The sequence below is a fragment of the Novosphingobium sp. DS6-6 genome (genome assembly GCF_057784975.1).
This window is the reverse complement of record NZ_JBYNTS010000004.1, coordinates 172,693-229,143: the sequence shown is the minus strand read 5'-3', so window position 1 is coordinate 229,143 and position 56,451 is coordinate 172,693. Positions and strand designations below refer to the sequence as shown.

General features: G+C 65.1%; 53 protein-coding genes, 1 tRNA gene and 1 pseudogene (2 of these 55 cut by a window edge). 36 read left to right on the top strand and 19 right to left on the bottom strand.

The annotated features are described in order from the left end of the window. On the bottom strand, positions 1-184 hold the 5' end (the start) of the coding sequence (locus tag AC3EDY_RS06980; RefSeq protein ID WP_488571756.1) for a fatty acyl-AMP ligase. The gene continues 1,574 nt to the left of window position 1, outside the view; only the first 184 of its 1,758 coding nucleotides appear in the window; its start codon is at positions 182-184; the stop codon falls past the left edge of the window. Between the two features lie 171 nt (positions 185-355). On the opposite strand from AC3EDY_RS06980, the gene AC3EDY_RS06975 reads away from it, so the two are divergent. The 4 genes and pseudogenes from AC3EDY_RS06975 to AC3EDY_RS06960 all read left to right on the top strand — a co-directional run. After that, on the top strand, positions 356-934 hold the full coding sequence (locus AC3EDY_RS06975; RefSeq protein ID WP_488571755.1) for a RecX family transcriptional regulator: 579 nt from the start codon (positions 356-358) through the stop codon (positions 932-934). Continuing rightward, positions 918-1,439, top strand: coding sequence for a DUF192 domain-containing protein (locus AC3EDY_RS06970; RefSeq protein ID WP_488571754.1), 522 nt, complete (start codon positions 918-920; stop codon positions 1,437-1,439). The genes AC3EDY_RS06975 and AC3EDY_RS06970 overlap by 17 nt, the downstream gene beginning before the upstream one ends. A 99-nt stretch (positions 1,440-1,538) precedes the next feature. After that, complete coding sequence (locus AC3EDY_RS06965) at positions 1,539-1,952, top strand: NADH:ubiquinone oxidoreductase subunit NDUFA12 (RefSeq protein ID WP_488571753.1); 414 nt, start codon at positions 1,539-1,541, stop codon at positions 1,950-1,952. Next, positions 1,952-2,368 (top strand): annotated as a pseudogene (locus AC3EDY_RS06960) (DUF2155 domain-containing protein); the annotation flags it as partial. The gene AC3EDY_RS06965 and the pseudogene AC3EDY_RS06960, both read left to right, overlap by 1 nt. A 35-nt stretch (positions 2,369-2,403) precedes the next feature. On the opposite strand, the gene aat reads toward AC3EDY_RS06960, so the two are convergent. Beyond that, the gene (gene aat / locus AC3EDY_RS06955) at positions 2,404-3,204 is read right to left on the bottom strand and encodes a leucyl/phenylalanyl-tRNA--protein transferase (protein ID WP_488571752.1); all 801 of its coding nucleotides are present in this window, start codon (positions 3,202-3,204) and stop codon (positions 2,404-2,406) included. Positions 3,205-3,272: 68 nt separating this feature from the next. Between aat and AC3EDY_RS06950 the strand changes: the two genes are divergently transcribed. Beyond that, positions 3,273-3,348 (top strand) — tRNA-Trp (locus AC3EDY_RS06950). A gap of 108 nt (positions 3,349-3,456) precedes the next feature. Here AC3EDY_RS06950 and AC3EDY_RS06945 read toward each other — a convergent pair. Continuing rightward, positions 3,457-4,020 (bottom strand): hypothetical protein, encoded by a 564-nt coding sequence (locus AC3EDY_RS06945; RefSeq protein ID WP_488571751.1) that lies wholly within the window; start codon positions 4,018-4,020, stop codon positions 3,457-3,459. Positions 4,021-4,344: 324 nt separating this feature from the next. On the opposite strand from AC3EDY_RS06945, the gene secE reads away from it, so the two are divergent. From secE to AC3EDY_RS06905, 8 genes are all read left to right on the top strand, one after another. Next, positions 4,345-4,539 (top strand): preprotein translocase subunit SecE, encoded by a 195-nt coding sequence (gene secE, locus AC3EDY_RS06940; protein WP_488571750.1) that lies wholly within the window; start codon positions 4,345-4,347, stop codon positions 4,537-4,539. 73 nt (positions 4,540-4,612) lie between these two features. Further along, positions 4,613-5,149, top strand: a complete 537-nt coding sequence (gene nusG, locus AC3EDY_RS06935) for a transcription termination/antitermination protein NusG (protein ID WP_488571749.1) — start codon at positions 4,613-4,615, stop codon at positions 5,147-5,149. Between the two features lie 256 nt (positions 5,150-5,405). Beyond that, positions 5,406-5,837, top strand: coding sequence for a 50S ribosomal protein L11 (gene rplK / locus AC3EDY_RS06930; RefSeq protein WP_488571748.1), 432 nt, complete (start codon positions 5,406-5,408; stop codon positions 5,835-5,837). A gap of 4 nt (positions 5,838-5,841) precedes the next feature. After that, positions 5,842-6,543, top strand: a complete 702-nt coding sequence (gene rplA, locus AC3EDY_RS06925; RefSeq protein WP_488571747.1) for a 50S ribosomal protein L1 — start codon at positions 5,842-5,844, stop codon at positions 6,541-6,543. A 438-nt stretch (positions 6,544-6,981) separates the two neighbouring features. Next, a complete protein-coding gene (locus AC3EDY_RS06920) occupies positions 6,982-8,322 on the top strand; it encodes a three-Cys-motif partner protein TcmP (protein ID WP_488571746.1) in 1,341 nt (446 codons plus the stop codon). An 82-nt stretch (positions 8,323-8,404) separates the two neighbouring features. Then, a complete protein-coding gene (locus tag AC3EDY_RS06915) occupies positions 8,405-9,514 on the top strand; it encodes an HD domain-containing protein (RefSeq protein WP_488571745.1) in 1,110 nt (369 codons plus the stop codon). Next, positions 9,511-10,464 (top strand): nucleotidyltransferase domain-containing protein, encoded by a 954-nt coding sequence (locus AC3EDY_RS06910; protein WP_488571744.1) that lies wholly within the window; start codon positions 9,511-9,513, stop codon positions 10,462-10,464. The genes AC3EDY_RS06915 and AC3EDY_RS06910 overlap by 4 nt, the downstream gene beginning before the upstream one ends. A 60-nt stretch (positions 10,465-10,524) precedes the next feature. Beyond that, on the top strand, positions 10,525-11,346 hold the full coding sequence (locus AC3EDY_RS06905; RefSeq protein WP_488571743.1) for a DUF5131 family protein: 822 nt from the start codon (positions 10,525-10,527) through the stop codon (positions 11,344-11,346). 276 nt (positions 11,347-11,622) lie between these two features. On the opposite strand, the gene AC3EDY_RS06900 is transcribed toward AC3EDY_RS06905, so the two are convergent. The 4 genes from AC3EDY_RS06900 to AC3EDY_RS06885 all read right to left on the bottom strand — a co-directional run bounded on the left by AC3EDY_RS06900 (position 11,623) and on the right by AC3EDY_RS06885 (position 16,643). Then, entirely contained in the window at positions 11,623-12,195 is a 573-nt protein-coding gene (locus AC3EDY_RS06900) for a hypothetical protein (RefSeq protein WP_488571742.1), read from the bottom strand. Continuing rightward, positions 12,192-14,300 (bottom strand): DUF3857 domain-containing protein, encoded by a 2,109-nt coding sequence (locus tag AC3EDY_RS06895; RefSeq protein ID WP_488571741.1) that lies wholly within the window; start codon positions 14,298-14,300, stop codon positions 12,192-12,194. The genes AC3EDY_RS06900 and AC3EDY_RS06895 overlap by 4 nt, the downstream gene beginning before the upstream one ends. A 70-nt stretch (positions 14,301-14,370) precedes the next feature. Next, positions 14,371-15,132 (bottom strand): competence/damage-inducible protein A, encoded by a 762-nt coding sequence (locus AC3EDY_RS06890; protein ID WP_488571740.1) that lies wholly within the window; start codon positions 15,130-15,132, stop codon positions 14,371-14,373. Beyond that, positions 15,129-16,643, bottom strand: coding sequence for a flavin-containing monooxygenase (locus AC3EDY_RS06885; protein ID WP_488571739.1), 1,515 nt, complete (start codon positions 16,641-16,643; stop codon positions 15,129-15,131). Before AC3EDY_RS06885 ends, AC3EDY_RS06890 begins: the two co-directional genes overlap by 4 nt. An 80-nt stretch (positions 16,644-16,723) precedes the next feature. Here AC3EDY_RS06885 and AC3EDY_RS06880 point away from each other — a divergent pair, with 80 nt between their 5' ends. Next, positions 16,724-17,713: a magnesium and cobalt transport protein CorA gene (locus AC3EDY_RS06880; protein WP_488571738.1), complete on the top strand. Its 990-nt coding sequence runs from the start codon at positions 16,724-16,726 to the stop codon at positions 17,711-17,713. A 123-nt stretch (positions 17,714-17,836) separates the two neighbouring features. Further along, entirely contained in the window at positions 17,837-18,772 is a 936-nt protein-coding gene (locus tag AC3EDY_RS06875; protein WP_488571737.1) for a cation diffusion facilitator family transporter, read from the top strand. On the opposite strand, the gene rimO is transcribed toward AC3EDY_RS06875, so the two are convergent. Beyond that, positions 18,769-20,181, bottom strand: coding sequence for a 30S ribosomal protein S12 methylthiotransferase RimO (rimO, locus tag AC3EDY_RS06870; RefSeq protein WP_488571736.1), 1,413 nt, complete (start codon positions 20,179-20,181; stop codon positions 18,769-18,771). The genes AC3EDY_RS06875 and rimO overlap by 4 nt on opposite strands. Before the next feature lie 221 nt (positions 20,182-20,402). Between rimO and AC3EDY_RS06865 the strand changes: the two genes are divergently transcribed. Together AC3EDY_RS06865 and AC3EDY_RS06860 are read left to right on the top strand one after the other, a co-directional pair. Then, positions 20,403-20,825 carry a DUF1761 domain-containing protein gene (locus tag AC3EDY_RS06865; protein WP_488571735.1) on the top strand — a complete coding sequence of 141 codons (423 nt, stop codon included), beginning with the start codon at positions 20,403-20,405 and terminating at the stop codon, positions 20,823-20,825. Positions 20,826-20,885: 60 nt separating this feature from the next. Continuing rightward, positions 20,886-21,794, top strand: coding sequence for an arginase family protein (locus tag AC3EDY_RS06860; RefSeq protein ID WP_488571734.1), 909 nt, complete (start codon positions 20,886-20,888; stop codon positions 21,792-21,794). Positions 21,795-21,810: 16 nt separating this feature from the next. Here AC3EDY_RS06860 and AC3EDY_RS06855 read toward each other — a convergent pair whose 3' ends face one another. Then, the gene (locus AC3EDY_RS06855; protein WP_488571733.1) at positions 21,811-22,701 is read right to left on the bottom strand and encodes a LysR family transcriptional regulator; all 891 of its coding nucleotides are present in this window, start codon (positions 22,699-22,701) and stop codon (positions 21,811-21,813) included. A gap of 106 nt (positions 22,702-22,807) precedes the next feature. On the opposite strand from AC3EDY_RS06855, the gene AC3EDY_RS06850 reads away from it, so the two are divergent. Genes AC3EDY_RS06850 through AC3EDY_RS06835 form a run of 4 tightly spaced genes read left to right on the top strand, consistent with a single transcriptional unit; the run spans position 22,808 to position 28,646 of the window. Continuing rightward, on the top strand, positions 22,808-24,394 hold the full coding sequence (locus AC3EDY_RS06850; protein ID WP_488571732.1) for a proton-conducting transporter transmembrane domain-containing protein: 1,587 nt from the start codon (positions 22,808-22,810) through the stop codon (positions 24,392-24,394). A 24-nt stretch (positions 24,395-24,418) separates the two neighbouring features. Then, complete coding sequence (locus AC3EDY_RS06845) at positions 24,419-26,857, top strand: YbcC family protein (RefSeq protein WP_488571731.1); 2,439 nt, start codon at positions 24,419-24,421, stop codon at positions 26,855-26,857. Beyond that, the gene (gene cysD, locus AC3EDY_RS06840) at positions 26,854-27,750 is read left to right on the top strand and encodes a sulfate adenylyltransferase subunit CysD (RefSeq protein ID WP_488571730.1); all 897 of its coding nucleotides are present in this window, start codon (positions 26,854-26,856) and stop codon (positions 27,748-27,750) included. The genes AC3EDY_RS06845 and cysD overlap by 4 nt, the downstream gene beginning before the upstream one ends. Beyond that, the gene (locus AC3EDY_RS06835) at positions 27,747-28,646 is read left to right on the top strand and encodes a DUF6671 family protein (RefSeq protein WP_488571729.1); all 900 of its coding nucleotides are present in this window, start codon (positions 27,747-27,749) and stop codon (positions 28,644-28,646) included. The genes cysD and AC3EDY_RS06835 overlap by 4 nt, the downstream gene beginning before the upstream one ends. A 265-nt stretch (positions 28,647-28,911) precedes the next feature. On the opposite strand, the gene AC3EDY_RS06830 is transcribed toward AC3EDY_RS06835, so the two are convergent. The 3 genes from AC3EDY_RS06830 to AC3EDY_RS06820 form a co-directional block, all read right to left on the bottom strand. Further along, on the bottom strand, positions 28,912-29,217 hold the full coding sequence (locus AC3EDY_RS06830) for an NIPSNAP family protein (protein WP_488571728.1): 306 nt from the start codon (positions 29,215-29,217) through the stop codon (positions 28,912-28,914). A 548-nt stretch (positions 29,218-29,765) separates the two neighbouring features. Continuing rightward, positions 29,766-30,437 (bottom strand): GntR family transcriptional regulator, encoded by a 672-nt coding sequence (locus tag AC3EDY_RS06825; protein ID WP_488571727.1) that lies wholly within the window; start codon positions 30,435-30,437, stop codon positions 29,766-29,768. 81 nt (positions 30,438-30,518) lie between these two features. Then, on the bottom strand, positions 30,519-32,984 hold the full coding sequence (locus AC3EDY_RS06820) for a TonB-dependent receptor (RefSeq protein ID WP_488571726.1): 2,466 nt from the start codon (positions 32,982-32,984) through the stop codon (positions 30,519-30,521). A gap of 303 nt (positions 32,985-33,287) precedes the next feature. Here AC3EDY_RS06820 and AC3EDY_RS06815 point away from each other — a divergent pair, with 303 nt between their 5' ends. From AC3EDY_RS06815 to AC3EDY_RS06795, 5 genes are read left to right on the top strand one after another with little or no spacing between them, the layout of a single operon-like run. Then, positions 33,288-34,349, top strand: a complete 1,062-nt coding sequence (locus tag AC3EDY_RS06815; RefSeq protein WP_488571725.1) for an LLM class flavin-dependent oxidoreductase — start codon at positions 33,288-33,290, stop codon at positions 34,347-34,349. A gap of 40 nt (positions 34,350-34,389) precedes the next feature. Continuing rightward, a complete protein-coding gene (locus AC3EDY_RS06810) occupies positions 34,390-35,307 on the top strand; it encodes a hydroxymethylglutaryl-CoA lyase (RefSeq protein WP_488571724.1) in 918 nt (305 codons plus the stop codon). 4 nt (positions 35,308-35,311) lie between these two features. Further along, complete coding sequence (locus AC3EDY_RS06805) at positions 35,312-37,363, top strand: hydantoinase/oxoprolinase family protein (protein WP_488571723.1); 2,052 nt, start codon at positions 35,312-35,314, stop codon at positions 37,361-37,363. Positions 37,364-37,376: 13 nt separating this feature from the next. Then, positions 37,377-39,263 (top strand): hydantoinase B/oxoprolinase family protein, encoded by a 1,887-nt coding sequence (locus AC3EDY_RS06800; protein WP_488571722.1) that lies wholly within the window; start codon positions 37,377-37,379, stop codon positions 39,261-39,263. Next, positions 39,260-40,477 carry a CaiB/BaiF CoA transferase family protein gene (locus tag AC3EDY_RS06795; protein ID WP_488571721.1) on the top strand — a complete coding sequence of 406 codons (1,218 nt, stop codon included), beginning with the start codon at positions 39,260-39,262 and terminating at the stop codon, positions 40,475-40,477. Before AC3EDY_RS06800 ends, AC3EDY_RS06795 begins: the two co-directional genes overlap by 4 nt. 238 nt (positions 40,478-40,715) lie before the next feature. Here AC3EDY_RS06795 and AC3EDY_RS06790 read toward each other — a convergent pair whose 3' ends face one another. Then, positions 40,716-40,934, bottom strand: a complete 219-nt coding sequence (locus AC3EDY_RS06790; protein WP_488571720.1) for a hypothetical protein — start codon at positions 40,932-40,934, stop codon at positions 40,716-40,718. Positions 40,935-40,960: 26 nt separating this feature from the next. Between AC3EDY_RS06790 and AC3EDY_RS06785 the strand changes: the two genes are divergently transcribed. After that, positions 40,961-41,956, top strand: coding sequence for a TetR family transcriptional regulator (locus tag AC3EDY_RS06785; protein ID WP_488571719.1), 996 nt, complete (start codon positions 40,961-40,963; stop codon positions 41,954-41,956). Between the two features lie 68 nt (positions 41,957-42,024). Further along, positions 42,025-43,335 carry an acyl-CoA dehydrogenase family protein gene (locus AC3EDY_RS06780; RefSeq protein ID WP_488571718.1) on the top strand — a complete coding sequence of 437 codons (1,311 nt, stop codon included), beginning with the start codon at positions 42,025-42,027 and terminating at the stop codon, positions 43,333-43,335. 57 nt (positions 43,336-43,392) lie between these two features. Here the strand turns inward: AC3EDY_RS06780 and AC3EDY_RS06775 are convergent, their stop codons facing one another. The 3 genes from AC3EDY_RS06775 to AC3EDY_RS06765 form a co-directional block, all read right to left on the bottom strand. Further along, positions 43,393-44,130, bottom strand: coding sequence for a hypothetical protein (locus AC3EDY_RS06775; RefSeq protein ID WP_488571717.1), 738 nt, complete (start codon positions 44,128-44,130; stop codon positions 43,393-43,395). A gap of 87 nt (positions 44,131-44,217) precedes the next feature. Further along, complete coding sequence (locus tag AC3EDY_RS06770; RefSeq protein WP_488571716.1) at positions 44,218-45,624, bottom strand: aldehyde dehydrogenase; 1,407 nt, start codon at positions 45,622-45,624, stop codon at positions 44,218-44,220. Between the two features lie 399 nt (positions 45,625-46,023). Beyond that, positions 46,024-46,335, bottom strand: coding sequence for a nuclear transport factor 2 family protein (locus AC3EDY_RS06765; RefSeq protein ID WP_488571715.1), 312 nt, complete (start codon positions 46,333-46,335; stop codon positions 46,024-46,026). A gap of 114 nt (positions 46,336-46,449) precedes the next feature. Here AC3EDY_RS06765 and AC3EDY_RS06760 point away from each other — a divergent pair, with 114 nt between their 5' ends. Next, the gene (locus tag AC3EDY_RS06760) at positions 46,450-47,286 is read left to right on the top strand and encodes a hypothetical protein (protein WP_488571714.1); all 837 of its coding nucleotides are present in this window, start codon (positions 46,450-46,452) and stop codon (positions 47,284-47,286) included. A 120-nt stretch (positions 47,287-47,406) separates the two neighbouring features. Here AC3EDY_RS06760 and AC3EDY_RS06755 read toward each other — a convergent pair whose 3' ends face one another. Next, positions 47,407-47,826 (bottom strand): MerR family transcriptional regulator, encoded by a 420-nt coding sequence (locus AC3EDY_RS06755; RefSeq protein ID WP_488571713.1) that lies wholly within the window; start codon positions 47,824-47,826, stop codon positions 47,407-47,409. A gap of 69 nt (positions 47,827-47,895) precedes the next feature. Between AC3EDY_RS06755 and AC3EDY_RS06750 the strand changes: the two genes are divergently transcribed. Further along, positions 47,896-48,651 (top strand): MauE/DoxX family redox-associated membrane protein, encoded by a 756-nt coding sequence (locus AC3EDY_RS06750; RefSeq protein WP_488571712.1) that lies wholly within the window; start codon positions 47,896-47,898, stop codon positions 48,649-48,651. Between the two features lie 207 nt (positions 48,652-48,858). Next, the gene (locus tag AC3EDY_RS06745) at positions 48,859-50,220 is read left to right on the top strand and encodes a hypothetical protein (protein WP_488571711.1); all 1,362 of its coding nucleotides are present in this window, start codon (positions 48,859-48,861) and stop codon (positions 50,218-50,220) included. Positions 50,221-50,262: 42 nt separating this feature from the next. On the opposite strand, the gene guaA is transcribed toward AC3EDY_RS06745, so the two are convergent. After that, on the bottom strand, positions 50,263-51,834 hold the full coding sequence (guaA, locus tag AC3EDY_RS06740; protein WP_488571710.1) for a glutamine-hydrolyzing GMP synthase: 1,572 nt from the start codon (positions 51,832-51,834) through the stop codon (positions 50,263-50,265). 641 nt (positions 51,835-52,475) lie between these two features. On the opposite strand from guaA, the gene gluQRS reads away from it, so the two are divergent. From gluQRS to AC3EDY_RS06715, 5 genes are all read left to right on the top strand, one after another. After that, positions 52,476-53,381 carry a tRNA glutamyl-Q(34) synthetase GluQRS gene (gene gluQRS, locus AC3EDY_RS06735; protein ID WP_488571709.1) on the top strand — a complete coding sequence of 302 codons (906 nt, stop codon included), beginning with the start codon at positions 52,476-52,478 and terminating at the stop codon, positions 53,379-53,381. Further along, positions 53,378-53,611, top strand: a complete 234-nt coding sequence (locus tag AC3EDY_RS06730; protein WP_488571708.1) for a hypothetical protein — start codon at positions 53,378-53,380, stop codon at positions 53,609-53,611. Before gluQRS ends, AC3EDY_RS06730 begins: the two co-directional genes overlap by 4 nt. Positions 53,612-53,661: 50 nt before the next feature. Further along, entirely contained in the window at positions 53,662-54,222 is a 561-nt protein-coding gene (locus tag AC3EDY_RS06725; RefSeq protein ID WP_488571707.1) for a cob(I)yrinic acid a,c-diamide adenosyltransferase, read from the top strand. Positions 54,223-54,251: 29 nt separating this feature from the next. Continuing rightward, the gene (locus AC3EDY_RS06720) at positions 54,252-55,121 is read left to right on the top strand and encodes a 3-hydroxyacyl-CoA dehydrogenase NAD-binding domain-containing protein (RefSeq protein WP_488571706.1); all 870 of its coding nucleotides are present in this window, start codon (positions 54,252-54,254) and stop codon (positions 55,119-55,121) included. Positions 55,122-55,191: 70 nt separating this feature from the next. Beyond that, complete coding sequence (locus AC3EDY_RS06715; RefSeq protein WP_488571705.1) at positions 55,192-55,512, top strand: hypothetical protein; 321 nt, start codon at positions 55,192-55,194, stop codon at positions 55,510-55,512. A gap of 53 nt (positions 55,513-55,565) precedes the next feature. Here AC3EDY_RS06715 and dapE read toward each other — a convergent pair whose 3' ends face one another. Next, positions 55,566-56,451: the 3' portion of a succinyl-diaminopimelate desuccinylase gene (dapE, locus tag AC3EDY_RS06710; protein ID WP_488571704.1), read on the bottom strand. The gene runs 257 nt beyond the window's last position; only the last 886 of its 1,143 coding nucleotides appear in the window; its start codon lies beyond the right edge, outside the window; the stop codon is at positions 55,566-55,568.

The following is a 56,451-nucleotide window of genomic DNA, read 5'->3' as shown; positions in this document are numbered from 1 at the left end:
AAAACGGATAGACCTGCTTCAGCACGCCGCGCGGATCGTGGAAATTGAACCCTCGTTCGCCCTGCGCGGCATAGTCCAGCGCGTCGCAGAACGTGGCGAAATCCGCGTAACGGCGCGGCTGCGCGTCGTCGTTGGGCGTTGGAACTAGCGCCATGGTGTCTGCAACGGCGGCCGAAACGGTCATACGGAACCTCGAAAGCGCGTGATCATCGTGTTCATGCCGCCCAATCCGCACCGCGGCGGCGAATGGCGACGGACCGGCTCCTTGCGGGAACCGCGCGATGGCGCAAGCCCCTGGACCAAGAAACCGCAGGCCGTGGTTCTCATTTAAAGCCGAGTGTGGCACGAATATGGCGTGAACCGCCCCGCTGCCCGAGATCGTCGCAAACCGCGGCCCGCCCGTCCGCTCGATGCTGCTTTGCTCGATGAAATGGCGCTGGCCTATGTCGCGCGGTTTGCCACCAGCACCGGCAAGCTGGCAGCCTACCTCACCCGCAAGCTGCGTGAGCGCGGCTGGGACGAGGGCGCCCCGACGCCGCCTGACGTGCCCGCCATCGTCGCGCGCATGGCCGCTGCCGGCTATGTCAGCGACGAAAGCTATGCCCGGATGCGGGGCGCCAGTTTGCGGCGCCGCGGGCTGGGCGCGCGGCGGATCGTGCAGGATCTGGGCCAGGCCGGAATCGCGCCGGGCCTGCGCGTCGATGCGCTCGGTTCGGGGCAGGATGCGCGCGCGGCGGCCCTGGCGCTGGCGCGGCGGCGGCGGCTGGGGCCGTTCGGCCCGCGCGGGGCGGATGGACGGATCGATCCCGCCTTGCGCGAAAAGCAGGTGGCGATCTTCCTGCGCGCCGGGCACCCCCTTGCCATGGCGCGCGCGCTGGTGAATGCAGCAGGCGAATGCGAAGCGGAAGACTGGGTCTATGAATCAGACGATTAAGACAGCACTGGCGAGCGTGGCGATCGTGCTGGCGGGCGGGATGATGGCCTGCTCGCCCACCGCAGCCGACGCCCGGCACCGTGACGAGGATGCCCTGGCCGCGCCAGCCGGCGCGCCGGGCGTGCATCCCATCTCGGGGCTCAAGGTCATTCCTCTTGCCGTCGCCACCGCAAGCGGGCGACACGAATTCCGCGTGGAAGTGGCCGCGAGCGGGGAGGAACAGGAAAAGGGCCTGATGTTCCGCACCGCGATGGGGGCCGACGAAGGCATGATCTTTCCCATGAACCCGCCCCGCATGGCTGCGTTCTGGATGAAGAACACGGTCATTCCGCTGGATCTGATCTTTATCGGCCCCGATCATCGGGTGCTCAACGTGGCCGCCAACGCCGTGCCTTATGATCCGACCGCGCTGCCCTCGGCCGGCCCGGTCTCCGCGGTTCTCGAACTCAACGGCGGCCGCGCGGCGCAGATCGGTCTCAAGCCCGGCGACCGGGTAGCGTGGTAGGACCGCGATCGACCGCAACAGCACCCTTGCCGACTCCCCCTTTCAAGCGCTAGGGCAAAAGGACCCGTGAGCGGCGGCTGCAATCGGAATAACGGCTTCATGAGCATTCTCGGCAAGATCTTCACCTGGTGGGACGGCGCGACGTTCGGTACGCTGCTCGATAACGCCCGCAATGGCGAGCGGGTCGGCCATGATGCCCAGGGCAACGTCTATTACCGTGCCAGGAAGCCTTATCCCAAGGGCCACCCGTTTCAGGGCCGCGAGCGTCGCTGGGTGATCTACAACGGCGCCAACGATGCCAGCCGCGTGCCGGCCGAATGGCACGGCTGGCTTCACGGCACGATCGATGGCGTGCCGGAAAGCAATCTGCCCCCGCCGCGCATCTGGGAGACCGAATTCACGCCCAATGCCACCGGCACGGCCAAGGCCTATCGCCCCATGGGCTCGCTCGAGCGGGGAGGCAATCGCGCGGCGGCCAGCGGCGACTACGAAGCCTGGTCTCCCGAAGGCTGATGCCCCGTTTCCTGCCGTCGGTTACGGTCGTGCTGGCCGGCGGCACGCTGCTGCTGGCCGCCTGCAACCGCGAGCCGGCCGAAACCGCGCCGCCGGGCGAAGCTACCGCTGCCGCGCCGGTTGCCGCCGCCAGCGGTGGCGCGGCGGAAAGCGATTACGGCACCCCGGTGAAAGACCGGGTGGCGACGCTGGGCTTTCTCAACAAGCGCAACAACATCACCCAGGACATCGTGCTGCGCTCTGGCGAGGCGAAGCGCATCGGCAATGCCATCGTGCGGCTGGGAACCTGCGAACGCACTGCCCCCTGGGAAGACCCGGCCGAAACCGGCGCCTTCGTGCAGCTCTATGTCGAAGAACGCGCGACCACCGAGCAGAAGCTGGCCTGGCACAAGGTCTTTTCCGGCTGGCTGTTCAGGAATGCACCGTCGCTCAACGTGGTTGAGCACCCGGTCTATGATGTCTGGGTCAAGGATTGCGCGATGAAATTCCCGGGTGAGGAAGAGAGCCCGGCATCGGCCGCCGCGGCCAGAAGCGCGGCAAAGCCCGACGGTAAGCCGGCTGCCGCCGCCCCGGCCGACGATGCCCCCGCCGCCGACGATGCTCCTGTCGAGGAAGATGCGGGCACACCGGGCGATCCGGCCCCCGAGTAACGGCCGGCCTCGTCAAGCAGGCGCAGATAGTCCGCCTGGGGAATTTCCACCGCGCCCAGCGATGCGAGATGCGGCGTCGAAAACTGGCAATCGAGCAGAGTGACACCGGCTTGACGCAGGGCCGCCACCAGCCAGGCGAGCGCGACTTTCGATGCGTCGCTTTGCCGGCTGAACATGCTTTCGCCGCAGAACACGCGGGCAAAACCCACACCATAGAGCCCGCCTGCCAGCACGCGCTGCCCGTTGCTGTCCAGTGCCCAGGCTTCGATGGAATGAGCGTGGCCCTGCATGTGGAGCGCGCGATAGCTTTCGCGGATGCGCCACGAGATCCAGCTGTCCTGCGCCCCGGGCCGCGGTGCCGCGCAGGCGTCGATCACCGCGTCGAACGCGGCATTGCACGTTACCGCGAAACGCCCGCGCCGCAGCGTGCGCGCCAGGGAATGGGAACAGTGGAAGCCATCGAGCGGCAGGACCGCCCGCATGCGCGGCTCCACCCAATAGATTTCCGGATCGTCGCGGCTGTCCGCCATCGGAAAGATGCCGGCGCGATAGGCCCGTAGCAGCAGGTCGGGCGGGATCAGGGGGGCGGTGGATTGCAACATGGCGGCTGAAAATCTTCATCCGCCGGTTGCGCTGCCCGCGTCAACCCACTAAGGGCGCTCCCCGACACAGGAGTGTAGCTCAGTTGGTAGAGCATCGGTCTCCAAAACCGAGGGCCGGGGGTTCGAGTCCCTCCACTCCTGCCATTTTCCTTATTCTGCATCGCCCTTGCGCCTTGGCTGCGCACGCAGAACGGCCGCCACCTTTCGGCAGCGGCCCTCTGTTTGGTAGCGAATTGTTTTCGCGTCGAGAGATCAGCCGCCCGTAGAGCCGCCTGTCGCTCCCCCGGTCCCGCCGCCAGAGGTACTGCCACCGGATGTTCCGCCGCCCGACGTTCCGCTGCCGCTGGTGCCGCTCTGCGGACTTCCCGTGGTGGAACCTGTGCCGCCCTGTGAGGACGAGGAACCGGTGGACGAGGAATTGCGGCCGCGGGTGTGGCTGCCTTGATGGCGCGTTTCGCTCGTGCCCGTGGCGGTCGATCCGCTGGACCCCGGAGGCGTGGCGGTGCCGGTCTGGCCGGTTCCGGTCGTCCCTATCGTTCCCGTTCCGGTAGTGCCGGTCGGGCTGGGCCAGGTCTGGCCGGTTCCCGTCCTGCCCGCTCCGGTATCGCCGGCGTTCGAACCGGTCTGCCCAGTGCCAGTACCCGTCTGGCCCGGCCAACTCTGGTTGGCGCCGCTCTGGCTACCGGTGCTGGTGGTGCCGGTGGTTCCGCTTGTTCCGGTCCCCGTGCTTCCAGTCGTGCCTTGCTGGGCAAGGGCTGGCAGGCTCAAGGCCGCCGTGCCCAGCAGCAGGGCCGTGGTTATCGTGATCGCGCGCATGATCAGGCTCTCCTTGCAATCCCATCGCCATGACGTTGCTCATCATTGAGATGCTGGTGGCGCGAAGGTGCGCCCCGGGATGCAGATAGGTAACCACCAGAAACGACATCGTTTCCAAAGGTTGCGTTGCAGCGCCCACTGGATGCGCCAAGCCGGCCGGGCGCCCCCGCCGCCTCTGCACTTGCCAAGCGCCGCGCTTGGCCCTAGATACGCGAGACCTTCCGACATCGGAGCCTTCGCCTGCCCCTCCCGGACCTGTCCGGGGCGGCGATGGCCCCTAGGCGGAAGGAACGACATTCTTTCAGGCAGCGAAGGCAACAGGCCATGGCCAAGATCAGCCCCGGCGAATTCTTCAACCAGGTGAAGGCAGAGGCGCGCAAGGTGGTCTGGCCCACGCGCCAGGAAACCACCACCACGGCGATTTTCGTGGGTATCATGATGCTGATCCTGGCGGTGTTCTTCCTGGGCATCGACAGCGTGTTCGGCATGATCGTGCAGTGGCTGCTCACGCTGGCCTGACGATAAACCTCTGATCGTAAACCTCTGATCGATAAACCCCTGATCGACAAACCTTCGCACATAGAGACGCATTATGGCCCGCTGGTACATCATCCACGCCTACTCCGGCTTTGAAAACAAAGTCCGCGATTCGATCATCGCCGAAGCCGAGCGCATCGGTCTCTCGCAACTGGTCGAAGCGGTGGAAGTACCCACCGAAACGGTGACCGAAGTGAAGCGCGGCAAGAAGATCGCGGTCGAGCGCAAGTTCATGCCCGGTTATGTCCTCGCCAAGCTGTCGATGAACGACGATATCTATCACCTGATCCGCAACACGCCCAAAGTTACCGGCTTCCTGGGCCACAACGGCAAGCCGCAGCCGATTTCCGAAAAGGAAGCCGCGCGCTATTTCGGCGCGCGCGAGCAGGCCGCCGCCCAACCCACCCGCCAGGTGGCCGTCGATTACGAAATCGGCGATTCGGTCAAGGTCAACGCCGGCCCCTTCGCCTCGTTCAACGGCGTGGTGGAGGAACTGGATTTCGACAAGCACCGCGTCAAGGTTTCGGTTTCCATTTTCGGCCGCGCCACTCCGGTGGAACTGGGCTTCGACGAAGTCGAGCTGGTCAAGTAAGGCCGGTCGCGTTCGCCCGCTCCTGTCGGGGGCGGGCGCCGGTCCTATCGGCCGGTCCTTTGCTTCCACCCTTTCCGGCCACCCCTCCCGCCGGTGCTTTCCGGTTGCAATTGCGGCCATGCCTGCTAAGGGCGCCTGCTTCGCATGACGGCTTCGGCCCCATGCGTATCCGTGCGGTAGAGCGGCCCCGGCCGCTCGCTATCACCGCTTACTCTGCGGGGCCTTGCGGCCTCAACAGGAAGAAAAGGAGGCCATCATGGCCAAGAAGATCGAAGGCTACATCAAGCTTCAGATCAATGCCGGCGAAGCCAAGCCTTCGCCGCCGATCGGCCCCGCGCTGGGTCAGCGCGGCGTCAACATCATGGGTTTCTGCAAGGAATTCAACGCCGCCACGCAGGAAGTGGAAAAGGGCACGCCGCTGCCGACCGTGATCACGGTCTATGCCGATCGCTCGTTCACGTTCGTGACCAAGACGCCGCCCGCCACCTATTTCATCAAGAAGGCCGTGGGCATCAAGTCGGGTTCCAAGACTCCGGGCAAGGCTTCGGCCGGCACCATCACGCGTTCGCAGCTGGAAGAGATCGCCCAGGCCAAGATGAAGGACCTGAACGCGAACGATATCCAGCAGGCCGCCAAGATCATCGAGGGTTCCGCCCGTTCGATGGGCCTGCAGGTTGTGGAGGGCTGATCCAATGGCAAAGCAGACCAAGAAGCAGAAGGCCCTGACCGCGAAGCTGGGCGACAACCAGAAGCTCTACAGCGTGGACGAAGCGATCCAGCTGCTCAAGGACCTCAAGAGCGCCAAGTTCGACGAATCGCTCGAAGTGTCGCTGAACCTGGGCGTCGATCCGCGCCATGCCGACCAGATGGTGCGCGGCATGGTCAGCCTGCCCTCGGGCACCGGCAAGGACGTCAAGGTTGCGGTGTTCGCGCGCGGCGACAAGGCCGAGGCGGCACTGGCCGCCGGGGCCGATCGCGTCGGCGCCGAAGACCTGCTGGAAGACATGCAGGCCGGCAATCTCGATTACGGCCGCGTGATCGCCACGCCCGACATGATGGGCCTCGTCGGCCGTCTCGGCAAAGTGCTCGGCCCCAAGGGCCTGATGCCCAACCCCAAGCTCGGCACCGTGACGCCGAACGTCGCCGATGCGGTCAAGTCCGCCAAGAGCGGCCAGATCGAATTCCGCGTCGAAAAGGCCGGGATCATCCACGGCGGCATCGGCAAGCTCTCGTTCTCGAACGAAGCCCTGCGCGCCAACTTCGACGCGTTCGTCGATGCGATCGTCAAGGCCAAGCCCTCGGGCGCCAAGGGCAAGTACGTCCGCAAGGTCGGTCTGTCCTCGTCGATGGGCCCCGGCCTCAAGATCGACGTAGCCCAGGTGCACGGCAGCTAAGACCGCCGCGCTGAAGATGCAGGAATACGAGGCCGGGAAGGATTGCCTTCCCGGCCTCTTTCCGTTTGCGCGGGATGAGCTGTTGGAGCGTCCGGGCGGAGGCTGGGTTTGGGACGTTTCTGCCAATCGCCGCTGCTCCTGGGAACGTCTGAAGACGCCGAAACCGGCCATTTGTCGGCCCGCACAAGCCTTCTCTCCTATGTCAGGGCTTGCGGACAGTCCGGAACGGCAGGTTACGAAATTACAACGCCTGCGAACTGTCGCCAGCATGCCGCAAACCATCTCGGCCTAACAAGCAATGACGTGGCCAGTGCTTCAGCAGTGTTCGCGCCTCCCGCTGGCGCACCTGAAGTGCAACCAAGTTTTTAGTCCAGCAAAGGCAGGCTCGATTCACTCGGAATCGGGAGCCGAGGGCCAATCCGCCGCGGTTCAGTTGGCATGCTGCTTTCCGAGGTGGTCGCTGTCGTGTATGATGCTCAGCAAATGGCAAAGAAACACTACACTTGGCGAACGGGCGAAGCACCGCCCGAAATCGGCGGTCACAGTCTTGCAAAGCATCGCATCTTGGATCGCTACATCAGGCGCTATATCGAAGTTTGCACGGCCACTCCGGTTCAAGAGAGGCTAAATCTGACCATCATCGATGGCTACTGTGGCGGCGGCAGGTATCGCTTCAACAACCGCGACGTGCCAGGCTCTCCTCTCGTCCTCTTGAATGCGATTGCAGAAGCTCAGGAAGTCCTGAATCGCACGCGCCCGAAGGGCTTCGAGATCCGCACCGAGTTCGTGTTCGTGGATCTCCATCGCTTTCACACGGACTATCTTCGTGCGGAGATCGAAGCCTCCCCGTTCAGGGGGCGGCTCGACAAGACCATCCACATATGGACCGACGATTTCAACGACCGCGTCAACGACGCCATCAGCCTCGTGCGCAAGCGATCGCCACAGCGGGGAAGATCGATCTGGCTTCTGGATCAATATGGCTGGAGCGATGTCGCGTTCGGATCGATGCGCAAGATTCTCGGCCAGTTGGAGAAGGCCGAGATCTTTCTGACCTTCAGTGTCGACAGCCTCATCGACTACATGAGTGAGACGCGTCTCGAGCAACGCAGCTACCGGGATGTCAATCTTGATCCTGGCTTCATCTCGGAGCTTACCACTGAGAAAGGGGAAGGTCCGGGCTGGCGGACTCTGATCCAGAACACGCTGTACCAACACCTCAAGCAGCAGACCGGAGCGGAGTTTTACTCCCCCTTCTTTATTTACTCGCCCGAGGCTCACAGAAGCTACTGGTTCCTGCACCTTTCTCGCCACCGTGAGGCGCGAAACGTGATCGGCAACATCCACTGGCAGGAAAACACCATCTCGCTCCACCATGGAGGCGCAGGCCTGCAAGCGCTTGGCTTTGCCAATGCGGCTCATCCGGATCAGCTTCTGCTACCATACACATTCGATGCCCACTCCAGGCGCCTGTCTCACAAGGTCCTGATGGAACAGATCCCGCACAAGATCCGTACTGCAATCGATTCGGACGTTGCTCCGTCCCTCGAGACGCTGTTCGGCAATCATTGCAACGACACGCCCGTTACCCGCGAAATCTTCGAGGAGGTCTTGATCTCCCTGCGAGACGAGGGCGAAATCCGGATCGAGGACGACCTGGGTAAGGACAAGCCTCGCACGCAAACGGTCACCTGGTCCGACCGTATCATGCTGGCTCGTCAACCGTCCCTGTTCAGCCGATTGAATTCAAACTTCCCAACAGGCAGGAGCCAACCCTAGCTTGGCTCGTTAACCTGGTGATGCTAGGCTCCCTGAATGTCCGGCATCGACGGCATGGATCTGAATTCGGCGAGAGAGAACTGTGGACACCGTTTGGCGGGACGATGATGAGTGGGAGCGGCTGCCGCTGTTTCCTGAACTCCCCCCCAGCCCACCGCTTCTCGTGGATGCGGAAGAACGTGTCTTTGCCGATCCGTTCTTAGCTGAACTCGCACATACGCGGCCTTTGCAGCGACTGAAGAATATCGGCTTCCTTGGCGCGCTCGATTATATCCGGGCACCCAGTGGCGCCGACTTTCACCGTCGGCGCCACAATCGCTATGATCACTCGCTGGGTGTGGCCGAGCTCGCATTGCTCTATGCTGATATTCGCGATCTAAACCGGTACGACAGCCGGATCCTGGCGGCTGCGGGCATTCTCCATGATATCGGCCACGGACCGCTGTCCCACACGCTCGAACCCGTGTTCAACGCCAACTTCGGCATAAATCACCACAAGGCCGGAACGGCTATCCTGGAAGGCAAGACCGCTCTTGGTTCGGAAATCCAGGAGATCATGCGGGCCTACAAGATCGATCTCGACGAGGTCGTTGCGATGGTCGATGGCACGCATACCGGGCCGCATGCCTTCCTCTTTGGCAGCCCCATCAATCTCGACACCATCGAAGGCATCAGCCGCTCGAGGCTTTTTGCGGCCAAAGCGACACGCCCATTCAATCCAAAGCGCCTGGTGGCATTGATCGCGGCGGAATCAGCATGGCCCGCCAAGGCTGCGGATGAGTTCTGGCGACTGAAGGACAGCGTCTACAACCTGATCATTCATCACCCAAGCGGTTTGCTGTTTGACGGCCTTGCGCAAGCCTACATGTCCCTCGAAATAGCACAGTTCCGGCCCAGAAACTTCCTATGGAACGAAGAACAACTGCGAAGCCACCAGCCTAGCTTGTTCAGCATCTTTGCCTGGGCCCGATCATCCAAGCGCCGCGCCCTGAATCGTCTGTCCGAGAAGAACCCGAAGATTTTCGACCATGCTGTAAGAGCACCCGTTCGGCATTTTTCTGTGAACGAAAGCACGACGGTTTGCACAGCGGCCGACTTGAGCAAGCGCTACGTTCAGACCAAGCTGAGCAGAAGCATATCAATTGCTGAACTGGTAGGGAAAAACATGATTACAAAGGCCGCGACGGCATGACTTTAAGCCATGATGCGGCAGCTGTATTCGCCGATACCTCGAACCGGTCCGAAGCAGACCTAGCCAAAATGAGGGAAGTTGCTCGTGAGATCATCGGCGACAATCAGCAACTGATCGTAGGCGTCAACGGTAGCTACGCGAGGCGAGAAGCCACCAGCGGCTCTGACGTTGATCTTTTTGTCCTCTACAGGAAGGATGCGATCGCTGATGCAAACTCGGCGCAGGAAGTGTTGCGCACGCGTCTTCGGGCAGCCGGATTCAAAATGCCTGCAAATGGCGGTGTATTTGAAGCGCCCCTGAGCGTGAGCTATCTGAGCCAGACCATTGGCGGCATGGATGATAAAAACGAGTTCATCACGCGCCGCATGCTCCTCCTGCTGGAGGGCGAATGGCTGTACAACGAGAGCGGCTTCAATGACGCCCGGACGCGTCTGCTCACGCAGTATGTGGCTCCGAATATTCGGGCGGACCAGATCTGCATGTTCCTCCTCAACGACATCATCCGCTACTGGCGGACCATCTGCGTAGATTTCGAATACAAGGTTCAGAGTGACAACAAGCCACGCGAAATCCGGCTCATCAAGCTGCGCTTCTCACGCATGCTCCTGTTCTTTGCGGGTGTAATGGCCGTGGGAGCAACGCACGGACTGGAGCGCAATGCGAAGATCGCAAAGTTGTCGGAGTTGCTGGCTGTGCCCGCTTACGAGCGCTTGACGAAGCTCGCCGGCGACAAGGCAAGCCCAGCCCTTGAACTCTACGCCAGATTTCTGAGCGCTCTCGACGATCCCAAGGTACGCGAAGCGCTTTCCCAGCCACAATCAGTCCAGACGGAATCTGAGGAGTACCAGCAACTGAGAGCCCAGGCTCAGCAGTTCAGGGGCCATCTTCTCACGTTGCTGAAAGAGCACTTTGGAACAGACAATCCAACGGTCACAGCTCTCATGCTGTAACCCGTTTTCCTTGACGAGCGTGACGCAAGGCGTGACGATGAATTCGGATAGGAAATAGCAGTGGCAAAGAATTCCAGGATCGAGTGGACGACCCACACGTTCAACCCCTGGTGGGGCTGCGTGAAAATGTCCCCTGCTTGCAAGTTCTGCTACGCTGAAAGCTGGTCTAAGCGCCTCGGAAAGAATGTTTGGGGCATCAATTCCGAAAGGCGCTTCTTCGGACCCAAGCATTGGGCCGAGCCGCTTGCCTGGAACCGTGCCGCCCTCGCCTCTGGCGAACGCCCACGCGTGTTTTGCGCGTCGATGGCAGACGTGTTCGAAGACCGCAGAGACCTTGACGGTGAGCGCGAGAAGCTATGGGAACTGATCGGTAAGACTGCAGGCCTTGACTGGCTCCTCCTCACCAAACGACCGGACCTGGTGCGCCAGCTAACACCTTGGGGCGACAGCTGGCCGGACAACGTTTGGATCGGCACAACGACCGAAGATCAGGAATGGGCGGACGAGCGGCTTCCAGCATTGGCGCGCCTACCAGCTAAAGTCCGCTTCATATCAGCCGAACCACTGCTCGGACCGGTAAAGCTTGGACCTTGGGCTCCATACATCCACTGGGTCATTACCGGTGGGGAGAGCGGCCCCAATGCCCGGCTTTCGAGCCCGTCATGGTTTAGGTCTTTGTTAAATGAGTGCATGGCGACCGATATTCCGTTCCACTTCAAGCAATGGGGTGACTGGGCCCCCGGGCAAGGCTTAAACCTCGCCAAGGCTAGGCACGCGGCCGCATCTGACGGAACGACCATGTTAAGAATAGGGAAAAAGGCTGCGGGCCGTTTACTTGATGGGGAGCAATGGAACGGGCTGCCGAAATTTGATCGCGGGTAGACCGCTTGGTGTTAAATACACGCAAAGAATACGATTATTATATTTTTGCCCGCGCTTTTTCTCACCACGCCCGACCATATCTTTCTGACTCCAAATGCGTAATGAACGATGGGCAGCAATCGATCACGGCAACCTGAAGCGCGACTGTCCGGATTGTCGGCGCTTTTGACCGAGATAATCGGTCACAAGCCAACGGCAAGATTCGGCACAACCGGACGCTAAGCGTGTCGGGGGTGAACGACCGGCATTGGTCGAAAACGGCCACCCCGCCCCCCCTCAGCGCACACTCGCGCGGGTGTAGCATTCCACCGCCAGGCTGATCGCGCGGCCATCGGGATGGCGTAGCAGGGCGCGGTGCGAGAGTACGGTGCCGGGCGGGCATTCCGCCAGCCGGCCGCGCCGCGTGGCGAGGCGCTGGCGGGTGAAGTGCAGGGACGCCGCGACGGTGCCGAACGGCGTGTCGGTGGTGGCGAGCGTTTCCACCATGGCCGGGGCCAGCCGCGCCGGCACGAACCAGTTCTGCGCATCCGACAGGACCGCGCCTCCGCACGACAGCCGCACGTGGCGAAAGCCCAGTGGCTCCTCTGCGCCCACGCCCAGAGCGGCGCGGACGCCGGACGGGACCGGGCGCGGGGTGCGGTCGGCCTGGGCGCGGATCGTGGCGGGATCGGCCAGGCGCCGGGTGGCGCACCATTGCGCCAGGGTGGCCGTGGCGCTGGGCCGGGCGGCCAGCGCCGCTTCGAGCGCGGGCAGCCGCGTCGGCATGCAGCCGGCCAGAGCCGCCAGCAGAGGCGCCAGAACGGTCGCTGTCGCGACGAGGCCCCAGAGGCCCCTGAGGGCGCTTGTCATGGCGCGGTGCAGGGCGTCCTGGCGGCCAGCCAGTCTGTGTCATCGGCAAAAGGCGCCGGATCGTCGCCGGGCTGCGCCGCGCCCTTGAACGTGGGCTCATCGTAAATCGACGAGGTATCGTTGTCGAAGCCGGGGATCTGGCGGTTGAGATCGGCCGCCTGCCTGGCGCTGATTTCAGGCACCAGTACCCGCCGGCTCATCACCGTGCGCATCACGTTGGCCGTCAACCCCGCCTTGCGCAAATAGGCGACACCGCCGAGCGAACGATCGACCGGCGCGGCGTGATAGTGCCACGCCCGCGCGGTGCCCGGGGGCGGCAGGCGCACGGTGGTCGCCCAGCAGCGGAACTTTGGATAATCGGTTTCATAGGGCAGTGTCTGATCCTGGTCGGCCGGGCGGCGCAGCCGGTCGGGCGGGAAAAAGCCGGCCCCCTGTATCGTATAGCGATGGGTGCCATCGCCCAGGTCCTCCCAGTCCATGTCGCCCATGCCTTGCGCGTTCAGCACCATGGCGCCGTGGGCATCGTCCGCTTCCCAGGAAACCTTGTCGGTCACCAGCCAGTTTTCCCGCGCCTGCCAGTATTTGCGCAGAGCCCGTTCGGCGTCTGCCGCCGGCAGGCTGGAAAGATAGCCGCGCACCTGCAGCGCTTCGTCCCCGCGCACGATATGGCGCACGCGCACCTTGGCCCGCGCGTCCATGCCGGCGCTGGCATCGATATCGAGCACGGCCAGGAAATGCGGCAATGTCGGTGGCGGGGTATCGAGGGGGCGGATCGAGGCGCCTTCGCGGGTGATCGGCAAAGCCTGTCGCCAGGGCGGGGGCACGATCGTCGCGAGCGTGCGATCGCCCAGTCGCGTGCCATCCAGCAGCACCGTCTTGCCATCGATAAACGCGCCGACCACGACGTGATCGAACAGCCCGGGGTTCGGCAGGCGATCGGACAGCCCGTCACCGCCCTTGGTCTGGATCAGAAACGGCTGGGCATCGATGCCCAGTTCGCGCAGCAGGGCCAGCAGCAGCACACTCTTGCCCTTGCAATCGCCAAAACGGCGCTGCCAGGTCTCGTCCGCGCCCGCCGGCGTCAGATTGGCGCCATCCATGCCGACATAGACATAGCGCACCTGTTCCTGCACCAGGCGCAGGGCCGCCTCGGCGCGTTTGGCCGGGTCGTCGGAAGCGGCCGCGATCCGCGCGATTTCGGCCCTGAGCGGGCTGCCCGGCGCCAGATGGGCGGCCGTCTCGTAAAGCGGGAACAGCCGGCGCGAGAAATCCGGCCAACTGGGGTAATTGGTGAATTCCACCAGCCGCCGCCAGCGATAGCGCGGCGGCGCGCCCTGGGGTACGTCGGCCGGCGGATCGGGGTCGTGCATGTCCACCGCGATACCGCTCATGCCGTTCCCGGTCGAAAACGGCACGGGCCTGACGTCGGGCGTGCTCTGCCAGCGCAGCGGCCGGTTCTGCGGCCAGCTTACCCGCAGGCGAAAGGTGCCGGTCGCGCTGCCCTGCGGCAACAGGTACAGATCGCCGCGTGCGTCGGGCAGCGTCGGGTCTTTCACCGTCACCGTGGTGGCCAGTTCCACCTCGTCTCCCACTTCCAGCCCGGGAACCTGATAGGCGGCGGTCAACCGCCCGTCGAGCGCGGCAAGCTCCAGGTTCTTTTCGCGCTGCATCACCGCAAACCTGGCCGTGCGCGTCAGGTCGCGCGGTTCGCCCGCATGGAACACGCGCAGGCGATGCAACACCATGCTGCCGGAATCGGGCGACCAGGTCAGCGTAAGGTTCCCGGCGTCGAGGCCCTGCGGCTTGGCGATGCGAAAGCGCACGGCCGTATAGGCCTGCAGCCCATCAGCGCCGGCCAGGTACTGCGTATCGCTATAGATCACCGCCAGCGCGGCGTCGGTCGACGGCGCGGTGACGGCAGCCGGCGGCGGGGGCACGACCCATGGCGCCGGGCTTGCCACGATCACTTCCCGCATGGAAGAGGGCGCGGCGAGGGCCGGCGTCGCAGCAAGCAAGGCGGCAACGAGCGCGGGAGACGCTATCGAAAGCATGGCCGAAACCGTTTCCTGCCCGGCCACCATGGCCGCCCTATGCCGCTTGCTCACGTCATCCCCCGTCATGCACCGATAATCCCGGCAGCGCTGGCCAAGTCCAGGAGAATTCAACCGATTCCGGTCAGATTCCGCCCGGCACGCCCTGCCGACCCAGCACGGCAAGCCCGGCCAGAAGATCGGCGGCGCAGGCATCGATCACGGCCTGGTCGGTGGCGCGGATGACGAAGTTGGCGCCCACGCGTCCCTCGCGGAAGAACGGATAGGATCCGATCTGGCAGCCGGCATGGGCCTGCTCGGTCTCGCGCAACAGGTCTGCCACTTCGCTTTCCGTCACCCAGCAGCCGATCGTGTCGGACAGTACGGGCAGCCCGCCGTCCAGCTTGCCGGTCAGCGCCGCAAGCATTTCGGCGGCGATATGCGGCACGCCGGCCAGCAGGTGGATATTGGCGACAGCGATGCCGGGGGCCCCGGACAGCGCGTTTTCGATCAGGCTGGCCCCGGCGGGCACCCGTGCCATGCGCAGCCGCGCCTCCGTCAGGCCGCCGCGCGATGCGTAATAGTCTTCCAGCATGGCCCGCGCCGCCGGGTGGATCACCACTTCCACCCCCAGGGCGGCCGCCACGGCATCCACCGTGATGTCGTCATGGGTGGGGCCGATGCCGCCGGTGGTGAACAGATAGTCGTTGCGCGCGCGCAGCGCGTTCACCGCCTCGACAATGGCGGCCAGATCGTCGGCGACCACGCGCACTTCCTTGAGCCGGATGCCCTGGACGTTGAGCCAGGTGGCGACCTGGGCGATGTTCTTGTCGTGCGTGCGCCCTGACAGGATTTCGTCGCCGATCACCAGCAGGGCGGCAGTCCAGATGCGGGAAGCGTCGCTCATCGGGCACCACCGATAGCGTAATCGGGCGCTGGCGCAAGCGTATGCGGAGCGCGGTCGAACCGCAGCACGCCGTCTTCCACCGGGTCGCGCCGCAGGAACGCGCGGTCGGCCAGGTAATCATGGTTCAGGCGCCAGCGCCTGTCTGTCGTGCTGCGCGGCATGATCGCCCAGCCGCGCTGGAGATAGCCCGACGAAAATGCCAGGGTCTCGTCGAATTCCAGCCCGTGGTCGGCCGGCAGCACGGGCGTGGCAATCTGCGTTCCGGTCCGCGCCATGTGATCGAGCACGCGCACGGTGAACGCGGCCACCAGATCGGCGCGCAAGGTCCACGATGCGTTGAGATAGCCGAAGATCTGCACCAGGTTGGGCAAGTTCGAGAGCATGCAGTCCTTGTAGTGGACATGTGCCGCCGGATCGACCGGCACGCCATCGAGATGGAGCGCGATCTTGCCGGCTATGGCCAGCTTGAGCCCGGTGGCCTTGACGATCACGTCGGCAGGCAGGTGTCGTCCATCTGCCAGATCGAGGCCATCGTGCCCCACCTGCGCGATCGCGCCGGTCACGATCCGTGCCCGGCCCGAACGGACGGCGGCGAACAGATCGCCATCGGGCACGAGGCACAGCCGCTGCTGCCAGGGGCCATAGGGCGGGGTGAACGCCGCTTCGTCCCAGGCCGGGCCGAGGGCGCGTGCCGTCCGCCGCTTCAGCCAGGCGCCCACCCTATCGGGCGCGTGGCGGGCATAGGCATAGAACCAGGCGCTGACGCGGATATTCCAGGCCCGCAGCAGGGCGCTGGCGGCACGCGCGGGCAGAACGCGATGAAGCGCACGGCCGAGCCGGTCGTGACGCGGCCGGGCGATGAACCAGGTGGGCGTGCGCTGCAGCATGGTGACTTGCGCCCCTTGTGCGGCGAGCGCGGGCACCAGGCTCGCCGCTGTCGCGCCCGATCCGATCACCACCACGCGCTGCCCCCGCACGTCAAGGTCCTGCGGCCAGAACTGGGGATGGACGATGCGCCCGGCAAAGCCGGCTTGCCCTGGCAAGGCCGGATCATGGGCGGCGTCGTGATCGTAATAACCGGCCGCGAGCACCAGGAAACGGGCCGAAAGGGCGCTTTCCCGCCCGGCCTGGTCGATCAGGGCAAGGCGCCAGCACGCGGCCTGGCTGTCCCAGTCGGCCTGCGTCACCCGCGTACCCAGGCGAATATGCCGTCGCAGGCCGAATAATGAGACGACATCGTTCAAATAATCGCGAATGGCATCGCCATCGGCAATCGCATCGGCGCCCCGCCATGGCGCAAAGCCGAAGCCCAGCGTGTGCATGTCGCTGTCGGAACGCACGCCGGGATAGCGGAACAGGTCCCAGGTGCCACCGATGGCGGCGCGGCGTTCGAGCACGGCAAAGCTGCGCTGCGGGCAATCGCGGGCAATGTGCGCCGCCATGCTGATCCCGCTGATCCCCGCGCCGATGATGGCAAGATCGAGATCGGGCGGGCGCGGCGCGGTGGTCATGGCATGGCCTGAAGTAGGGCCGAACCGCGCAAATGCCAGCCCGATTGCGCTTTCGCCGTGCCATTGGCACATAGGCGGGCATGACGATCATCGCCGCGCGCCGCTATGTGCAAGACCCTTCCGGCCATACGCTCGCGCGGATCGCCCGCCCGCTCGATCTGGACAAAGGCTTTTCCGCTGTGCCGGATGGCGCGTTCGACTGGATCGGCCTGTGCGAACCGGCCCATGACGAGATGGAGCGCCTGGCCGCACACTATGGCCTGCATCCCCTGGCGGTGGAAGACGCGCTCAGCCCGCAGCAGATGCCCAAGCTGGACCAGTATCAGCGGCACCTGTTCGTGGTGGCGCGCACTGCTTCGCTGGAGCCCGACGAAACGCTCAGCTATGGCCAGACCGCCTTTTTCCTGGGTGCCGATTTCATCATCTCGGTGCGGTTCGGTTCGACCCGCGCTCACCTGGGCCTGCGGACCACGCTGGAGGCCAATCCTGAACGCCTGGCCGAAGGCGCGGACTACGTGCTGCACGCCGTCCTCGATTTCATCGTCGATGGCTATCTGCCGATCATGGACGCGCTCGAAACGGTGGCCCACGGCATGGAGGAAGCGGCGATCGACGCCTTTCCCGACCAGCGGACGATCCGCCGGATATTCCGCCTGCGCCGGCAACTGCGCCGGTTCGAGCGGATCATCGGGCCGATGGAGGAAGTGTGCCAGCGGCTGGCCGAAGCAGAACTGGCGCTCGTCGATCCAACGGCGCGGATCTGGTTTCGCGACGTGCTCGACCATGTACGCCGCGCCATGGCGCGCATGCGCGGGCTGAAAGAGACGCTGGCCGCCATTGTCGAAACCGCCAGCCTGCTCGAACAGCACCGCCAGGGCCAAATGACCCGCCAGCTTGCCGCCTGGGCCGGGCTTCTGGCGGTGCCCACGGCGATTGCCGGCATCTATGGCATGAATTTCGATTTCATGCCCGAGCTCAAGTGGCGCTATGGCTATTTCATGGTGCTGGGCCTGATCGCGACGGTTTGCGGCGGGCTTTACTGGCGGTTCCGCAGGATGGGCTGGCTGTAAAGCAAGCCGAAACGCCGATCTGCGGCAATCGGGCGTGCCGGATAGTGCCTTTGGGCGTTCCGACTCCAGGGGCCGCGGCTTTCGACGGCTTTCGACGATCGGCAGTAAGGGACATCGACGCGCATGGCTGGCGGATCGACACGCACCATTCTGATCGCCCTGGGGGCAAACCTGGGCATTGCCGTGGCAAAGTTCGCTGCCGCTGCCCTGACCGGGTCGTCTGCGATGCTGACCGAAGGCGTCCACAGCCTGGTCGATTCGACCAACCAGTTGCTGCTGCTGCATGGCCGTGCCCGTGCCGTAAAGCCGGCCGACGCGCTGCATCCGTTCGGTTATGGGCGCGAGCTTTACTTCTGGAGCTTCATCGTCGCCATCCTGGTGTTCGCGCTGGGAGCGGGGGTTTCGATCTATGAAGGCGTGCTGCATATCCTCGATCCGGTGCCCGCCGAAAGCCCGTTGATCGCTTTCGTCGTGCTGGGGGTGGCGTTCGCGCTGGAAGGCTGGTCGATCCTGGCTGCCCTGGGCGATTTCAATCGTGGCCGGCGCGGCACCCTGTGGGCAGCGATCCGCGATACCAAGGACGCGCCCACGCTGGTGATCCTGCTGGAGGATTCGGGCGCGCTCACCGGCCTGGTGCTGGCGGCGGCGGGCCTCGGCCTCAGCCTCGTCACCGGCAATCCTGTATGGGACGGGCTCGCCTCGGTCCTGATCGGGCTGGTCTTGGGCGGCCTGGCGTTGATCCTGCTCTACGAGGCCAAGGGCCTGCTGATCGGGGAAAGCGCCGATCCCCGGCTGGTGGCTGCCATCCGCGCCTGCGCTGCCGCCCATGCCGGAGTGGTCCGCGTGCACGAAGTGCTTACCGTGCACAGCGCGCCGACAATGGTCACGGCGATCATCAGTGCCGATTTCGAGGACGCGATCACCGCCCGCGACGTGGAGCGCATCGTGCTGGCGATCGAGACCGAGGTTGCCGCGCGGTTTCCGCTGGTGGCCCGCGTCTATGTGCGTCCGCGCGACAGTGCGGCCGAGAACGCGGCCGAGAACCCGACTTTTGCCTAGGCGATCACTCCGAACAGGTCGTGCGCATCGGCGTCTTCGACCACCACGTCCACGAAATCGCCGGCCCGCAAGGCTTCGGGCACGTTGCGCAGATAGACCGCGCCGTCGATTTCCGGGGCATCGGCCTGGCTGCGGCCGGTCGCGCCGATGTCGCCATCCTCGTCCGGCTCGCCGACGTCGTCGATGATCACGCGGATCGTGCGGCCCACTTTGGCGGCCAGGCGTGCGGCGCTGATCGCCTCGGTCCGGGCCATGATCCGGGCATAGCGTTCCTCCTTCACTGCTTCGGGCACGGGATCGGGCAGGGCGTTGGCGGCCGCGCCGGCGACCGGCTCGAACCGGAAGGCACCGACGCGATCGAGCTGGGCTTCATCGAGCCAATCGAGCAGGTACTGGAAATCCGCTTCGGTTTCGCCGGGAAAGCCGACCACGAAACTGGAGCGGATCGCCAGATCGGGGCAGATGGCCCGCCAGGCGCGGATGCGGTCGAGCGCTTTGGCCTCGTTCGCGGGGCGCCGCATCGCGCGCAGCACTTTGGGGCTGGCGTGCTGGAACGGGATGTCCAGATAGGGCGTAAGCAAGCCCTGCGCCATCAGCGGAATGACCTGATCGACGTGGGGATAGGGATAGACATAGTGCAGCCGGACCCACGGCACCTGGCCTTCGGGAGTGCGCAACTGGCCCAGTTCGCGCGCCAGGTCGGTCATGTGCGTGCGGACGTCGCGGCCTTTCCAGGCGCGCGTTTCATGGCCCACGTCCACGCCATAGGCCGAGGTATCCTGGCTGATCACCAGCAGTTCGCGGGTGCCGGCGGCCACCAGCTTTTCCGCCTCGCGCAGCACGGCGTCGATCCGCCGGCTGGCCAGCTTGCCGCGCAGATCGGGAATGATGCAGAACGTGCAGGCGTGGTTGCAGCCTTCGGAAATCTTGAGATAGCCGTAATGCCGCGGGGTGAGCTTGACGCCGCCCATATCGTCGAGCGCCTGGGGAATGAGATCGAAGTAAGGCCCCATGGCCGGCGGCGCCGCCTCGTGCACGGCTCCCACCACCGCTTCGTACTGATGCGCGCCGGTGACGGCCAGCACATCGGGGAAACGGGCGCGGATCGCGTCGGCCTCGTTGCCCATGCAGCCGGTCACGATCACGCGGCCGTTTTCGGCCATTGCCTCGCCGATTGCGGCGAGGCTCTCCTCCTTGGCCGAATCGAGAAAGCCGCAGGTGTTGACCAGTACCACATCGGCCCCGGCATAGTCGGGGCTCATTGCATAGCCATCGGCGCGCAGGCGGGTAAGGATGCGTTCGGAATCGACCAGCGCCTTGGGGCAGCCCAGGCTGACCATGCCCACGCGCTTGGGCTCGGGTGCGGGCGTGGCGGTGCTGTTGCGGGAATCGGAAGAAAAAAGGGCCATCGTGCGCGCGCCCATACGCGCAAAAGCGCCGCGCGTCACGCGTGATGCATTCGCGGTGGACAACAGCAGCCGTTGCGACGGGTCGTGAATGGAAAGCGATGGTATCCTGATGCATGTTTGCGCTTTGCTGCGCCCGGGTTTAGGCATCGTGCAGCAAGGGAGCGCGCCGGGGGGCGTGCAACGGGGGCGCAACACGGGGGCGCGGTACGGGGAAAAACGCGATGGGTCCGGTAAACTGGTTGGCAGTCGTATTGGCCGTGGTGGTGGCGCTGATCGTGCAGGGGCTGTGGTATGGCCCGCTGTTCGGGCGGGCACGCCTGGCCGAAGTGGGGCCGGGCGGCCTGGGCTTGCGCACCGCGCCCTGGCGCACGCTGGCGATCACCGCGGCACTGCTGCTGGTGACCGCCACGATGATGGGCCACATGTTCGCCCGCGTCGGGCCGGTCACGCTGGCGGCCAAGCCATGGCTCTATTTCATGATGTCGGGCGGCCTTGCCGGTGCATTCGTCATTCCCGCGCTGTGGATCAGCTATGCCCAGCAGCGCGTATCGGCCCGTCTGGCCATGATCGATGCGGGCTGCCTGATAGTGTGCTACCTGGCGATGGGAACGGTGTTCTGGCTGCTGGGTTGGTTGGATTTGTAGAGTCCAGACCATTCCCGGCCGCTCCCCGATCATCCGGCCGGCGCTCCCAGGAAGATGTCGATGACCGGGCAGGATTTCGCCATTCTGGAAGCCCCTTCGCCGCTCGGTCTTTCGCCCGAGGGTGTCGAACTGCTGCCCGAAGCGCTGCTGCGCGCCGGCCTTGACGATCTGCTTGGTGCCCGCCACGCGGGGCGGGTGCCGCCACCTCCCTACCAACCGGCGCGCGATCCGGCGACGGGGCTGCGCAATCCGCAGGCCATTGCCGACTATTCCTGCGCCGTTGCCGATCGCGTCGGCGCTCTGCTTGACGAAGGGGCGTTTCCGGTCGTGCTCGGGGGTGATTGCTCGATCCTGCTGGGCAATCTGCTCGCGCTGCGCCGGCGCGGCCGCCATGGGCTTCTTTTTCTTGACGGCCACGCGGACTTCTATCAGCCCGAAGCCGAGCCCAATGGCGAGGCGGCTTCGATGGACCTGGCCCTTGCCACCGGACACGGTCCGCGCATCCTGACGGATCTGGAAGGCAGGCGGCCGCTGATACGCCACGAAGACGTCGTCCTGTTCGGCCGGCGCGATGGCAAGGATGCCGAGGCACACGGCAGCCAGCGCGTGGAAGATACCCCGATCCACCGGTTCGAGTTGCCGACCATCCGGTCGCTGGGCATCGCGGCGGCGGCCGACCAGGCGGTCGCGCTGCTAACGGCGCCCGGCGCCGACGGCTTCTGGATCCACCTGGATGTCGACGTGCTCGATGACGCGATCATGCCGGCAGTCGATTACCGCATGGAAGACGGCCTGTCGTGGAACGATCTGGCAATCGCCCTGCGGACCAGCCTCGGCAGTGGCCGCGCGATCGGTATCAACGTCACGATTTTCAATCCCACGCTGGATCCAGGGGGAGATATCGCACGGCGGCTGGCCCTGACGATCGGCCAGGCCCTGAACCCGGGCACATCGCGCGCAGCGAATTGAGGGCGATCCTTGACGGCTATCGCCCCTCCGGCGCGGTCGCCGGTTGCAGTAGCAGCGGGACCAGGGGATTGGGAAAGCGCCGCGCCATGGTCACGGCAAAGAACGTCTCGACGATGCCGGGCAACTGATCGCCTTCCACCAGCACGCCCGCCGCAATTTCGTCCTTGACGACGATGCGGGGGAGAACGGCAAGGCCGATGTCCTCGCGGGCGAGAAGGCGCATCATCGCCATGTCCTCCACTTCCGCCACGATCTGCAGCCTGACGCCCAGGCGGTCCGCCAGCGCGTCGAACCCGCTGCGCACGCTGTTGTCCACCGTCGGCAGGATGATCGGGTGCTTGCGCAGCCGGTCTGCCAGGCTTGCCGTCTCTCCCAGCCGGTCGGGCGTGCCGACCAGAATGACCGGGCGTTCCGCCAGGCGATGGGTGACGAGCGGTGTCAGCGCGTCGGCCGGCGGGGCCTGGTTGAGCAGGACCACGTCGAGATTGAGCGCTTCGAGCGCGCGCAGCAGTTCGCCCGCGCTGCCCGAGCGCAGGATGAGATCGATGTCGGTACGGCCAAGCACGGGGCGCAGGAATTCCATCAGGAAATTGCGCGACAAAGTGGCGAGCGAGCCGACGCGCAGGGCCTGGCGCGCCGCGCCCGTCTGGCGAAGGGTGCCCAGCAGTTCCTCACCCGTGGCGAAGATCGCATCGGCATGGTCGAGCACGATCTGCCCCGCCTCGGTCAGGTGCAACTGCCGTCCGCGCCGTTCGAACAGCGGATGATCGAGGTGCTCTTCCAGCTTGCGGATCTGCACCGACAGCGCCGACTGCGTCAGATTCAACCGCTTGGCCGTGCGGGTGAGGTTTCCGTCATGCGCTACGGCCCAGAAGTACCGCAGGTGGTTGTAATTCAGCGCTGCCATGGCGTTCGATAATAGCGAACGATTTCTTGCAAACAATGAATTTTATTTTGATCGTGTCGGCGATTATCGAACGGCATCACGACTGCCATCGAACCCGGAGATTGCCTTGTCGCTCTATCTGCTTCCGCTCGGCGCACCGCTGGTGCTGCTTGTTGCCGCCGTTATGGGCTTGGTGCGGCAGGGCCGCCGCCCGGCCCTGGTGCTTGCCTTTGCCGAAGGCTCGGCGTTGGGTGCGTTGCTGATCGCCCTCGCGTCGCTGGCACTGCTGGCGTTGCATGGCGCCGGTAGCAGCGGGCTTCTCGGGGCGAGCGGCATCGGCCTCTCCGCCCGGCTCGACGCGGTGAGCGTCACGATGCTGGTGCTGGTGGCCTTCGTCGGCTGGATCGTCGTGCGCTATGCCCGCACCTATCTCGACGGAGAAGCGCGGCAGGGCTACTTCATCGGCTGGCTGTGCACCGCGCTCGCGGCCGTGCTGCTGCTTGTCCAGGCGGGCAATCTGGTCCAGCTGGTCGTGGCCTGGATCGTCACCAGTTTCGCGCTGCGCCGCCTGCTGCTGTTTTATCCCGATCGCGTGGCGGCCCAACGCGCGGCGCGCAAGAAGCGCCTGTTTTCCACGATCGGGGGCGCTGCCCTGATCGGCGCGGCCGTGCTTTTGTGGTCGAGCTTCGGCACGACCGACATCGCCACGATCGATGCCCTGGCCCGCACGGGTGGCGCAGGGGCCGGTGGCGCATCCTGGCTGGTGGTAACGGCCGCAGCCCTGCTGGCGCTTGCCGCGGCGCTCAAGTCGGCGCAGTTCCCCACGCATGGCTGGCTGACCGAAGTCATGGAAGCGCCGACGCCGGTTTCCGCCCTGCTGCATGCCGGGGTGATCAACGCCGGCGGCTTCCTGCTGATCCGCTTTGCCGACGTCATGCTGACGGCCCCCGGGGTCTTGGCCGTGCTGGCCATGCTGGGCGGCTTCTCGGCCCTGTTCGGCGCGCTCGTCATGCTGACACAGCCGGCGGTCAAGACGGCGCTCGCCTGGTCCACCGTCGCGCAGATGGGCTTCATGGTCCTGCAATGCGGCCTGGGGCTGTTTCCGCTGGCCCTGCTCCACATCGTCGCCCACTCGCTGTACAAGGCCCATGCGTTTCTGGCTTCGGGTGGCGCGGTTGAGCAGGTGGCTGCCATTCGCCGCCCCGGCCCGGTTGCCGTGCCCAACGGTTCGGCCGTGGGCCGCGCATTCCTGATCGCCCTGGCGATCTATGCGGGCATCGGTGCGGCATTCGGCCTTGCCTTCGGTTTCGAGCACAAGACGCCCCAGGCGCTGGCGCTCGGCGCGATCCTGATCTTCGGCGTCGCCTATCTGCTGGCCCAGGGGCTTGCCGATGCCGCGCCGCGCCAGTTGACGCGCAAGACCGCGATCTATGCCAGCGCCGCCGCGGTGGGATACTTCGCGCTGCAGACGGCTGCCGAATGGCTGACCGCCGGCGTTCTGCCCGCCACGCCGCTTCCTGGCCGCCTGGAATGGACGCTGATGGCACTTGCGGTGCTCAGCTTCGGGCTGGTGGCCGTGGCGCAGGCGCTGTTCCCTCTCTGGGCCTCGCACCCCGCTGCTGCCGGGCTGCGCGTCCACCTTTCCAACGGTCTTTACGCCAACGCCACGGTCGACCGGATCCTGGGCGGCTGGTCCGTCTCTAAGACGTCGTAAACCAATCATCCAAGGATAACGCCGATGCTGATGAACGCGACCAATTCGCCGCTTCCGCTCTCCGACGATGCGATCATCGCCGCAGCGGACCGCGCCGCGCGCGCCATTCCCCCGCTCTGGCCGCTTGCCTCGAGCGTCGCGGTCAACCCTTTCCTGGGCCAGACGGGCGATCCGCTCGCCACCACGGCCGTGCGCCTGCGGCGTGCCGCCGGGATCGCGGTCACCATGCCGCGGGCCTGGTATGCCGAGCGGCTGGCTTCGGGCGAGATTGCCGAAAGCGATTTGCAAGCCGCTTTCGACGCAGCGCCCGCAGCGCTTCGCCCGGCAAGCGTCGCCGCGCTGAAACAGGCGGTTTCGGTCGCAGCGCCAGCGCCGCGCGCCATTCCCACGGTTGCCGAACTGGCGGGCGCGGTCGCCTCGCTCGACTGGCACGGCATGGTGGGCGACCGGATCAGCCACTGGGCCTCGCAATACTTCGATCAGGGGCAGGCGCTGTGGGCCGATGCGCAGCCGCGCGGTGCCTATGCCGCCTGGCGAAGCTATGCCGCGCATGACCTGACGCCCGAAATCGCCGGCCTTGCCGGGTTTGCCCAGGGCGTGGCCGATGCCCCGCCCAGCGCCAAGGACGCGCTGGTCGCCGGCGTTGCCAGCCTGGGCCTGTCCGAAGCGGCGCTCGAAAGCTATTTCCACCGGCTGCTGACGACGCTGGGCGGCTGGGCTCAGGTTGCCCGCTACCGGCTCTGGCAGGCGGAACTCAACGGTGGAGCCGATGCCTCGGTCACCGATCTTCTCGCCATTCGCCTCACGTGGGAAGCAGCGCTGCTGCGCAAGTATGCGGCCGACCTCGAACATGAGTGGCAGGCGGCGATCGCGGCCCATGCCCAGCCTGTCGTCCCGACCCAGGACGACCTGATCGACGCGCTTCTGCAGGAGGCGGCCGAACGCGCCGAACAGCGCCGCCTCCATGCCGTTCTGGCGGAAACCCCCGCGGCCGCCATCGAAACCGGCCGCCCCAAGCTGCAGATGGCCTTCTGCATCGACGTGCGCTCCGAAGTGTTCCGCCGCGCGCTGGAAAGCCTTGATCCGGGCATCCGGACGCTCGGCTTTGCCGGTTTCTTCGGCCTGGGCATCGGGCATCGCCGCTTTGCGTCCGATGTGGTCGAGGCGCGCCTGCCGGTGCTGCTGACGCCGGGCGTCCATACCCGGTCGGGCGAGCCGACACCGGCGATGGAGCAGGCCGATCTGGCCGCGCGGGTGGCTGCGCGGGCCAAGCGGGCCTGGGGCCGGTTCAAGCTGGCGGCGATCTCGTCGTTCGCTTTCGTCGAAGCGGCCGGTCCGATTTATGCCGCCAAGCTGGTGCAGGACGGGCTGGGCCTGACACGCAACCCTGCGCCCAACGATCCCGCGCCGCGTCCGGCCGACGATCTCGATCTCGAGACCCGGCTGACGATGGCGACGAACGTGCTCAGGGCGATGTCGCTCACCCGGGATTTCGCCAGGCTCGTGCTGCTGGCCGGGCATGGCGCCAATGTCGTCAACAATCCCCATGCCAGCGCGCTGCACTGCGGCGCCTGCGGCGGTTATTCCGGGGAAGTCAACGCGCGCCTGCTTGCCGCGCTGCTCAACGGCACGGACGTGCGCGCGGGCCTGGCCGAACGGGGCATCGCCGTTCCCGACGATACGCTGTTCGTCGCCGCGTTGCATGACACGACGACCGACGCGATCACGCTCTATGCCGCCGATCATCCTTCGGCCGCGCATGCGCAGGATATCGAGCAGGCGGAACGCTGGCTCAAGGCAGCCGGCATCCTGGCACGGGGCGAGCGGGCGCTGCGGCTGCCGCGCGCCGCGCACGGCGAAGACATTCCCCATCGCGCCCGCGACTGGGCCGAACTGCGCCCGGAATGGGCGCTTGCCGGCTGCCAGGCCTTCGTGGCGGCGCCGCGCAGCCGCACGGCCGGGCGCGATCTGGCGGGGCGGGCGTTCCTCCACGATTATGACTGGCGCGGCGACGAAGGCTTCGACGTGCTGGAACTGATCCTGACCGCCCCGGTGGTCGTCGCCAGCTGGATCAGCCTGCAGTATTACGGTTCGACCGTTGCGCCCGAAGTCTTTGGTGCCGGCAACAAGCTGCTGCACAACGTTACCGGCGGCATTGGCGTGATCGAAGGCAACGGCGGCATCCTGCGCGCCGGGCTGCCCTGGCAGTCGGTGCACGACGGCGAGGGGCTGACGCACGAACCGCTGCGGCTTGCGGTCCTGGTCGAAGCCCCGCGCGAGGCGATCGCCGCGATCCTGGAACGCCATCCCCAGGTTCGCGCACTGTTCGACAACCGCTGGCTGCATCTCTTTGCACTGGACGACGAGGGCCGCATGGCCTGGCGCTATGCCGGCGATCTGGCGTGGCAGCCGGGCCTTGCCGACGCGCGGGTGGCGGTGCCGGCCGAACAGGTTCCGGCGTGACAGGCCTTCCGGCCCATCTTGCCGCGCTGGAGGCCGAAGCCATCCACATCCTGCGCGATGGCGTGGCCGAAGCGCAGAATCCGGTGGTGCTGTTTTCGGGGGGCAAGGATTCGACCGTTCTTGCCCACCTGGCCTTGCGCGCGTTCCATCCGGCCCCGCCGCCGGTGCCACTGCTGCACATCGATTCGACCTGGGAATTTGCCGAGGTCCTGGCGTTCCGCGATGCCTTTGCCGCCCGCCACGGCTTCCGCCTGCTGGTCCATGCCAACGAGCAGGGCCGTGCCGAGGGGATCAATCCGTTCGATCATGGCGACGTCTACACCACGATCATGCGCACCGAACCGTTGAAGCACGCGCTGACCAGCGGCGGGTTCGACGTGGTGTTCGGCGGCGCGCGGCGCGACGAGGAAAAAAGCCGCGCGAAAGAGCGGATCGTTTCGGTGCGCAGCGCCAGCCACGGCTGGGAACCGCGCGCACAACGCCCCGAATTGTGGCGCTGTTTCAACTGGCGGCTTTCCCCCGGGCAATCGATCCGCGCATTCCCGCTGTCCAACTGGACCGAGCACGATCTGTGGACTTACATCCTGCTGCGCGACATCGAACTCGCGCCGCTCTATCTCGCCCGCCCGCGCCCGGTCGTAATGCGCGAGGGCATGCGCCTGGTGGTCGACGATCCGGCCCGCATGCGCTGGTACAACGGCGAGGAACCGCGGCTCGAAACGGTGCGCTTCCGCACGCTGGGCTGCTGGCCGGTCACTGCCGCCGACCCGTCGCGGGCCGCCACGCTGACCGAAGTCTTTGCCGAAACGCTGGCGGCGCAATCGTCGGAGCGGCGCGGGCGGATGGGCGATACCGGATCGCTGGAACGGCAAAAGCGGGAGGGCTATTTTTGAGCGCGTTCAATGCCATGCCCGAAGCCGCCGCCAATCGCGGCGCAGGCCCCTATGCCGGTCAGCGCGCCGTGCTGGCCACCATGCACGGCAAGGAGGCGGCGATCGGCCCCGTCCTGCTCGACAAGCTCGGCCTGATCGTGACGCCGGCGCCCGGTATCGATACCGACGCGCTCGGCACGTTTACCGGCGAGGTGCCCCGCGCGGGCACCATGCGCCAGGCGGTCATCGCCAAGGCACGGCTCGGCATGGCCAAGACGGGCCTGTCGATCGGCCTTGCCAGCGAGGGAAGCTATGGCCCGCACCCGCATATGCCGTTCGCGGCCGGCGGCATCGAATTGATGGTCCTGGTCGACGATCGGCGGAATATCGTCGTGTCCGAAAGCCTGGTGGAAGACGCGCCGGCCTATGACCACGCTTTCGTGCGTTCGTTCGCGGAACTGGGCGGCTTTCCCGATCGCATCGGTTTTCCAGCCCATGCGCTGATCGTGAAACCGGCCGATGCCGCGGGAGACGCCCTGGCGGTCCACAAGGGGTTGCGCGATGCCGATGCCCTTGCCGCCGCAATCAGCGCCTGCGCCGCCCGCTCGCGCGATGGCAGGGCGCTCGTCCAGACCGATATGCGCGCGCATATGAACCCCACGCGCATGGCGACGCTGCGCCGGCTGGCCGCTCTTTTCGCCGCACGTCTGGCCAGCCTGTGCCCGGCGTGCCGGATGCCCGGCTATGGCCAGCTCGATGTCGAAGCCGGCCTGCCCTGCGAAAGCTGCGGCGCCCCCACGCTGATGGTCCGCCATCAGGTGTTCGGCTGCGTTGCCTGCACGCACCGCGACAAGCGCCCCCGCCCCGATGGCCGCACGCATGCCGACCCCGGGCATTGTCCCTACTGCAACCCCTGACCGGCAGAGCCATGCCACCCGACCATGCGCCGCTGCTCCATTGCGGACTTGGCACTCAGCCCCTCAATCATCCACCGTCACCCCGGGCTCGACCCGGGGTGACGGTCATAATGCAGTTATCGAAGCATCTTCCGCGTTTCACCCTCAGGGCGGCCGCGCTCAGCCAGAACGCCGGCTCCCGATACCCGCTAGGCGGCTTCAACGTCTTTGGGGCCAGCAGCGAATTTCTTCTCTCGACGCCAAACCCGACATTCGGCCGACGGCCTTACGCCAATAGCGGTCGCATGAAGGATCGCTCGTAGCTCAAGATGCAGCGGGTCTGTTCTGCAAATTGGTATGCTGATTGGCACTCAGCGTCCTCCACCATCTTTGCGCGGTAGTCCTCATATGCCGCGAGAGATGGGAAGCTGAAAAGCGCTAGAGCTATATCGTTTGCACCTTCGTGTGGCAGGAAATACCCATGATGAGTTCCACCCAACTTATTCACTAGCGGTATCCACATCCGAGAATACACTTCAAATTCAGCAAGTTTGTATGGGTCTATGACGTATCGCAGGTAACATGTGATCATCGGACGAAAGGCCTCTCTGAAACGCCCGCAACAGATTAAGCGGCTACTGCAAACCCTAGCAGCCCGGAATGCGACAGTCAGCACTCCACCCGATACAGTCACGATTTGCGCTTCGCTGCGCGCCTGAAAGCCGACCTTCTGCTTCGACCCTCTGCCAGCTATAATCTGACATTCAGCAACCGGTCAGTTGCGGACAAGGTTTGCTCAAGCGATATACGGGCGATGAGACACTCGCGGCGCATCATTGCTTTGGCTTTGTATGCAGTATGGCTGACATACTGGGCATACACTTACGCAACCGCATCCACCCCGGACGAGAAAATGGCTAGGCCAGCGGCCATTTTGTTTGGTGGTGGGTCGCTTGTGCTCGCCTTGGCGGCCACCGTGGCAACTTTGCTACTTCATAAATTGTTGCGGCAGCGATTGCCTTGACGCGCGCCGAAAGCCGCCATTCCGCAATCCACCCCGTTCGGCCACAGGAACTTATTCCATCACACCTAAAACAGACGAGCGGCTCGTTAAATTCCCGCCGCTCGATGCGCGTGAATTCAGCCCTCCACCGCGTCGGCGATAAGCCCTTCGGCGCGCATGGCGCGATAGGTGTTGGCGGCGCGGCGGATGTGGGTGTTGGCGATGGCGCCGGCCCATTCCTCGTCGCGCATTTCGAACGCGCTGACAAGGTCGCGGTGGTCGCGCTGGCTTTGTTCCATGTCGGCCCTGGTATACTGTTCGGCCGTGCGATGGACGACGATCTGGTTGACGACGAAGCGCATCAGTTGCGCCAGCCGCTCCGATTGCGCCGCCGCGAGGATGACCGTGTGGAAATAGCGGTTGCCTTCGACGAAGCGGGACACGTCGGGTCCGCCCCTGGCCGTGATCGCCTGGTCGATGAAATCGCAGTGCAGCTTGAGCTGTTCGATCTGCTGGTCGGTGATCAGCCGCGCCGCGCGCGTGGCGCAGTGGCTTTCCAGCATCGCGCGCAGATTGAACAGTTCCTCGTCGTCCTCGTCGGACCAGACGGGGACGAAAACCCGGTTCGTGCCTGAACGCTGGAGCAGCATTTCGGCGACCAGTTCGGCGATCGCTTCGCGCACCGGGGTGCGCGACAGGCCGCAGTATTGGGCGAATTCGTCTTCGGGCACGAACTGACCCGCGGGAAAGTGCCCAGAAAGGATGCCGGCGCGAATTTTGCGATAGGCTTCCTGCGATGCCTTGGACACGAATATCCCCCGTTACGATCAGGTGTTATGATCGGGCTTTGCGATCAGGGAGCCGGCACGCGCCGGCTCCCCATGCTCTCATCAGAACGACGCGCCCATTTCAACCCCAATCAACCGGCGCGCACCCGGAGACAGGAACGAACCGCCGAATTCGGGCGCGGGAATGATTTCCTCAAGATACTTCTTGTTGAACAGGTTGTTGGCAAAGGCGGTCACGTTCCAGCCCTTGCCCTTGATCCCCGCACGCAGGTTGACCAGGCCATAGGCGGCGCGCTGCGATCCCGAGTAGTCGGCCGTTCCCAGGCCCGGGTAGAACGCATCGAAAATCGTCCGGCGCGTCTGGTTCTGGACCACGTGGAACCATGTCGGCCCGGTCAGACGGTAATCCACCCGCATCGTTGCGGAAAGCGTGTCGGACACCGGCTGTTCGAACTGGCCGCCAAGATTGAGCGTATAGTCCGCCGAATAGGGCGACTTGTTGCCCACGGTATCGGGCCGGGCGGTATTGGCCAGGATCTTGCTGTCGAGCACGTTGCCGCCCGCCGTCAGCGTGATGTAGCGCGTCGGCCGATAGACCACGCCGAGCTCGGCGCCCTGCAGGCGGACCTTGTCGATGTTCGAAACCACGCGCAGCAGGCCGAAGGTTCCGGTGAGGAACTCGAAGAACTGCATGTTCTGCACCGTGTTGTGGTACAGCGCACCGTCGATCTGCAACGCGCCGTTCAGCAGGCGCAGCTTGAAGCCGGCTTCGAACGCGCTGGTGCGTTCCTTTCTGTATTCGTCGCCGATCGTCAGATTGGAACCGAGCAACTGGTTGAAGTTCTGCTCGATAATCGCGCCGCTGCCCTGGCTGTTGAACCCGCCGGCCTTGAAGCCCACGCCCCAGTCGCCATAGAGGTTGACGTTGGGCGTCACTTCATAACGCAGCGTGACTTTGGGCTGGGCCAGCTGATAGACCCGGCTCTTGGGCACGAGCGCGCCGACGGAAAGGCCCGGGTTGATCGGCCCGCCGGTGATCGGATCGAGCACGTTGGGCACCAGCGGCTGGACATGGCGTTCTTCCCGGTCGAAGCGCAGCGCACCTTGGACCGTGAATTTCTCGGTCAGCTTGTATTGCAGCGATCCGAAACCGGCATAGACGTCGGTGGTGAACTGGTCGTCGAACAGCTGCGACGTCGGGTTGATCGAGCCAGGCCCGTTGTACAGCGTATCGAGCGTGCCTTGCCCGGTATCCTGGTTCAAGGCCACGCCATAGTGGCGGTCGATGTGCAAGTAATAGGCGCCGACCGACCAGGACAGCGGGCCGTTGCCGTTCGACACCAGGCGGATTTCCGCGCTGGTATCCTTCTGGTCGCGCACGGTCACCTGGATGCCGTCGCAGACCGTCGGGCCGAAGGCGCCGTAAAGCGACGCGCCGGGCGTAGGCCCGAGGAACAACGGCGATTGCAGCGTCACGCCGGCATTATAGAGCCTTGCCGTATCGGCAATGCACTCCGGCGTATTGTTGAACCGGCCGAGCGAGGCGCCCGTGGCGTCGTTGGTGAACTTTTCGCGAATGTTGGAATGCGAGACCCAGGCGATCAGCTTGGCGAAATCGAGATCGTAATCGGCTTTAAGCGAGGCTTCGAAAGTCTTCTGGCGGTTGATGCTGTCGGCATTGCGCAGAAACGTGAAATTGGTGTGGTCGTTGACGTTTTCGTTGAACAGCGGATTGCCGAACGCCTGGGCGAAGCCCGGCAGGGCAAAGCTCGCTTCATAGTTGATGGCCCCGGCCTTGACGTTCGCCGCGCGCACTTTGGCGTCCAGCGTCAGCCTCTCGGTGGGGGTGGAATAGATCCGGCCGCCGATGCTCCAGCCGCGATAGGGATCGATAGTCTTTCCGCGGGTGCGCGGGTTGGGGCCGGTATTGCTGAAGAACCCGTCGGTGTGGCGATATTGCCCGAAGACGACGACGCCGGTCGTATCGGTGATCGGGCCGGAGATCGATCCTTCGGCCAGTTGGCTGTTGTAATCGGCGATATAGGCCCGCCCGCTGAATTCAAGCTTGCTGCCGGGCTTCTTGGTCGACAGCACCAGCGCGCCGGCCGTGGCCCCGCGGCCGTAATAGGCACCCTGCGGGCCTTTCAGCACTTCGAACTGCTGCAGATCGCCCTGATACTGGTTGACCGCGGCGGTGTTGGTCTTGAGAATGCCGTCGACCACCAGCGCGACGTTGTTTTCCGCGTCGCGCGCGCCGTTCACCCCGCGGATGTTGATCTGCGCGTCGCCGACCTGGGCCGCGTTGGACACGATCGTCACGCCGGGCGTGAACGCGATCGCCTGTTCCGTCGTCACGATCCCGGCGGCTTTGAGATTTTCGGACGTCAACACGGAAATGGAGGCGGGCACGTCCACCAGCCGTTCCGACTGACGGCGCGCCGTCACGGTGATTTCCTGGCCCTGAGCCTCGGCCGCTGCGTCCTGCGCCGCTTCTTGCGCCTGGGCGGGCAAGGCGGCGGCGATGGCAATGCCGGTGCTGACAAAAAGCAGTGCACGATTTCTTAGCATGGATAACCCCCTTGTCATCTCATTGCCGACGGTTGCGCCCTCCGGTTGCGCCCCGGGCTTTATCCTCTCCCTGAAACATGACTTGATTCGCCATGCTTGTATACAATTAATTTCTGGTCATAGGCGAACGTAGACGGTTTCATGCCGATAAGGGCCTATGAGGTATGGATAAAGTTCAAGATTTTCACTTTTTTCGTGGCTGCCAACAAAAGGTTGCATCTTGAGGCGCCGGATGTATCGTTCATTCGGTACACAAATTTAGCGCACTGCGCGAATTGGCCGACCGAGGGGGAAGGAGTAGTCATGAAATTCGGTGTTTTCCTGCCCAGTGCCCGCAACGGCTTTACCATTTCCGAAGCCGCGCCGCTTTACGATCCGAGTTTCCAGCATAATCTCGACGTAACGCTAGAAGCCGAACGGCAGGGATTCTCGTTCGCGCTGGCGATGATGAAGTGGAAGGGTTTCGGCGGGCCGACCGGATACTGGGACGCCTGCCTCGAGCCGTTCACGCTGTGCGCCGGGCTGGCCGCGCGGACTTCGACGATCGAGCTGATCCCCAGCGTGACGCTGCTCACCACCCATCCCGCCGTCTGCGCGCGCATGGTGGCGACGATCAGCGATATCTCCGGCGGCCGCTGCGGTCTCAACATCGTCACCGGCTGGAACCATCTGGAATACGATTCCATGGGTATCTGGCCCGGCGCCGATTATTACGAACGGCGTTACGAACTGGCGCAGGAATACATTGCCGTCGTCAAGCGGCTGTGGACCGAGGCGGAAGTGACGCACGAGGGCGAATTCTTCAAGCTGGACAAAGCCACGGTCCTGCCGCGCCCGATCGGCACACCCACGATCGTGAGCGCCGGCCAGTCGCCCAAGGGTCTGGCATTCACTGTCAACAACGCCGACTTCAGCTTCGTGATGACCGGCCGTGCCAATCTCAAGCGCTATACCGACACCATGAACGAAAGCGCCGCCAGCAATGGCCGGCCGGTCGGCACGCTGCCGCTCTATACGATCATCACCGCGCGCACCGATGCCGAGGCCCAGCGCATTGCCGACGAGGTCGTGGCAAAGGCGGATCGTGTTGCCATCGGCAATATCCTGGGCAGCGCCGCGCTAGATACCAACACGGGCGGATCGAGCGCCCATCTCCAGGCGGCGCTCAGCCTGCCGCCCGAAGAAGGCAACATGGCGTTCATGAGCCTGCCGCTGCTGTGCGGCACGCCCGAGACGGTGGCCAGCAAGATCGACGATATCGTTGCCGAAACCGGGGTGCCGGGAATCATGATGAACTGGCTCGATTTCGTGCCGGGGATCAGGGATTTCGGGGAGAAGATCATGCCCCGGCTGAAATGCGCGTGACAATGACGATGTTTCCGCACCTTTCCAGGCAATCCGGCCGATGAGCGGCGCCATGATCCAGTTCGTCGAGGTCGGCCCGCGCGACGGGCTGCAGAACGAGAAGACCTTGATCTCGACGGCGGACAAGCTGGAGCTTGTTCGCCGCAGCATCGCGGCAGGCGCGCGGCGGATCGAAGTGACGAGCTTCGTCAATCCCCGGCGCGTGCCGCAGATGGCCGACGCGGAGGACGTCTGCGCAGCGCTGCCGCAGGCGGACGGAGTCAGCTATATCGGCCTCGTCCTCAACGCCAGGGGCGCCGAGCGGGCGATCGCGACCGGCCGCCTGAACGAACTCGGCGCTGTTTGCGTTTCGACCGACGGCTTCGCAATGGCCAACCAGGGGCAGACGAGCGCCGAATCCCTCGCATCGGCCAAGGCGATCGTGGCCATGGCGCGCGCCGCGGGCCTCAAGGGCCAGGCCACTATCGGCGCTTCGTTCGGCTGCCCGTTCGAAGGAGAAGTATCCGAAGATCGCGTCGTGGCCATGGCTGTGTCCCTGGCAGAGGCCGGGCCGATCGAAGTTGCCCTGGCCGACACCATCGGGGTTGGCGATCCGGCCCAGGTTTCGCGCCTCGTGCGCCGGGTGGCTGCTGCCATCGCGCCGCTGCCGGTGCGCGTCCACTTCCACAATACCCGCGGCACGGGGATTGCCAACGTCTGGGCGGCGGTCGAGGCCGGGGCCGCGGTGGTCGATGCCGCGCTGGGCGGGCTTGGCGGCTGCCCCTTTGCCCCGGGCGCTGCCGGCAACGTGGCGAGCGAGGATGTCGTCTACATGCTGCACCGTGCCGGCATCGACACGGGCATGGACCTTTCACGGCTGGTCGAGGCCAATCACTGGCTGGCCGGCGTCATGGATCGCAAACTTCCCGGAATGGTGGCGCAGGCGCCCGCCTTTCCCAGGATCGTTCAGGAGCACTGAAAAGATGGGATATCGCCTTGGCGTGGATGTTGGCGGCACGTTCACCGACCTCCTGCTATTCGACACGTCGTCTGGCGCGTTCTGGCGCCACAAGACCCCTTCGACCACGCACGACAGTTCCGAAGGCATTCTGAACGGCGTTGCCGCCGTCTGCGACAAGGCGGGCATCACCCCCGGTGACATCGCCTTCTTCCTGCACGGCACGACAGTGGCCACCAATGCCGTTCTCGAAGGCAAAGGCGCGCGCGTCGGCCTGGTGACGACCGAGGGCTATCGCCACATCATGCAGATCGCCCGCAGTTTCGTGCCCGGCGGCCTTGCCGGATGGATCGTCTGGCCAAAGCCCCAGCCGCTGGCTGCGCTCGAGGATACGGTGACGATCAAGGGCCGTATCGGCGCCGATGGCGCGGAAATCCGCCCGATCGACGATGCCGATATCCGCAGCCAGCTCTCGCTGCTCAAAGCGGGCGGCGTCGAGGCGATCACCGTCAGCCTGATCAACGCCTATACCAACGGCGCCCATGAAAAGCGCGTCGGCGAACTGGCGGCCGAGATCATGCCCGGCGTGCCGGTTTCGCTGAGCCACGAAGTCCTGCCGGAAATGCAGGAATACGAGCGCACGCTGACCACGGTCGCCAATGCGGCGGTGCGCCCGGTCGTGGGCAAGTATGTCTCCAATCTGCGCGCGCGCCTGGCCGAGGCGGGCATGGACGGCAAGCTTTCGCTGCTGCGCTCCGACGGCGGGCTGATGAGCGCCCAGAAGGCCGAGGAGCATCCGGTCAACATCCTGATGTCCGGCCCGGCCGGCGGCGTCACCGGGGCGATCTGGGTGGGGCGCAATGCCGGTATAACGAACATCCTCACGCTCGACGTCGGCGGCACCAGCACCGACGTGGCCCTGATCGAGAACCTGGAGGCCCGCCGCCAGCGCACCACCGAGGTGGGCCACCTTTCCGTCCGCGCCTCTGCTCTCGACGTCAAGACCGTCGGCGCGGGCGGGGGTTCGATTGCCTATGTTCCTGCACTGACAAGAGCCCTTCGGGTCGGGCCGCAGAGCGCAGGTGCCGTGCCGGGGCCGGTCGCCTATGGAAAAGGCGGCACCTTGCCCACGGTGACCGACGCGAACGTCGTGCTCGGTTATCTTCCGGAGAATCTTCTGGGCGGCACGTTCAATCTTGATCGCGAAGGCGCGAAAGCGGCGGTGCAGACCATTGCCGATGCGCTGGGCATCGATCTCATGGCGGCCGCGCGCGGCATCATCGACATCGTCAACGAGAACATGTTCGGCGCGCTGCGGATGATCTCGGTCCAGCAGGGTTATGATCCGCGCGATTTCGCGCTTATGGGCTTTGGCGGCGCGGGGCCGCTGCACGTCAACGCCGTGGCCCGCCTGATGGGGTCGTGGCCGGCAGTCTCGCCGGTGTCCCCGGGCGTGCTCTGTGCGCTGGGTGATGCCACCACGCGCATGCGTACCGAAACCGCGCGTTCGTTCAGCCGCCTGGCCAGCCAGACCGCGGCGGCAGACCTCATCGCCGTGCTCGATGAAATGGCCGCCCAGACCCGGGCCGAACTTATCGCCGATGGCGTGCCCGCGGACGAGATCACCACGACGTTCGAAGTCGACGTACGCTATGCCGGGCAGGCCTTCGAAGTGCCGTTGACGATCACGCCGGACGTGCTCGATGCCGACGGCATTGCCGGAATCCTCACCCGCTTCGATGCCGAACACAAGCGCCTGTTCACGTTCAACATGGATACGCCCCATGAAATCGTGAACCTGCGGGCGGTCGCCATGGGACGCGCGCTCGAACTTCCGGCCGCGGAACTGGAAAAAGGTGACGGCAACCCGGTTGCGGCCAGGATGCGGGATCACGTGCTGTGGATGGACGGCCGCGAGCAGGCGGCGGTGATCTATGACCGTGCGAAGCTGCGGGCCGGAGACGTCATCCCGGGGCCTGCCATCGTCTGCGAGATGGATTCGACCACGCTGATCGAAAGCGGCTGCGTCGGCACGGTCGACCGTGTCGGCAACATTCTGATCAATCTGGCTGATTGAGGGAGCACGAGACATGCCTGCAACCATCGTCCAGACCAACGACACACCGTTCGCGCCGGTCGCGATCGATCCGGTCACGCTCGATATCATCGAAAACGCACTGCGCAATGCCCGCATCGAGATGGATGCCACGCTGGTGCGCACCGCCATGTCGCCCGGCATCCGTGAACAGGGCGATGCCTTCCCCCTGATCGCCGATCACACCGGCAAAATGATCGTCGGCCAGTTCGGCTCGTTCATCGGCGGCTTTCTCAAGAATTACGATGGCACGCTGGAAGATGGCGACATGATCTTCCTGTCCGATCCCTATTCGGTCGATGGCGCGATCAGCCATTCCAACGACTGGCTGGTGCTGCTGCCCGTGTTCAAGGACGGCAGGCTCATCGCCTATACCTCGATGTTCGGCCACCAGTCCGATATCGGCGGCAAGGTCGTCGGATCGATGCCGATCAACGCCCATTCGATTTTCGAGGAAGGCGTGCGCATTCCGCCGGTGAAGATCTGGAAGAAGGGCGAATACAACGCCGATCTCGTCAGGCTGGTGATGCACCAGACGCGCAAGCCCGATTGGTGCGCGGCCGATCTCAACGCGCTGATCGCCTCGTGCCGCGTGGCCGCGCGCCGGGTTGTCGAAATGGCGGAACGCTTTGGCGACGATGTCTATGTCTCGGCCACCCAGGAACTTCTGGCACGCAACCACCGCGCGATGAAAACCCTGCTGGCCCAGGCCGTGAGCGAAGAGCCGGTCAGCTTCGAAGATTACGTCTGCGACGATGGCATGGGCTTTGGCCCCTATCGCATCCGCTGCACGATGTGGCGCGAAGGCGAGAAAGTTATTCTCGATTTCGATGGCACCGACCCGCAAAGCACCGCCTCGATCAATTTCTATCTCAATGAAAACATGTTCAAGATGTTCTTCGGCATCTACATGATCATGGTTTTCGATCCGCAGATCCTGTTCAACGACGGGTTCTATGACCTGATCGACGTGCGCATTCCCGATGGTTCGCTGCTCAAACCCCGGTTTCCCGCGGCGCTTTCGGGGCGCACCCATGCCCTGGGGCGGATTTTCGACATTCTGGGCGGCCTGCTGGGCCAGAAGACGCCGGAATTCCTCAATGCCGCCGGCTTCTCCTCTTCGCCCCACCTGTTCTATGCCGGCAACGATCAGCGGCCGGGCAAAGGCGGCGAATGGTTCCAGCTGTTCCAGATCGGCTTTGGCGGCATTCCGGGCCGCCCGATGGGCGACGGGCCGGACGGCCATTCGCTCTGGCCCGGTTTCACCAACGTGCCCAATGAGTTCCTCGAACGCTATTTCCCGATGGTGATCGAACGCTACGAATGCGAACCGGATTCGGGCGGCGCGGGCCTGCATCGCGGCGGCAACGGCATCCGCATGACGTACCGCTTCCTTTCGAAAGGGGTGATCGCGATCCACGACGACCGCTGGTTCGTGCCGCCATGGGGCGTCAACGGCGGCGAGCCGGGCGCCCGGGCGCGCAAGATCCTGGAAAAGCCCGACGGCACGCAGACGATCGTCGGCAACAAGGTGGAAGACCTGGACGTGGAAGCGGGCGATATTCTCCACTTCATCACCTGGGGCGGTGGCGGCTGGGGCGATCCGCTGGCGCGCGATCCGGCCCTTGTCGGCAAGGAGATCGTGCAGGGGCTCGTCACGCCCGCCGGCGCGCGCGCCTATGGCGTGGTGGCCGATGCCGCCGGCCAGGTGGACGAGGCCGCGACCCAGGCCTTGCGGGCCGAGCTTCGCGCCGCCCGCGGCGATCTGCCGCTGTTCAACTATGGCCCCGGCATTGCGGCGTTGCGCGCCCGGTGCGAGGCGGAAACCGGACTGCCGGCGCCGATCCAGCCCGAATGGCCGCTGTTGGAGGCGGCGGAATGACCACAGCTTCCACTCTTTCGGGCGTGACGAACCCGGGGCCCTTGCGCGACATCCGCGTTGTGGAACTGGGCCAGCTTCTGGCCGGCCCGTTCTGCGGCCAGCTGCTGGGCGACATGGGCGCCGATGTCATCAAGGTGGAGCCGCCCGTGACGGGCGATCCGATGCGCGAATGGGGGCAGGGCTCCGAAAAGGTCCAGTGGGAAGTGATCGCGCGCAACAAGCGCTCGGTCAGCGCCAACCTGCGGGTTCCCCAGGGCCAGGCGCTGGTGAGGCAACTGATTGCCCATGCCGATGTGCTGATCGAGAATTTCAAGCCCGGCACGATGGAGAAGTGGGGCCTCGGTCCCGACGTTCTGCTGGCCGAAAAGCCCGGCCTCGTCATCGCCCGCATGTCGGGCTATGGCCAGACTGGCCCCTATTCCGATCGCGCGGGCTTTGGTGGCATCGGCGAGGCGATGGGCGGCTGGCGCTATATCGTTGGCGAGCCCGACCGCGCGCCGAGCCGCATGGGCATTTCGATCGGCGACACGCTGACCGCCACGTTCGGCTGCGTGGGCGTGCTGGCCGCGCTGCACGAGCGCGAGAGAACCGGACGCGGGCAGGTGATCGATGCCGCGCTTTACGAATCCGTGCTGCAGGTCATGGAAGGGCTGGTGCCCGAATACGATCGCACCGGCTATATCCGCGAACGCTCCGGCTCGGTGCTCAAAGGCGTGGCGCCGTCCAACGTCTACAAGTGCAAGGATGGCGAGTTCATGATCGGCGCCAACAAGGACTCGCTGTGGAAGCGGCTTGCCATGGCAATGGGCCGCCCCGAACTGGGAGACGACCCCCGTTATGCCACCCACGTCGCGCGTGGCGAGAACCAGGACGAGCTGGACGCCTTGATCAATCAGTGGACCCTCACCCTGTCGGTGGACGAGGTCGAAGCGCTGATGATCGACCATTCGATCCCCGCCGGCCGGGTCTATCGCGCGCCCGACATGCTGGCCGATCCGCACTTCCGCGCGCGGGAAGCGATCATCGAGGTCGAAACCGAACGCTTCGGCCCGCTCAAGATGCAGTCGAGCTTCCCCAAGTTTTCGGCGACGCCCGGAACTGTGAGGCGCCCGGCGCCCGCGAAAGTCGGCCAGCATAACGCGGAAATCTACAAGGAGCTGCTCGGCCTGAGCGAGGCGGACCTTGCCGACCTGGCGGCCAACGGGGTGATCTGATACCGGGCCTGCCACGCCGCCGCGCCACGGAACTTTCCGGCCGCGCACGGGACCGCTGTCCAGATCGCCCGTGCAGCCTGGTGCCGGTCCATGGCCGCATATGTTTGTGTGGCAAAGAAATCGACCGCGTATTTCAATCCCGGGAAAACCAATTGCCGGGGGAGAGGGTCTTGTGAAAGCGCAAGGCGGGTTGCTGGCGTTGCCGGATGGCGCCGGGCGCGATGGCCATGCTCATCCGTCATGGCACGCCGACGCCGCCAGCATCCGCACTTTGGAAAGCGCGCGCGGCCGTTCGCCTGCGCTGGTCGACGAGCATTTCGGCTCCCGAACCGGCAGGAGGCCTGTCGCGCGGTGCGGGCGAAACCTTTTCAACGGCAACCGCATACTCCACTATGCATCGCTGCTGCTGCTGCGCCACGGCGAAGGCTTTCGCGTCATGCCGCAGTATCGACAGCATCGGCAACAGGAGCCCCGTTGATCGGTATGGGCCGCAAAAAGAAGATTTCGGACCGTGAAATTCTCGAGGTGGCAAGGGAGCATTTCAGCGCCTACGGCTTCGATGCCTCGCTTGAAGCCATGGCGCGCTCCCTGGGAGTGACGTCGACGGTCATTTTCGTGCGTTTCGGCACGAAGCTCGACCTGTTCTACCAGTCGATGCTGCCGGATCGTTTCGAATCCATGGCCTATGTCGATCGCGCCATTTACGAAACCGACGGCACGCCGTTCGCGGATCAGCTTCGTGCCCTGACGACCAAGCTGGTCGCGCTGTCGATCGAGATGCTTTCGGTCGAACTGACGTTCGCGAGAAGCAGGATCGCCTTCGCAGACGTCAACATGACGATGGAAATACCCACGCCGACGGTAGTGGTCGAAGGTTTGCGTCGCTGGTTCAACCAGGCGCACGCGGCCGGCGCGCTTGGCCCGATGGAGCCTGAACTGGCGGCGGACCTGCTGCTGGGCGGCGTCTATATCATTACCCGCATGACGCGCGTTTCCCCTCGTCTGCGCGATCCTGACGATCTGCCCGGCCTGGTCGATTCGATCGTCGCGTTCTTCTGGAGCGCGGCCCAGCCGCGGCCGGTGCCGGCGCAATCGCCCCGCTGGCAGGCGCCGGTCACGATCGAACTGCCAACCTCGCGGCCCAAGTATGCGCTGGCGCGCAAGGTCGAGCCGGCAAAACCGCTCGAAACGCTGGAAGATCTGACCGCTCTCATGCGCGAACGTTTCGGCCCGCGCCCGTCGCTTTCAGGCAATGCCATGTTCGATTTCGGACGCGACGGCGCGATCTCGATTCTCGCCGAAGAAGGCGCGCGCAACCGGATCAGCAACCAGCGGATCGATGCCGACATGGTGATCCACATCTCGCTTGGCGATTGTTGCGATCTGGAGCGCGGTCTTCTGGAGCCTGCCGAAGCGGTGCGCAACGGCAGGTTGCGCGTGGAAGGCGACCTGGCGATTGCCGATGAACTGCGCGGATAGGAACAGAAGTTAGTCTCGCACAAAAAAATTCACGTCGATAACTTGGCTCAATCGGCGAGGAGTCCAAAATGTTCGAGCGTCACATCGATTATCCCGGTTTTCGGCATGATGAGCGTGTTACGCCGCTCGATAAAGTCAGCGTTGATGCATTGAACGCGACGATCGCACTGGTGCCCGAACTCCGCAAGGTGGCGGGCGATACAGAGGTGAACGGTCGGTTGCCCGAGCCTATCCTTCAGCGCATGGGGGAAATCGGCATCTGGTTGATGGGCGCGCCGGTGGAAGTCGGGGGCAGCCAACTCGATTATCCCACCCAGTTCCGCATCATCGAGGAACTGGCGCGCGGCGACGGGACGGCGGGCTGGTGCGTGCTGACGCACCTGGCGGGCGGCGCCCTGTCGATGCGCCTCGATGCAGAGACGGCCAAGGCCATGTGGTCTTCCCCGGTCACGATCGTGGCGGGATCGCCCGTGCCGACAGGCCGTGCGCTGCGCGTCGAAGGCGGGTACAGGCTGCTCGACGGAACCTGGATGTGGGCCACCAATGCCCGCCATGCCACGCATTTTCTGGGCGGCTTTCAAGTCGTTTCGAGCGAAGACGAACCGGCCATGGCGTTCCCGCCGCCCGAGGGCACCTCGATCATGATGATGGAGCCGCCGCTGACCGCGTTCTTCGACAAGGACCAGGTGGAATGGATCGAAGGCAGCTGGGACGTGATCGGCCTGCGCGGCACCAGTTCGGGCGGTTACCGGGTCAAGGATGTGTTCCTGCCGGAAGGGCGCGCATTCTCGATGATGCAGATGGGCGTCGAACCGCCGCTCAGCGTGAGGGGGCCGATCGGGATCGGCGGCCATGCGGCGGTAACCTGCGGTATCGCGCGGCACATGCTGGAAGTCTTCCACGAAATCGCCGCCACCAAGCGCCCGACCGGCTTCGGTCCGCGCGATCTGCTGGCCGACATGGCGGCTGTCCAGCACGAGCTCGGCATGGCCGAGGCGAAGCTGCGCGCGGCGCGCTCGCATTTCTACCGTGTCGTCGATGATTGCTGGGCGCGCTGGCTGGATGGGGAAGACATCACCAGCAGCGACTATCTCGAAAGCGAGATGGCCAACGTGCACCTGGCGCGGGTGTCCCGCGAAGTGACCGAGACGTTGAACGGCTGGGCCGGCGGCTCGGTACTGAAAAGCGGCCACCCCGGGGAACGCGCGATCCGCGACATGCTGACGGCCGGCGCGCACATGGCCATTCAGAACAACAACTGGGCCACCCTGGGCAAGGCGCTGCTGGGGCGCCCGGTGTTCATGACCAATTCGTTCGAAGCGGCGAGCATTTCGCCCCGCAAGAAGACCGAAGCGGAAGTGAAAGCCGTCGCGGCCTGACCCCGCTCGACCAGCCCGTGGCCTGCCGGCTGCGGGCTGGTGCCTCGCAGCCGGGCATTACAGGAAGTTGTTGGGCCATATCCAGGTGCGCCACATATGGGCGCTGGGCGAGCCATCGAAACCAAGCCCTTCCGCAGGCTGCCGGAAATTGCGGCCGACCAGGTCCGTGAAGATGTCGGGATCGATCTCTTCCTTGTCGTCGAAGAAATAGATGTCGTACTTGGTCACTTCCCGCGCCGTCATGTACCACTTGTGGCTGCGCGCTTCCTCCGCCTCGCGCACGATGTATTCGGGCGGCTGATAGTTTTCGCCGAAGAACCGGTTATAGCTTTCCGGATAGGGATAGCCTGCCTCGAGATCTTCGAAATAGCGCAGCGCCTGATGCTTTTCGATAGCCCAGGCCACTTCCTCGTCCACATAGGGTCGCATCATCTGCGCCGACCAATAGCCATGGTCCGACCGGATGAGGCCGCCATTGGCGAAGTCGTGCAGCAGGCAGGCCAGCACCACCTTGTCGGGCTGGCCATCGTCCATCGCCCGCTTGGCGCTGGTCAGGAGATGGGTCCGCGTCAGTTCCTCGTTGACGAAACGGTACTTGAAGAAGTCCAGCAAAGTCGGGCGGTCCGGCATCGGCGGCAGCACCGGATTGTCGCCCATCATCATGACGGTGTTCGCGTCCAGCCGGCTGAACAATTCGCGTTCCGGATTGGGCGCGCCAGTGCCGACGCGCCCGATCGGCGCCGTCAGGATCAGCCGCTCCAGCCCTTCCTGCGAACGGTGCGAAGAATTGCTCATTGCTTAGACCTTTCAATGTCTTCTGTCCGGCGGCGCATGATCCGAGGATGCCGCGGCCGATGCGCGGGCCCGCAGTGAAAGCGGCGCTCAGATCGGATAATGGCCGGGCTGGGTTTCCATGGTGATCCAGCGCAGTTCGGTGAAGCTGTCGATCCCGGCCTTGCCGCCAAAGCGGCCATAGCCCGACGCGCCGACGCCGCCGAACGGCATCTGCGCCTCGTCGTGCACGGTGGGGCCGTTCACATGGCAGATCCCTGACTTGATCTGGCGGGCGACGCGCAGGCCGCGCGCCGTGTCACGCGTGAAAACGGCGGCGGACAGGCCATATTCGGTATCGTTCGCCAGTTCGATCGCGTGCGCTTCGTCCCGCGCGGTGATCACCGCCACGACGGGGCCGAAGCTTTCGTCGCGAAACAGCTTCATGTCCTGGGTCACGCCGGCAACGACATGCGCGGGCATCAGCACGTTCCGCGTGGTTTCGCCGCCCGTCAGCAGTCGCGCGCCCCTGGCCAGCGCGTCTTCGACGAGGCTCTGGCAATGCGCCACTGTCTTGGCATCGACCACCGCGCCAAGTGGCGTGTTCCCTTCGCGCGGATCGCCCACCGCCATCGTCGCAACCTTGGCCTGGAACCTGGCGGCGAATTGCTCCGCCACCGCTTCGACCACGATGATCCGCTCGGTCGACATGCAGATCTGCCCCTGGTTCATGAACGCGCCGAACGCGGCCGCTTTCACCGCCTCGTCAAGATCGGCGTCTTCCAGAACGATCAACGGCGCCTTGCCGCCCAGTTCGAGCAGGCAGGGCTTGAGGTGCCGGGCCGCGCGGGTGGCGATGATCCGGCCCACGGCCGTCGAGCCGGTGAAATTGATGCGCTTGACCTCCGGCGCGTCGATCAGGGCGCCGACCACGTCGCCCGCGTCTTCGGGGGCGTTGGTGACGACGTTGACCAGGCCTTCGGGAAAACCGGCCTCGGCAAACGCCTCGATAATCAGGGCATGGGTGCGGGGGCACTGCTCGCTGGCCTTGAGAATGACCGCATTGCCGCAGGCCAGCGGGACCGCGATCGCGCGCACGCCAAGGATGATCGGCGCGTTCCAGGGCGCGATGCCCAGGATCACGCCGACCGGCTCGCGCAAGGCCATGGCCATGCAACCGGGCTTGTCCGAAGGGATGACCTCGCCGGTGATCTGCGTCGTCAGCGCGGCCGCTTCGCGCACGATGCCTGCCGCCAGCCCGAGGTTGAACAAGGCCCAGCCCCTGGTCGCGCCGATCTCGTTCATCATCGCGTCGATGAAGGCATCCGCCCGCGCTTCGAGTGCCACGGCCGCTTTGGCCAGAATGGCGCGGCGCGCGTTGGGACCCTGAGCCGCCCAGGCGGGAAACGCCTTGGCCGCGCGTGCCGCGATGCCAGGAATGTCGGCCGGCTGCAATGCGGGCGCTTGGGACGCGACGGCGCCGGTCAGCGGGTTGATACGGGCAAATTGCGTGGCCAAGTTTCAGTGCCTCCAAGCGCGGTCTTATCGTGGCGGAACGGACGTCGCGGCCGGCCCGCGGTCATGCCCCTGCGGTCATGCCCCCGCGGTCATGCCAATGACAGGGGTTGCCCGTGCCGGCGCATCTTCGGCAAACCGCTCCCCCAGATCGAACATGACGGTCACGGGCCATTCGGCCACCCGTTCGCGAGATCGGGCATCAGGCGGTTTGGCGGCCGAGTCAATGCCGAACTGCTCGCGCGTGCCGGCGGGAGGACCAGCCGCGAAACGCGGCGGGCCGGGCGCCCCCGGCTTATGGCGAGTTGGGCAGGGGGGCGGGCAGGGGGGGGGGAGGCGCACATGGCGGCGCGCAAGCCACCGGGCTGCTGCGGCCTGTCGCCGGCAGCAGCCATTGTGGCCTCAGCCCATTTTCATGCGCTGTTCGACGATCAGATCGTCAGCGACTTTCATGGTGATGGTGACTTTGCCCATGGGCGAACTGGTGACCATGATCACCTCGTCGCCTTCCTCCACCAGCGCGGGCGGTCCTCCGGCGGGTGCGGGCATCTTCATCATCATCTGCAGGCCCTTGGCGATCTCCGCCTTGCCCTTTTGCGGCCCCATCGGGCTGTAGACCACGGCATCGTCGTGAAAGAAGGAAATTGCCGTATCCAGATCTTTGTTGCTCATTGCATCAAGATAGGACTGAACAATATCTGCATTACTTGTCATGATCTCTCCTGCGTCTGATAATTCGCAATGCTATGGCGCAAGATAAGTTTCTCAACCTATTTTATTCCGTTGGTGCACATCGTGGCCGCATCAAAAAATGTGGAGAGCGAGGCCATGAGCAAAGCGGAAACGAACGATCGCGATCAGGCGCTGCTGCCGCCATGGCTTCAGCCGCGGCCGCGGCTCGATCCCGCGCCGGTCATGGGCGGGCTGGTGCTGGGCGGCCTTTTGATCGCGGCGATCACGCTGGTTCCGGCAGCGATGGACATGAACTGGGCCAGTCCCGATGCGGTGGCCGGCTGGCTGGCGCGTTCGCGCACCGTCATCGATCAATCCACCCTGGCCGCGATCGGTTATATCGGAGATGCCGCCATGGGCGATATCGCGCGGGGCGGCAGCCGGATTGTCGGCCTGCCGCTCAGCGTGGTTCTGACCGCGCTGGGCATGTGGGTGGCCGCCGCGGCCCTCGCTCTGGTCGGGCGGCTTGCCGTCGGGCCGTTGTGGCGCCGCTATGGCCCGCGCATGGGGCCGCCCAGGCTGGGCCCGGACGGCCAGTTGCCCCGCTGGATGCGGATCGTGATGAAAGTCATGCCGCCCCCGCCGATGGGGCGGCCGGGCGGGCCTTCGCCGCTTGCGCGTTTCGGCTTCTGGATCGCCGCGCTCATGCACCTGCTGCCCCCGCCCGGCCCGGCGGTGATGCGACCCGTGTTCGACATCATGCTGGGTGCCTCGTCGCTCCGCTGGCCGGCATTTCTGGGCGGCACGGCCCTGGGCTGCCTGGCCCATGCCGCCGGGGCGCTGGCGTTCGCCGATCTGGGGCTCAAGGCCCCGCCGCCGCCTTCGGGCTGGGCCATCGTCGCTTTCATTGTCGGGCCGATCGTGGTCACCGCCGCTTTCAGAGCGTTGAAACCGCTGGTGCTGCGTCTGCCTTTGCCGCGCAGAGCGAAGTAGCAAGGGCCGGATATCGCGCGCCGATCGGGGTTCCGGGGCCGGTCGGCACGTTCTCGGGTCAACACGTCGGCAAGCATCGATCGCAGCCAGGCGCGGCACCATGGCATGCGTTCGCGCCGCCTAGCCGCACTCGGGGACTGGCTCGAAAGCGGCAAGAATGGGGCATGGCCCCGCTTCGCCATGCGCACAGGCGCGGGCAAGCCGGCTCAGTGCGTCGCGGGCCGCTTTCAATTCCCGGATCCTGGCATCGAGCGCCCGGACCCGCGCGCGCGCCAGTTCCCGCGCGCGGGGCCGGTCGTCCGTCGCATCCAGCGCAAGCAGTTGCCCGATCTCCTCAAGCGTGAAACCGGCCCCTTGCGCGGCCTTGATGAAGCGCAGCCGCCGCAGGTCTTCGATGCCATAGCGCCTGATGCTGCCACCGGAACCGAAGCCGGCGGGCCGTTCGGGCTCTTTCAGCAAGCCGCGGCGTTGATAATAGCGTACTGTCTCGACGCCGACGCCACCCTCGCGAGCGAGCTTTGCAATAGTCATGGTAGTCATGGCTTGACTCCGTACTATGGTACGGAGCTTATATGCGACGGCGTCAAACGCGAAGCAAGGCGCATCCCCATGAACGATCCCGCCGTCAAAACCGCTGTACTTCACCGGATGGTGATGCCCGAACACATCTGCCCCTATGGCCTGAAAGCGCTCGACCTCCTGAAGCGCAAGGGCTTTACGGTCGAAGATCACGAGTTGCGGACCCGCGCCGAAACGGACGCGTTCAAAGCCGCGCACGGCGTCAAAACCACGCCGCAGGTGTTCATCGGCGGGCAGCGGATCGGCGGCTATGACGATCTGCGTCGTCATTTCGGCCAGCACGTCGCCGAACCGGGTGCGACCAGCTACCGGCCGGTGGCGACGGTTTTCGCGATGACCGCCCTGATGGCCGCTGCCGCCAGCCAGGCGGTGCTCGGATCGCCGTTCACGATCCGCGCCGCCGAATGGTTCGTCGCTTTCAGCATGTGCGTGCTGGCGATCCTGAAGCTGCAGGATGTCGAGCGTTTTTCGACCATGTTCCTCAATTACGACCTGCTGGCCAGGCGCTGGGTGCGGTACGGATACGTCTATCCCTTTGCCGAGGCGCTGGCCGGCGTGCTGATGATCGCGGGTGTGCTGACCTGGCTGTCCATTCCCGTTGCGCTGTTCATCGGTACGATCGGCGCGACCTCGGTGTTCAAGGCGGTCTATATCGACAAGCGCCAGCTCAAATGCGCCTGCGTCGGCGGATCGTCCAACGTGCCGCTTGGCTTCGTATCGCTGACCGAAAACGTCTTGATGGTCGCGATGGCGATCTGGATGACGGTTCGCGCCGGCGGCATGTGAGCCGCGGCACCGTCCCGATTGCCCAGCTGGATTGCCCAGCCGGACCTTTAGCCCTAGTCCCACCGGTCATCGCGCGTTGCATGGCCGGTTCAGCACCCGCGACGCCGAGGCCGCCATGCGTCCAGTAAACAGATCGTAGGACCGATGTTGACCAGAACCCTGCTTGCCGCAACGGCGCTTTCCGCAACGTTGACGGCTCAAACATTGATGGCCCAAACATTGATGGCCCACGCCCAGCCCATGCCCGACATGGACATGAGCCAGCACCGGCACGATGCGCCCCCGGCCGCACCGCGACCCGAACCGCAGGCCCCGGCTTCCGATGCGATGGACCACGCCGGGATGAACGGGATGGATCACGGCGCCATGGGGGGCATGGACATGCGCGGCATGGTGGGCGCGCTCGGGCGCTACAGCGTCATGCGCGATGCCTCGGGCACCGCGTGGCAGCCCGACACCGCCCCGATGTGGGCGATCATGGGGCGCAGGGGCGCGTGGTCGACGATGGTTCATGGGTTCGTCACGCTTATCCATGATGACCAGGGCGGCCCGCGCGGCGACGAGAAGACCTTTTCCACTTCGATGCTGATGGGCATGGCGCAGCGGCCGGTCGGTCGCGGCACCTTGACCCTGCGCGGGATGGTCAGCCTCGACCCGCTCATGGGCAAGAGTGGCTACCCGCTGCTGCTGGCCACCGGGGAAACGGCCGATGGCCGCACCGAACTGGTCGATCGACAGCATCCGCACGATGCCGTCATGGAACTTGCCGCGGCCTACAGCCACCCCATCGCCGGCAAGCTGTCGGGCTTCGTCTATTTCGGCCTGCCTGGCGAACCGGCGCTTGGCCCGGCAACCTACATGCACCGCTTTTCGGGCATGACGAACCCTGAAGCGCCAATCTCGCACCACTGGCTCGACAGCACGCATGTCACGTTCGGCGTGGTGACGGCAGGCCTCGTCCACGACGGCCTGAAACTCGAAGGATCGGTGTTCACCGGCCGGGAGCCGGATCAGCACCGGTGGGACATCGAACGCCCCCGGTTCGATAGCTGGTCGGTGCGCATGACCTGGAACCCGAAGGCGAACCTCTCGATGCAGGCAAGCTATGGTTTCCTCAAAAGCCCCGAAGGCCTGCATCCGGACGAAAACGTGCGCCGTGCCACGGCGTCGATCACCTACAACCTGCCGCTTGGGGCCAGCCGCAACTGGCAGTCCACGCTCGCCTGGGGGTGGAACGCCCCATCCGGCGGCGAACACGGGCATGCCACCAATGCCTTCCTGCTGGACACCGCGATGCAACTGGGCCGATGGACCGTGTTCGGCCGCGCCGAAAATGTCGACAAGGACGAACTGTTTGGCGACGCCGATGACGGCGATCCGCGCGCCGGCCGCGTGTTCAACGTCAGCAAATTCAGCCTCGGCGGCTATCATTCCATACCGATCGGCAAAGTCGCGTTCGACCTTGGCGGGCTGACAAGCAAATACGGTCTGCCGCGCGACATCCAGCCGGTTTACGGCGCGAGCCCCACCAGCTTCATGGTGTTCGCCCGCCTGCGGATCACCGGATGAGGCGCGCGGCCGGCGACGGCCGCTATCGGCCTCCGCCGCCTCTCATTCCCACTCGATCGTGCCCGGCGGCTTTGAGGTGTAATCATAGACCACGCGGTTTATGCCTTTGACTTCATTGACGATCCGCGTGGCCACGCGGCTGAGGAAGCCGGCGTCGAACGGATATATGTCGGCCGTCATGCCGTCGGTGGAGGTGACGGCACGCAGGGCGCAGACGGAATCATACGTGCGGAAATCGCCCATCACCCCCACCGTGCGCACCGGCAGCAGCACGGCAAAGGCCTGCCAGATCGCATCATAGAGGCCGGCATTGCGGATTTCCTCCAGATAGATCGCATCGGCCTTGCGCAGGATGTCGCAGCGTTCGCGCGTCACTTCGCCGGGAATGCGGATGGCCAAGCCCGGGCCGGGGAAAGGGTGGCGCCCCACGAAGACATCGGGCAGGCCAAGCTCGCGGCCCAGCGCGCGGACTTCGTCCTTGAACAGCTCGCGCAGCGGTTCCACCAGCTTCATGTTCATGCGTTCGGGCAGGCCGCCCACGTTGTGGTGGCTCTTGATCGTCACCGAAGGCCCGCCGGTGAAAGACACGCTTTCGATAACATCGGGGTAGAGCGTGCCCTGGGCCAGGAAATCGGCGCCGCCGATCTTGCGCGCTTCGGCCTCGAACACGTCGATGAACGTCCTGCCGATGAACTTGCGCTTGGCTTCCGGGTCGGTCACGCCCTCCAGCCCCTTGAGGAACAGGGGGGCGACGTCCACGTGCACCAGGGGAATGTGATAGTGATTGCGGAACAACGAAACCACCTGCTCCGCCTCGCCCAGGCGCATCAGCCCATGGTCCACGAACACGCAAGTCAGCTGGTCGCCGATCGCCTCGTGGATCAGCACGGCGGCCACGGCCGAATCCACCCCGCCAGACAGGCCGCAGATCACGCGCGCATCGCCTACCTGCGCCCGGATTTCGGCAATCTTGGTCTTGCGGAACTCCGCCATGGTCCAGTCGCCGGCGCAGCCGCAGACGTGGCGCACGAAATTGGCGATCAGTTTGCCGCCATCGGGCGTATGAACCACTTCGGGATGAAACTGGGTGCCGTAATACTTCCGGGCATCGTTGGCGATTACCGCGAAAGGCGCGCCATCGGAAACGGCCACGATCCGAAAGCCGGGGGCAAACTGCGTGACCTTGTCGCCATGGCTCATCCACACCTGGTGGCGCTCGCCCACGCTCCACAGCCCGTCGAACAGCACGCAAGGCTCGGTCACGGTCAGGAAAGCGCGGCCGAATTCGCCCGAATCCCCGGGATCGACCCGGCCGCCGAGTTGCTGGCTCATCACCTGCTGGCCATAGCAGATGCCCAGGACCGGCACGCCGCTGTCGAACAGCAACTGCGGCGCGCGCGGGCTGCCGTCGGCGGGCACGCTAGCGGGTGAGCCCGACAGGATCACGCCGCTGGGCTTGATACGACGGAACGCCGCTTCGGCCTGGGTAAACGGGGCGATCTCGGAATAGACGCCGGCTTCGCGCACACGGCGCGCGATAAGCTGCGTCACCTGGCTGCCAAAATCGACGATAAGGATCGATTCGGGCGTCGACTCTTCAGGCTGGATAGTCATGGCAGGCCGATAAGGAAGGCAGCCGGGCCTGTCCAGCACCTGCGACAAAATTTGCGCGCCGCCTGGTCTGCGCCATCCGGAATTCGGCACCACACGGGGTGCGGCGCCAACGCTGTACTGTTGCAACAGCGCAACTTTCACTTGGCTGTCCATTACAGTTGCTTCTCATGCAACTGTAATGGACAGGATCGCACTTGTATCGCGCTCAACTCGTCTTATGTGAGCCTCGGTTCGCGGCTCCGTGCCAAACCCTGCCGGCGCGACGGACCGAGAGGATCCTGCAAGGTCATAAAAAGAAAAACGTTTCAACTCGTAGGAAATCAGGAGCACATCATGCGCAAGATCGCAAACTTCGTGCTGCCGCTCATCCTTGCTGCTGGCGTCAGCGGCGCGATGTTCACTGCCACGCTTGTCTAAGCGCGGGCGGCAGCACTGACAAATGCCTGGCCGGGCCTCTCAAGCGGCCCAGGCATTTTCGAAATATCGATACGAACGACTTTTTGCTTCACGGCATCACCGTGCCGGGGCGGGTCGATAAATTGCCAAGCGGCGGTCCGGCGGGGCCGCCGTTTTGCGTTTGCGACAATTGTGTCTTCGAAGATACACTTGTTCCTCCGGCCAAACCTTTTACCCGTCGAGCGATGATCGTGACCCGCTTTGCCCCGAGCCCCAACGGCCCGCTGCACCTCGGCCACGCCTGGGCTGCCATCGCCGCGCATGATCGCGCGCAGGCGGAAGGCGGGCAGTTCCTGCTGCGGATCGAGGATATCGATGGTGCCCGCAGCCGGCCGGAACTGGCCGATGAATTCCGGGCCGATCTCGCCTGGCTGGGTCTGTCATGGCGTGAGGTGCCGCGGCAATCGCAGCGGGTGGCGCGATATCGCGCCGCGGCCGATGCGCTGCGGGCCGCGGGGCTGCTCTATCCCTGCCAATGCACGCGGGCCGAGATCGCCGCCGGTGCGACGGCTATGGGGCCCGATGGTCCGCTCTATCCCGGCACGTGCCGGCAACGCTATGTCGCTTCGGGCTATATCGCTTCGGGCTATATCGCTTCGGGCCACATCGCATCGGGCCAAATCGCGCAGTGTCCCCGTGTTGCCTGGCGGATCGACATGGCGCGCGCGGCCGCGCTGGCCGGGCCGCTGGAATGGGTGGACGAACGACGGGGCGCACAACGCGCGCAGCCGGAAATCTTCGGTGATGTGGTGTTGTGGCGCAAGGACGCACCGGCTTCCTATCACCTGGCGGCAACGGTGGACGATGCCGCCGATGGCATTACCGTGGTAACGCGCGGGGTGGATCTGTTCCGTGCCAGCCATGTCCACCGCCTGCTGCAGGCCCTGCTTGGCCTGCCCGTGCCACGCTGGCATCATCATGCCGTTCTGGCGGGCGCCGATGGCCGTAAACTGGCCAAGCGGCGGGGTGCGGCCGGCCTGGCGGAGCGGCGGCTGGCCGGGCAAAGCGGGACGGAATTGGCGCAGGCCTTGCGCGACGGCCTTTTTGACACTGGTATTTGCCTGGTCGACGCCATAGATCAGGTGCCATGATCTATATCCTCGTGCCTTTGCTGATCGTGTTCGTCGGGCTCACCGTATGGTCGCTCGTGCGCGGCATCGTGGCGTTCCTGCGCACCACGCGCGAGGGCCTCGATCGCGGCGAGGAGGGCCTGCGCGACATGCAGTTGCTGCAGAACCGCATGATGATCAACCGCATCAAGTTCCAGGGCCTGGCCATCGTGGTGGTGATGGTGCTGCTGATCGTCGCCGGCAAGAACTGAACGCCACGCGCGGCGCAAACCGGAAAACTGAACGGGGCGGTCTCATTTCCATGGTCAAGCTCAACAAGATCTATACCCGCACGGGTGATGGCGGCACGACCGGGCTGGTCGATGGTTCGCGGCGCGGCAAGGACGAGCCGCGCATGGCTGCGATCGGCGAGGTGGACGAAGCGAACAGCGCGCTGGGCCTGGCGGCACTGGTCGTGCCTGCAGAGATCGGCGCGGAACTGACCCGCATCCAGAACGACCTGTTCGATGTCGGCGCGGACCTGGCGACGCCGGGTGACGATTTCGCCCCGGGCGAAATGACGTTGCGCGTGGTGCCAGGTCAGGTCACGTGGCTGGAAACCGCGATCGACGCGCGCAACGCCGCCCTGGCGCCGCTGACCAGCTTCATCCTGCCGGGAGGCAGCGAAGCTGCCGCGCGCGTGCATCTGGCGCGGGCGATAACCCGCCGGGCCGAACGCGCCGCCGTGGCGCTGAACCGCGTCGAGCCGGTCAATCCCGCGGTGCTGGCCTATCTCAACCGCTTGTCGGACTATCTTTTCGTGCTGGCACGCGCATTGAATGCCGGGCGCGATCCGCTGTGGGTGCCAGGCGCCGGCCGCTGAATAGCCAATAAAGAAAGGAAATTGCGGGGATGAACACAGTTGCCGTGATCGGAGCGGGGCAAATGGGCGCGGGCATCGCGCAGGTCATGGCCCAGGCCGGGCTTGCCGTGCTGCTGGCCGATGTGGACCAGGCCGCCGCCGAAAAGGGGCGGGACAAGATCGCCAAGGCGCTGGACCGGTTGGTGAGCAAGGACAAGCTGGCCGCCACCGAAGCCCGGGCCATCGTCGCACGGATCACCCCGGTCGGCGATTATGCCCCGATGGCGGCCGCGGACCTGATCGTGGAAGCCGCGACCGAGCGTGAAGACATCAAGCGCAAGATCTTTGCCGCCGCCGGCGCCGTGCTGGCGCCGCACGCCATCCTTGCCAGCAACACCAGCTCGATCCCGATCACGCGGATGGCGGCGGTCTCACCCGATCCGGCGCGGTTCATCGGCCTGCATTTCTTCAACCCGGTGCCGGTGATGAACCTGGTCGAAGTGATCCCGGGCCTGGCCACTTCTGCCGAAACGCTGGAAACCATGCGGGCGCTGGTGGGGCGGCTGAACAAGGAACTGGTCCTGTCGCAGGACGAGGCCGGCTTTATCGTCAACCGCGTGCTGATGCCGATGCTGAACGAGGCCGCCTTCGTGCTGGGCAGCGGCACGGCCAGCGTGGTTGACATCGACAAGGCCTGCCGCCTGGGGCTCAATCATCCGATGGGGCCGCTGGAACTGGCCGATTTCATCGGGCTGGATACCTGCGTGGAAATCATTCGCGTGCTGCACACGAGCACGGGCGACAGCAAGTATCGCCCCGCCCCGCTGCTGGTGAAATACGTCGAGGCCGGCTGGTATGGCCGCAAGAACGGCCGCGGGTTCTATGACTACAGCGGGCCGGCGCCCGTCCCCACCCGCTGAACCGGAACCGCCGGAGGGGGCAGGAACAAGGCACGGCGCGCGCGCGTTTTTTCCGCAAAGGAGAAACGTGATGAGCAAGGATCTGCCCGACCTGCCCCCCGAGGCTGAAAATGCCGAACAAGACGATGCGCCGGCACAGGCGCAGACGCTGGCGGACGAATCGCTGAACCGCGCGACGGCGGTGCTGGGCACGGCCGAAGACAGCGAGCGCGTTCCCGGCCAGGGCGACGAGCCGGGCTCTACCCCGGATCTTGTCGATCACATGAAACAGATGGTTTCGTCCGGCCGGATCGACATGGGTGCCTATCGCGGCGAACGCAACGACGATGACGAGGAAGGCAGTCTGGGCGAGGCCGGCATCGACGACGATACGCCCCGCGGGGCGGCATAAATCACGCATGGCGCGCAAGGCCCCGGATCAAGTCCGGGGCCTTGACTTGTCTTTCAGCCTGCCAGCGCGGCGAGGGCGATACGCCGATAGATCCGCGCCAGCACACGCAGGTCTTCCATGGCCACCGCCTCGTCCTTCTTGTGCATCGTGGCATTGCACAGGCCGAATTCGACCACCGGGCACAAGGCCCGCAGGAATCGCGCGTCCGACGTGCCGCCGGTCGTCGAGAGTTCTGGTCCGACCCCTGTTTCGGCCAGGATCGCCTGCGCGACGAGAGACGAAAACGGCCCTGGCAGGGTGATGAAGCTTTCCCCGGAAACGACCGCGCGCACGCTGCCGCCATGGCGCGCCGCGATCTGCGTGACGCGATCGACCAGACTCTGCCCGGTGTGGAGATCGTTGAAACGGATCGACAGGCGGGCGCGGGCCTGGGCCGGAATCACGTTGGTCGCCGGGTTGCCGACAGTGATGTCGGTCATTTCCAGGTTCGAGGGCTGGAACCACTCGCTGCCTTCGTCGAGCACCAGCGCGTCAAGCTCTGCCAGCAGGGCGACCAGCCGGGGAATGGGATTGTCCGCCAGATGCGGATAGGCGACGTGGCCTTGCGCGCCGTCGACCGTCAGCCAGAGATTGACCGATCCGCGCCGGCCGATCTTCATCATGTCGCCCAGGCGGTTGACCGATGTGGGTTCGCCCACGAGGCACAGATCGGGCAGGGTGCCCAGCGCGCGCATCCGCTCGATCAGGGCGGCCGTGCCATAGCGCGCCGGCCCTTCCTCGTCGCCGGTGATCACCAGGCTGATCGTTCCTGCGTCCCGGGGGATATCGCCAAGGGCGGCAACGAATGCGCCGATTGCGCCTTTCATGTCCACCGCACCCCGGCCGTAAAGCAATTCGCCCCGTCGCTCTGCCGCAAACGGCGCACTGGTCCAGCCTTCG

Bases quoted from the DNA above. Each gene is read 5' to 3' on its own strand.
- AC3EDY_RS06970 (WP_488571754.1), top strand. From the start codon at position 918: ATGAATCAGACGATTAAGACAGCACTGGCGAGCGTGGCGATCGTGCTG.
- AC3EDY_RS06965 (WP_488571753.1), top strand. From the start codon at position 1,539: ATGAGCATTCTCGGCAAGATCTTCACCTGGTGGGACGGCGCGACGTTC.
- aat (WP_488571752.1), bottom strand. From the start codon at position 3,204: ATGTTGCAATCCACCGCCCCCCTGATCCCGCCCGACCTGCTGCTACGG.
- AC3EDY_RS06945 (WP_488571751.1), bottom strand. From the start codon at position 4,020: ATGCGCGCGATCACGATAACCACGGCCCTGCTGCTGGGCACGGCGGCC.
- secE (WP_488571750.1), top strand. From the start codon at position 4,345: ATGGCCAAGATCAGCCCCGGCGAATTCTTCAACCAGGTGAAGGCAGAG.
- nusG (WP_488571749.1), top strand. From the start codon at position 4,613: ATGGCCCGCTGGTACATCATCCACGCCTACTCCGGCTTTGAAAACAAA.
- rplK (WP_488571748.1), top strand. From the start codon at position 5,406: ATGGCCAAGAAGATCGAAGGCTACATCAAGCTTCAGATCAATGCCGGC.
- rplA (WP_488571747.1), top strand. From the start codon at position 5,842: ATGGCAAAGCAGACCAAGAAGCAGAAGGCCCTGACCGCGAAGCTGGGC.
- AC3EDY_RS06920 (WP_488571746.1), top strand. From the start codon at position 6,982: ATGCTGCTTTCCGAGGTGGTCGCTGTCGTGTATGATGCTCAGCAAATG.
- AC3EDY_RS06910 (WP_488571744.1), top strand. From the start codon at position 9,511: ATGACTTTAAGCCATGATGCGGCAGCTGTATTCGCCGATACCTCGAAC.
- AC3EDY_RS06900 (WP_488571742.1), bottom strand. From the start codon at position 12,195: ATGACAAGCGCCCTCAGGGGCCTCTGGGGCCTCGTCGCGACAGCGACC.
- AC3EDY_RS06890 (WP_488571740.1), bottom strand. From the start codon at position 15,132: ATGAGCGACGCTTCCCGCATCTGGACTGCCGCCCTGCTGGTGATCGGC.
- AC3EDY_RS06885 (WP_488571739.1), bottom strand. From the start codon at position 16,643: ATGACCACCGCGCCGCGCCCGCCCGATCTCGATCTTGCCATCATCGGC.
- AC3EDY_RS06880 (WP_488571738.1), top strand. From the start codon at position 16,724: ATGACGATCATCGCCGCGCGCCGCTATGTGCAAGACCCTTCCGGCCAT.
- AC3EDY_RS06875 (WP_488571737.1), top strand. From the start codon at position 17,837: ATGGCTGGCGGATCGACACGCACCATTCTGATCGCCCTGGGGGCAAAC.
- rimO (WP_488571736.1), bottom strand. From the start codon at position 20,181: ATGGCCCTTTTTTCTTCCGATTCCCGCAACAGCACCGCCACGCCCGCA.
- AC3EDY_RS06865 (WP_488571735.1), top strand. From the start codon at position 20,403: ATGGGTCCGGTAAACTGGTTGGCAGTCGTATTGGCCGTGGTGGTGGCG.
- AC3EDY_RS06860 (WP_488571734.1), top strand. From the start codon at position 20,886: ATGACCGGGCAGGATTTCGCCATTCTGGAAGCCCCTTCGCCGCTCGGT.
- AC3EDY_RS06855 (WP_488571733.1), bottom strand. From the start codon at position 22,701: ATGGCAGCGCTGAATTACAACCACCTGCGGTACTTCTGGGCCGTAGCG.
- AC3EDY_RS06845 (WP_488571731.1), top strand. From the start codon at position 24,419: ATGCTGATGAACGCGACCAATTCGCCGCTTCCGCTCTCCGACGATGCG.
- AC3EDY_RS06830 (WP_488571728.1), bottom strand. From the start codon at position 29,217: ATGATCACATGTTACCTGCGATACGTCATAGACCCATACAAACTTGCT.
- AC3EDY_RS06820 (WP_488571726.1), bottom strand. From the start codon at position 32,984: ATGCTAAGAAATCGTGCACTGCTTTTTGTCAGCACCGGCATTGCCATC.
- AC3EDY_RS06815 (WP_488571725.1), top strand. From the start codon at position 33,288: ATGAAATTCGGTGTTTTCCTGCCCAGTGCCCGCAACGGCTTTACCATT.
- AC3EDY_RS06810 (WP_488571724.1), top strand. From the start codon at position 34,390: ATGAGCGGCGCCATGATCCAGTTCGTCGAGGTCGGCCCGCGCGACGGG.
- AC3EDY_RS06805 (WP_488571723.1), top strand. From the start codon at position 35,312: ATGGGATATCGCCTTGGCGTGGATGTTGGCGGCACGTTCACCGACCTC.
- AC3EDY_RS06800 (WP_488571722.1), top strand. From the start codon at position 37,377: ATGCCTGCAACCATCGTCCAGACCAACGACACACCGTTCGCGCCGGTC.
- AC3EDY_RS06795 (WP_488571721.1), top strand. From the start codon at position 39,260: ATGACCACAGCTTCCACTCTTTCGGGCGTGACGAACCCGGGGCCCTTG.
- AC3EDY_RS06790 (WP_488571720.1), bottom strand. From the start codon at position 40,934: ATGCTGTCGATACTGCGGCATGACGCGAAAGCCTTCGCCGTGGCGCAG.
- AC3EDY_RS06785 (WP_488571719.1), top strand. From the start codon at position 40,961: ATGGGCCGCAAAAAGAAGATTTCGGACCGTGAAATTCTCGAGGTGGCA.
- AC3EDY_RS06780 (WP_488571718.1), top strand. From the start codon at position 42,025: ATGTTCGAGCGTCACATCGATTATCCCGGTTTTCGGCATGATGAGCGT.
- AC3EDY_RS06775 (WP_488571717.1), bottom strand. From the start codon at position 44,130: ATGAGCAATTCTTCGCACCGTTCGCAGGAAGGGCTGGAGCGGCTGATC.
- AC3EDY_RS06765 (WP_488571715.1), bottom strand. From the start codon at position 46,335: ATGACAAGTAATGCAGATATTGTTCAGTCCTATCTTGATGCAATGAGC.
- AC3EDY_RS06760 (WP_488571714.1), top strand. From the start codon at position 46,450: ATGAGCAAAGCGGAAACGAACGATCGCGATCAGGCGCTGCTGCCGCCA.
- AC3EDY_RS06755 (WP_488571713.1), bottom strand. From the start codon at position 47,826: ATGACTACCATGACTATTGCAAAGCTCGCTCGCGAGGGTGGCGTCGGC.
- AC3EDY_RS06750 (WP_488571712.1), top strand. From the start codon at position 47,896: ATGAACGATCCCGCCGTCAAAACCGCTGTACTTCACCGGATGGTGATG.
- AC3EDY_RS06745 (WP_488571711.1), top strand. From the start codon at position 48,859: ATGGCCCAAACATTGATGGCCCACGCCCAGCCCATGCCCGACATGGAC.
- guaA (WP_488571710.1), bottom strand. From the start codon at position 51,834: ATGACTATCCAGCCTGAAGAGTCGACGCCCGAATCGATCCTTATCGTC.
- gluQRS (WP_488571709.1), top strand. From the start codon at position 52,476: ATGATCGTGACCCGCTTTGCCCCGAGCCCCAACGGCCCGCTGCACCTC.
- AC3EDY_RS06730 (WP_488571708.1), top strand. From the start codon at position 53,378: ATGATCTATATCCTCGTGCCTTTGCTGATCGTGTTCGTCGGGCTCACC.
- AC3EDY_RS06725 (WP_488571707.1), top strand. From the start codon at position 53,662: ATGGTCAAGCTCAACAAGATCTATACCCGCACGGGTGATGGCGGCACG.
- AC3EDY_RS06720 (WP_488571706.1), top strand. From the start codon at position 54,252: ATGAACACAGTTGCCGTGATCGGAGCGGGGCAAATGGGCGCGGGCATC.
- AC3EDY_RS06715 (WP_488571705.1), top strand. From the start codon at position 55,192: ATGAGCAAGGATCTGCCCGACCTGCCCCCCGAGGCTGAAAATGCCGAA.